This window comes from Sphingomonas sp. F9_3S_D5_B_2 (assembly GCF_054263715.1).
Genome location: NZ_JBSZFB010000001.1, coordinates 1,069,653 through 1,124,555, shown reverse-complemented (window position 1 = coordinate 1,124,555; position 54,903 = coordinate 1,069,653). Strand labels below are relative to the sequence as shown.

At 65.3% G+C, this 54,903-nt stretch carries 59 protein-coding genes and 1 tRNA gene (1 of these 60 cut by a window edge); 29 read left to right on the top strand and 31 right to left on the bottom strand.

Annotated elements, in window-relative coordinates; all coding sequences use genetic code 11:
* Window positions 1-18, top strand: partial view of a DHA2 family efflux MFS transporter permease subunit gene (locus ACUXST_RS05525; protein WP_458388929.1) — the end only. Its footprint begins 1,536 nt before the window's first position; the window shows 18 of its 1,554 coding nt (coding positions 1,537-1,554); its start codon lies off the left edge, out of view; its stop codon occupies window positions 16-18.
* A gap of 18 nt (window positions 19-36) precedes the next feature.
* On the top strand, window positions 37-1,032 hold the full coding sequence (locus ACUXST_RS05520; protein ID WP_458388928.1) for an aldo/keto reductase: 996 nt from the start codon (window positions 37-39) through the stop codon (window positions 1,030-1,032).
* Between the two features lie 16 nt (window positions 1,033-1,048).
* On the opposite strand, the gene ACUXST_RS05515 is transcribed toward ACUXST_RS05520, so the two are convergent.
* The 3 genes from ACUXST_RS05515 to ACUXST_RS05505 form a co-directional block, all read right to left on the bottom strand.
* A complete protein-coding gene (locus ACUXST_RS05515; RefSeq protein WP_458388927.1) occupies window positions 1,049-2,044 on the bottom strand; it encodes an alpha/beta hydrolase in 996 nt (331 codons plus the stop codon).
* 2 nt (window positions 2,045-2,046) lie between these two features.
* Complete coding sequence (locus ACUXST_RS05510) at window positions 2,047-3,309, bottom strand: amidohydrolase family protein (RefSeq protein ID WP_458389021.1); 1,263 nt, start codon at window positions 3,307-3,309, stop codon at window positions 2,047-2,049.
* 133 nt (window positions 3,310-3,442) lie between these two features.
* Window positions 3,443-4,186: a ThuA domain-containing protein gene (locus tag ACUXST_RS05505; RefSeq protein WP_458388926.1), complete on the bottom strand. Its 744-nt coding sequence runs from the start codon at window positions 4,184-4,186 to the stop codon at window positions 3,443-3,445.
* Window positions 4,187-4,295: 109 nt separating this feature from the next.
* Here ACUXST_RS05505 and ACUXST_RS05500 point away from each other — a divergent pair, with 109 nt between their 5' ends.
* The 4 genes from ACUXST_RS05500 to ACUXST_RS05485 all read left to right on the top strand — a co-directional run bounded on the left by ACUXST_RS05500 (window position 4,296) and on the right by ACUXST_RS05485 (window position 6,097).
* On the top strand, window positions 4,296-4,640 hold the full coding sequence (locus tag ACUXST_RS05500) for an ArsR/SmtB family transcription factor (RefSeq protein WP_458388925.1): 345 nt from the start codon (window positions 4,296-4,298) through the stop codon (window positions 4,638-4,640).
* A complete protein-coding gene (locus ACUXST_RS05495) occupies window positions 4,633-5,172 on the top strand; it encodes an SRPBCC family protein (protein WP_458388924.1) in 540 nt (179 codons plus the stop codon). Before ACUXST_RS05500 ends, ACUXST_RS05495 begins: the two co-directional genes overlap by 8 nt.
* A 99-nt stretch (window positions 5,173-5,271) precedes the next feature.
* Window positions 5,272-5,625 (top strand): ArsR/SmtB family transcription factor, encoded by a 354-nt coding sequence (locus tag ACUXST_RS05490; RefSeq protein WP_458388923.1) that lies wholly within the window; start codon window positions 5,272-5,274, stop codon window positions 5,623-5,625.
* Window positions 5,606-6,097, top strand: coding sequence for an SRPBCC domain-containing protein (locus ACUXST_RS05485; RefSeq protein ID WP_458388922.1), 492 nt, complete (start codon window positions 5,606-5,608; stop codon window positions 6,095-6,097). Before ACUXST_RS05490 ends, ACUXST_RS05485 begins: the two co-directional genes overlap by 20 nt.
* 121 nt (window positions 6,098-6,218) lie before the next feature.
* On the opposite strand, the gene rpsI is transcribed toward ACUXST_RS05485, so the two are convergent.
* Both rpsI and rplM read right to left on the bottom strand, forming a co-directional pair.
* A complete protein-coding gene (rpsI, locus tag ACUXST_RS05480; protein WP_458388921.1) occupies window positions 6,219-6,824 on the bottom strand; it encodes a 30S ribosomal protein S9 in 606 nt (201 codons plus the stop codon).
* Window positions 6,824-7,303 carry a 50S ribosomal protein L13 gene (gene rplM / locus ACUXST_RS05475; RefSeq protein ID WP_458388920.1) on the bottom strand — a complete coding sequence of 160 codons (480 nt, stop codon included), beginning with the start codon at window positions 7,301-7,303 and terminating at the stop codon, window positions 6,824-6,826. Before rplM ends, rpsI begins: the two co-directional genes overlap by 1 nt.
* 447 nt (window positions 7,304-7,750) lie before the next feature.
* Between rplM and ACUXST_RS05470 the strand changes: the two genes are divergently transcribed.
* Both ACUXST_RS05470 and ACUXST_RS05465 read left to right on the top strand, forming a co-directional pair.
* Window positions 7,751-8,053, top strand: a complete 303-nt coding sequence (locus ACUXST_RS05470; RefSeq protein ID WP_458388919.1) for a hypothetical protein — start codon at window positions 7,751-7,753, stop codon at window positions 8,051-8,053.
* An 81-nt stretch (window positions 8,054-8,134) separates the two neighbouring features.
* Window positions 8,135-8,665, top strand: a complete 531-nt coding sequence (locus ACUXST_RS05465) for a hypothetical protein (protein ID WP_458388918.1) — start codon at window positions 8,135-8,137, stop codon at window positions 8,663-8,665.
* An 18-nt stretch (window positions 8,666-8,683) separates the two neighbouring features.
* On the opposite strand, the gene ACUXST_RS05460 is transcribed toward ACUXST_RS05465, so the two are convergent.
* Complete coding sequence (locus ACUXST_RS05460; RefSeq protein ID WP_458388917.1) at window positions 8,684-8,929, bottom strand: hypothetical protein; 246 nt, start codon at window positions 8,927-8,929, stop codon at window positions 8,684-8,686.
* 131 nt (window positions 8,930-9,060) lie between these two features.
* On the opposite strand from ACUXST_RS05460, the gene ACUXST_RS05455 reads away from it, so the two are divergent.
* Window positions 9,061-10,089, top strand: coding sequence for a hypothetical protein (locus ACUXST_RS05455; RefSeq protein WP_458388916.1), 1,029 nt, complete (start codon window positions 9,061-9,063; stop codon window positions 10,087-10,089).
* Here the strand turns inward: ACUXST_RS05455 and cutA are convergent.
* Window positions 10,086-10,400, bottom strand: a complete 315-nt coding sequence (gene cutA, locus ACUXST_RS05450) for a divalent-cation tolerance protein CutA (protein ID WP_458388915.1) — start codon at window positions 10,398-10,400, stop codon at window positions 10,086-10,088. The genes ACUXST_RS05455 and cutA overlap by 4 nt on opposite strands.
* Entirely contained in the window at window positions 10,397-11,464 is a 1,068-nt protein-coding gene (locus ACUXST_RS05445; protein ID WP_458388914.1) for a COX15/CtaA family protein, read from the bottom strand. The genes cutA and ACUXST_RS05445 overlap by 4 nt, the downstream gene beginning before the upstream one ends.
* A gap of 156 nt (window positions 11,465-11,620) precedes the next feature.
* Between ACUXST_RS05445 and ACUXST_RS05440 the strand changes: the two genes are divergently transcribed.
* The 9 genes from ACUXST_RS05440 to ACUXST_RS05400 all read left to right on the top strand — a co-directional run bounded on the left by ACUXST_RS05440 (window position 11,621) and on the right by ACUXST_RS05400 (window position 18,386).
* Complete coding sequence (locus tag ACUXST_RS05440; protein ID WP_458388913.1) at window positions 11,621-11,953, top strand: MerC domain-containing protein; 333 nt, start codon at window positions 11,621-11,623, stop codon at window positions 11,951-11,953.
* Between the two features lie 43 nt (window positions 11,954-11,996).
* On the top strand, window positions 11,997-12,467 hold the full coding sequence (locus tag ACUXST_RS05435; protein ID WP_458388912.1) for a Fur family transcriptional regulator: 471 nt from the start codon (window positions 11,997-11,999) through the stop codon (window positions 12,465-12,467).
* Between the two features lie 94 nt (window positions 12,468-12,561).
* Complete coding sequence (gene dxs / locus ACUXST_RS05430) at window positions 12,562-14,484, top strand: 1-deoxy-D-xylulose-5-phosphate synthase (protein ID WP_458388911.1); 1,923 nt, start codon at window positions 12,562-12,564, stop codon at window positions 14,482-14,484.
* A 20-nt stretch (window positions 14,485-14,504) separates the two neighbouring features.
* On the top strand, window positions 14,505-15,218 hold the full coding sequence (locus tag ACUXST_RS05425; RefSeq protein ID WP_458388910.1) for a TlyA family RNA methyltransferase: 714 nt from the start codon (window positions 14,505-14,507) through the stop codon (window positions 15,216-15,218).
* Window positions 15,211-15,735 carry a TspO/MBR family protein gene (locus ACUXST_RS05420; RefSeq protein WP_458388909.1) on the top strand — a complete coding sequence of 175 codons (525 nt, stop codon included), beginning with the start codon at window positions 15,211-15,213 and terminating at the stop codon, window positions 15,733-15,735. Before ACUXST_RS05425 ends, ACUXST_RS05420 begins: the two co-directional genes overlap by 8 nt.
* A gap of 96 nt (window positions 15,736-15,831) precedes the next feature.
* A complete protein-coding gene (locus ACUXST_RS05415; protein WP_458388908.1) occupies window positions 15,832-16,140 on the top strand; it encodes an accessory factor UbiK family protein in 309 nt (102 codons plus the stop codon).
* A 2-nt stretch (window positions 16,141-16,142) separates the two neighbouring features.
* Window positions 16,143-16,652 carry a YbjN domain-containing protein gene (locus tag ACUXST_RS05410; RefSeq protein ID WP_458389020.1) on the top strand — a complete coding sequence of 170 codons (510 nt, stop codon included), beginning with the start codon at window positions 16,143-16,145 and terminating at the stop codon, window positions 16,650-16,652.
* Window positions 16,653-16,664: 12 nt separating this feature from the next.
* Window positions 16,665-17,480, top strand: coding sequence for a pyrroline-5-carboxylate reductase family protein (locus ACUXST_RS05405; protein WP_458388907.1), 816 nt, complete (start codon window positions 16,665-16,667; stop codon window positions 17,478-17,480).
* A 9-nt stretch (window positions 17,481-17,489) separates the two neighbouring features.
* Window positions 17,490-18,386 (top strand): branched-chain amino acid aminotransferase, encoded by an 897-nt coding sequence (locus tag ACUXST_RS05400; RefSeq protein ID WP_458388906.1) that lies wholly within the window; start codon window positions 17,490-17,492, stop codon window positions 18,384-18,386.
* Here the strand turns inward: ACUXST_RS05400 and ACUXST_RS05395 are convergent.
* A complete protein-coding gene (locus ACUXST_RS05395) occupies window positions 18,383-18,718 on the bottom strand; it encodes a DOPA 4,5-dioxygenase family protein (protein WP_458388905.1) in 336 nt (111 codons plus the stop codon). The two genes, ACUXST_RS05400 and ACUXST_RS05395, sit on opposite strands and share 4 nt — an antisense overlap.
* A gap of 103 nt (window positions 18,719-18,821) precedes the next feature.
* Between ACUXST_RS05395 and ACUXST_RS05390 the strand changes: the two genes are divergently transcribed.
* Window positions 18,822-18,896, top strand: a tRNA-Gln gene (locus tag ACUXST_RS05390).
* Between the two features lie 4 nt (window positions 18,897-18,900).
* On the opposite strand, the gene ACUXST_RS05385 is transcribed toward ACUXST_RS05390, so the two are convergent.
* Complete coding sequence (locus tag ACUXST_RS05385) at window positions 18,901-19,500, bottom strand: TetR/AcrR family transcriptional regulator (protein ID WP_458388904.1); 600 nt, start codon at window positions 19,498-19,500, stop codon at window positions 18,901-18,903.
* Window positions 19,501-19,642: 142 nt separating this feature from the next.
* Between ACUXST_RS05385 and ACUXST_RS05380 the strand changes: the two genes are divergently transcribed.
* The 5 genes from ACUXST_RS05380 (at window position 19,643) to ACUXST_RS05360 (ending at window position 29,135) form a co-directional block, all read left to right on the top strand.
* The gene (locus ACUXST_RS05380; protein WP_458388903.1) at window positions 19,643-20,845 is read left to right on the top strand and encodes an efflux RND transporter periplasmic adaptor subunit; all 1,203 of its coding nucleotides are present in this window, start codon (window positions 19,643-19,645) and stop codon (window positions 20,843-20,845) included.
* Window positions 20,842-24,039 (top strand): efflux RND transporter permease subunit, encoded by a 3,198-nt coding sequence (locus tag ACUXST_RS05375; RefSeq protein WP_458388902.1) that lies wholly within the window; start codon window positions 20,842-20,844, stop codon window positions 24,037-24,039. Before ACUXST_RS05380 ends, ACUXST_RS05375 begins: the two co-directional genes overlap by 4 nt.
* A 13-nt stretch (window positions 24,040-24,052) precedes the next feature.
* Complete coding sequence (locus ACUXST_RS05370) at window positions 24,053-25,507, top strand: efflux transporter outer membrane subunit (RefSeq protein WP_458388901.1); 1,455 nt, start codon at window positions 24,053-24,055, stop codon at window positions 25,505-25,507.
* A 90-nt stretch (window positions 25,508-25,597) separates the two neighbouring features.
* Window positions 25,598-27,517, top strand: coding sequence for an asparagine synthase (glutamine-hydrolyzing) (gene asnB, locus ACUXST_RS05365; protein WP_458388900.1), 1,920 nt, complete (start codon window positions 25,598-25,600; stop codon window positions 27,515-27,517).
* Between the two features lie 10 nt (window positions 27,518-27,527).
* Window positions 27,528-29,135 carry an FAD-dependent oxidoreductase gene (locus ACUXST_RS05360; RefSeq protein ID WP_458388899.1) on the top strand — a complete coding sequence of 536 codons (1,608 nt, stop codon included), beginning with the start codon at window positions 27,528-27,530 and terminating at the stop codon, window positions 29,133-29,135.
* A gap of 27 nt (window positions 29,136-29,162) precedes the next feature.
* Here ACUXST_RS05360 and ACUXST_RS05355 read toward each other — a convergent pair whose 3' ends face one another.
* Window positions 29,163-29,999, bottom strand: coding sequence for a DoxX family membrane protein (locus tag ACUXST_RS05355; RefSeq protein WP_458388898.1), 837 nt, complete (start codon window positions 29,997-29,999; stop codon window positions 29,163-29,165).
* Between the two features lie 92 nt (window positions 30,000-30,091).
* On the opposite strand from ACUXST_RS05355, the gene ACUXST_RS05350 reads away from it, so the two are divergent.
* Window positions 30,092-30,709, top strand: coding sequence for an LmrA/YxaF family transcription factor (locus ACUXST_RS05350; RefSeq protein WP_458388897.1), 618 nt, complete (start codon window positions 30,092-30,094; stop codon window positions 30,707-30,709).
* Window positions 30,710-30,712: 3 nt separating this feature from the next.
* On the opposite strand, the gene ACUXST_RS05345 is transcribed toward ACUXST_RS05350, so the two are convergent.
* From ACUXST_RS05345 to ACUXST_RS05280, 14 genes are all read right to left on the bottom strand, one after another.
* On the bottom strand, window positions 30,713-31,570 hold the full coding sequence (locus ACUXST_RS05345) for a heparin lyase I family protein (protein ID WP_458388896.1): 858 nt from the start codon (window positions 31,568-31,570) through the stop codon (window positions 30,713-30,715).
* Window positions 31,567-32,289 carry an AAA family ATPase gene (locus ACUXST_RS05340; protein WP_458388895.1) on the bottom strand — a complete coding sequence of 241 codons (723 nt, stop codon included), beginning with the start codon at window positions 32,287-32,289 and terminating at the stop codon, window positions 31,567-31,569. Before ACUXST_RS05340 ends, ACUXST_RS05345 begins: the two co-directional genes overlap by 4 nt.
* Window positions 32,286-33,605 (bottom strand): glycosyltransferase family 4 protein, encoded by a 1,320-nt coding sequence (locus ACUXST_RS05335; protein WP_458388894.1) that lies wholly within the window; start codon window positions 33,603-33,605, stop codon window positions 32,286-32,288. Before ACUXST_RS05335 ends, ACUXST_RS05340 begins: the two co-directional genes overlap by 4 nt.
* On the bottom strand, window positions 33,581-34,711 hold the full coding sequence (locus tag ACUXST_RS05330) for a glycosyltransferase (protein WP_458388893.1): 1,131 nt from the start codon (window positions 34,709-34,711) through the stop codon (window positions 33,581-33,583). The genes ACUXST_RS05335 and ACUXST_RS05330 overlap by 25 nt, the downstream gene beginning before the upstream one ends.
* A 270-nt stretch (window positions 34,712-34,981) precedes the next feature.
* Window positions 34,982-36,553 carry a lipopolysaccharide biosynthesis protein gene (locus ACUXST_RS05325; protein WP_458388892.1) on the bottom strand — a complete coding sequence of 524 codons (1,572 nt, stop codon included), beginning with the start codon at window positions 36,551-36,553 and terminating at the stop codon, window positions 34,982-34,984.
* A 63-nt stretch (window positions 36,554-36,616) separates the two neighbouring features.
* Window positions 36,617-37,297 (bottom strand): class I SAM-dependent methyltransferase, encoded by a 681-nt coding sequence (locus ACUXST_RS05320; RefSeq protein ID WP_458388891.1) that lies wholly within the window; start codon window positions 37,295-37,297, stop codon window positions 36,617-36,619.
* A gap of 20 nt (window positions 37,298-37,317) precedes the next feature.
* Window positions 37,318-37,968: a phosphoribosyltransferase gene (locus tag ACUXST_RS05315; RefSeq protein ID WP_458388890.1), complete on the bottom strand. Its 651-nt coding sequence runs from the start codon at window positions 37,966-37,968 to the stop codon at window positions 37,318-37,320.
* A complete protein-coding gene (locus tag ACUXST_RS05310) occupies window positions 37,968-39,641 on the bottom strand; it encodes a cell wall hydrolase (RefSeq protein ID WP_458388889.1) in 1,674 nt (557 codons plus the stop codon). Before ACUXST_RS05310 ends, ACUXST_RS05315 begins: the two co-directional genes overlap by 1 nt.
* A complete protein-coding gene (locus ACUXST_RS05305; RefSeq protein WP_458388888.1) occupies window positions 39,634-41,028 on the bottom strand; it encodes an O-antigen ligase family protein in 1,395 nt (464 codons plus the stop codon). Before ACUXST_RS05305 ends, ACUXST_RS05310 begins: the two co-directional genes overlap by 8 nt.
* Before the next feature lie 41 nt (window positions 41,029-41,069).
* A complete protein-coding gene (locus tag ACUXST_RS05300; RefSeq protein ID WP_458388887.1) occupies window positions 41,070-43,196 on the bottom strand; it encodes a GumC family protein in 2,127 nt (708 codons plus the stop codon).
* Window positions 43,197-43,226: 30 nt separating this feature from the next.
* On the bottom strand, window positions 43,227-43,907 hold the full coding sequence (locus tag ACUXST_RS05295; protein ID WP_458388886.1) for a polysaccharide biosynthesis/export family protein: 681 nt from the start codon (window positions 43,905-43,907) through the stop codon (window positions 43,227-43,229).
* A gap of 37 nt (window positions 43,908-43,944) precedes the next feature.
* Window positions 43,945-44,574, bottom strand: a complete 630-nt coding sequence (locus ACUXST_RS05290; RefSeq protein WP_458388885.1) for a sugar transferase — start codon at window positions 44,572-44,574, stop codon at window positions 43,945-43,947.
* Window positions 44,575-45,215: 641 nt separating this feature from the next.
* Window positions 45,216-46,001, bottom strand: coding sequence for a hypothetical protein (locus ACUXST_RS05285; protein ID WP_458388884.1), 786 nt, complete (start codon window positions 45,999-46,001; stop codon window positions 45,216-45,218).
* Between the two features lie 364 nt (window positions 46,002-46,365).
* Window positions 46,366-47,802, bottom strand: coding sequence for a GH1 family beta-glucosidase (locus ACUXST_RS05280; RefSeq protein WP_458388883.1), 1,437 nt, complete (start codon window positions 47,800-47,802; stop codon window positions 46,366-46,368).
* Between the two features lie 100 nt (window positions 47,803-47,902).
* On the opposite strand from ACUXST_RS05280, the gene ACUXST_RS05275 reads away from it, so the two are divergent.
* A complete protein-coding gene (locus tag ACUXST_RS05275) occupies window positions 47,903-48,427 on the top strand; it encodes a PilZ domain-containing protein (RefSeq protein ID WP_458388882.1) in 525 nt (174 codons plus the stop codon).
* On the opposite strand, the gene ACUXST_RS05270 is transcribed toward ACUXST_RS05275, so the two are convergent.
* Complete coding sequence (locus ACUXST_RS05270; protein ID WP_458388881.1) at window positions 48,397-48,654, bottom strand: glutaredoxin domain-containing protein; 258 nt, start codon at window positions 48,652-48,654, stop codon at window positions 48,397-48,399. The genes ACUXST_RS05275 and ACUXST_RS05270 overlap by 31 nt on opposite strands.
* A gap of 113 nt (window positions 48,655-48,767) precedes the next feature.
* On the opposite strand from ACUXST_RS05270, the gene ACUXST_RS05265 reads away from it, so the two are divergent.
* Window positions 48,768-49,928: an aminotransferase gene (locus tag ACUXST_RS05265; RefSeq protein ID WP_458388880.1), complete on the top strand. Its 1,161-nt coding sequence runs from the start codon at window positions 48,768-48,770 to the stop codon at window positions 49,926-49,928.
* A gap of 4 nt (window positions 49,929-49,932) precedes the next feature.
* On the opposite strand, the gene ACUXST_RS05260 is transcribed toward ACUXST_RS05265, so the two are convergent.
* Window positions 49,933-50,763, bottom strand: coding sequence for an EAL domain-containing protein (locus ACUXST_RS05260; protein ID WP_458388879.1), 831 nt, complete (start codon window positions 50,761-50,763; stop codon window positions 49,933-49,935).
* On the bottom strand, window positions 50,750-51,151 hold the full coding sequence (locus tag ACUXST_RS05255; protein ID WP_458388878.1) for a response regulator: 402 nt from the start codon (window positions 51,149-51,151) through the stop codon (window positions 50,750-50,752). The genes ACUXST_RS05260 and ACUXST_RS05255 overlap by 14 nt, the downstream gene beginning before the upstream one ends.
* A 136-nt stretch (window positions 51,152-51,287) precedes the next feature.
* Between ACUXST_RS05255 and ACUXST_RS05250 the strand changes: the two genes are divergently transcribed.
* Both ACUXST_RS05250 and msrA read left to right on the top strand, forming a co-directional pair.
* Complete coding sequence (locus ACUXST_RS05250) at window positions 51,288-51,995, top strand: PilZ domain-containing protein (RefSeq protein ID WP_458388877.1); 708 nt, start codon at window positions 51,288-51,290, stop codon at window positions 51,993-51,995.
* 40 nt (window positions 51,996-52,035) lie between these two features.
* Window positions 52,036-52,584, top strand: coding sequence for a peptide-methionine (S)-S-oxide reductase MsrA (gene msrA, locus ACUXST_RS05245; RefSeq protein ID WP_458388876.1), 549 nt, complete (start codon window positions 52,036-52,038; stop codon window positions 52,582-52,584).
* Here msrA and ACUXST_RS05240 read toward each other — a convergent pair.
* The 3 genes from ACUXST_RS05240 to ACUXST_RS05230 form a co-directional block, all read right to left on the bottom strand.
* Window positions 52,581-53,471, bottom strand: coding sequence for an MBL fold metallo-hydrolase (locus ACUXST_RS05240; RefSeq protein ID WP_458388875.1), 891 nt, complete (start codon window positions 53,469-53,471; stop codon window positions 52,581-52,583). The two genes, msrA and ACUXST_RS05240, sit on opposite strands and share 4 nt — an antisense overlap.
* Window positions 53,472-53,520: 49 nt before the next feature.
* Window positions 53,521-54,435 carry an L-threonylcarbamoyladenylate synthase gene (locus ACUXST_RS05235; protein WP_458388874.1) on the bottom strand — a complete coding sequence of 305 codons (915 nt, stop codon included), beginning with the start codon at window positions 54,433-54,435 and terminating at the stop codon, window positions 53,521-53,523.
* Between the two features lie 91 nt (window positions 54,436-54,526).
* A complete protein-coding gene (locus ACUXST_RS05230; protein ID WP_458388873.1) occupies window positions 54,527-54,883 on the bottom strand; it encodes a GntR family transcriptional regulator in 357 nt (118 codons plus the stop codon).
* Window positions 54,884-54,903: the final 20 nt, after the last annotated feature.

The window sequence follows — 54,903 nt, the reverse complement described above, 5'->3', positions numbered from 1 at the left end:
CCGGTTCACATGGATTGAGACCTAAGGAGAATGACTATGCACATGATCGGTAAGCGGCGCCTCGGCAAAGACGGACCGGAAGTCTCGGCGATCGGCCTTGGCTGCATGGGCATGAGCGACTTCTACACCGGCGGGACGGAGGAGGAGTCGATCGCGACCATCCACCATGCGCTCGACCGCGGCGTGAACTTCCTCGACACTGCCGACATGTACGGCGTCGGCCGCAACGAGGAGCTGGTCGGCCGCGCCATCCGCGACCGCCGCGACCAGGTGTTCCTCGCCACCAAGTTCGGCAACGTTCGCGGTCCGAACGGTGAGTTCCTCGGCGTGCGCGGCGATCCGGGCTACGTCCGCTCAGCATGCGAAGCGAGCCTGAAGCGGCTCGGCGTCGACACGATCGACCTTTACTACCAGCACCGCGTCGATCCGAACGTACCCATCGAGGATACGGTCGGCGAGATGTCGCGGTTGCAACAGGAGGGGAAAGTCCGGTTCCTCGGCCTCTCCGAAGCCGCGCCGCGGACCATCCGTGCTGCCTATGCCACATCGCCGATCACGGCCGTCCAGACCGAGCTGTCGCTCTGGAGCCGTGACGCGGAAACCGAAGTGCTGCCGACGGTCCGCGAACTCGGCATCGCCTACGTCGCTTACTCGCCGCTCGGGCGCGGCTTCCTGACCGGGCAGTTCAAGTCGCCGGACGACTTCCCCGAGGACGACACTCGCCGCAACCACCCGCGCTTCCAGGGCGAGAACTTCTACAAGAACCTCGAGCTGGTGGAGGAGGTCGGGCGGATGGCCGAGGAGAAGGGCTGCACGACCGCTCAGCTCGCGCTGGCATGGGTGCTGGCGCAGGGCGACGACGTCGTCCCGATCCCCGGGACCAAGCAGCGACGGTACCTGGACGACAACATCGGCGCGCTCGACGTGAAGCTGACCGGTGAGGACCTGCGCCGCCTCGACGAGATCCTGCCGCCCGGTGCCGCCGCCGGGACGCGGTATCCCGAGCACAGCATGGCTGCGGTGAACCGCTAAGCTGAGCGCCGGGAGCTCAGCCCCCGTGCTTGCGTGCCCACAAGGCGAACAGGTCAGGCCAGCGCGAGCCGGGCTGGTCTTTTGGGATGTGCAGCCCGAAGCCATGCCCGGCTTCTGAAAAGACGTGCAGCTCGGCGGGCACGCCGTTGTTCCAGCAGGCGTCCGCCCAGCGAAAGCTATGCCATACGGGTACCGTGTGGTCTTCGGCGCCGTGGACGAGGAACGTCGGCGGCGTGTCCTTGGTGACGTGCAGCACCGGTGAGCGCAGCTCCAGCGTCCCCGCCGGCGCCGACGCGCCGAGCAGGCCGTTCATCGACGTGCTCGACTGCCCGGGATTGATCAGCGTCGTGACCGGATAGATGAGGCCGAGGAACGCCGGCCGAGCGGACAGCCGATCGGCGGCGTCGACGGGCCTGTAGACGGGCGCGTCGTGGGAGACGCCGAGATCAGCCGCGAGGTGGCCGCCTGCGGAAAAGCCGATCACGCCAAGCCGCGCCGCATCGATCCTCAGTTCCGAAGCCCGGCTCCGTATGAGGCGCATCGCGCGCTGGACGTCCGCCAGCGGCGCTAGCCACTGATCGCTCCAGCCTTCCCCCGGCAGCCGGTAGGTAAGGACGAACACGGTCGTCCGCTCCGCATTGAAGCGCTCGGCGACGTCGATGCCTTCGTTCTGCACCGAGAGGAATTCGTAACCTCCGCCGGGCAGCGACAGCAGCGCCGACCCGTCCGGTTTGGCAGCGCGGAACACGTGGACTTCCGGAAAGGGCACCCCGCGGATCCACAGCTCCCGGTTCGGGGCCGGGACGTTCATCGTCCAGTTGGGCAGAATCTTCCGCTTCGGCGCGCCAGGCGGCGTCCCGGGCCAAAGTGGGAAGCGCTCGCGCGGCGGCCAGAAGGGCGCTGCCGGATCGCTCGCGAACGGCGTCGGTGCGTCTTGCCCCGCGGCCTTTGCGGCGCCGGCGGCAAGCAAGGCGATCCCGCTGCCGAGGAATGTCCTTCGTTCGATGCTCACGCTTACTGCCCCCTGACGATGTGACCGCCCTTCATGACGAAACGCACGTTGCGGACGGCCGAGACATCACGCGTCGGATCGCCGTCGACCGCTACGAGATCCGCGAGCAGGCCGGGCCTGACCTCGCCGCGATCGGACAAGTGAAAGATGCGCGCATTGCCGGAGGTTGCCGCGACCATCACTTCCGCGGGCGCCATGCCGGCATGCTGCATTGCCTCCATCTCGAGCCAGTTCTGGCCGTGCGTGAACACGCCGACATCGCCGCCCATGCAGATCTTCACGCCGGCCTTCATCGCCATGCGGAAGGAGCGCCGGTTCTCCTCGACGCTCTCCGGCGCGGGTTCCTGGCCATTCCAGTTTTCGAAATAGCGCGCGTACGCTTCCGACGCTCCGAGCGTCGGGCACAAGGCGGTGCCATGGTCGTGCATCAGGCGGAACACCTCGGGCGTGCCGCCATAGCCGTGCTCGATGGTGTCAGTGCCGGCCAGGACCGCGCGGCGCATGCCCTCGGCGGTGGTGGCGTGAACGGCGGCCTGGCGTCCGGCGTCGTGAGCAACGGCAACGCCCGCTGCCATTTCGGCCTGCGTCATGGTCGGCCGGCTCGGCTCCCCGGACATGTAGTGATAGTCGGCGTACATCTTGATGATGTCGGCGCCGGCGCCGATCTGATCGCGGGCGGCGCGGGTCATCTCGTCGGCGCCGCTGACCTCCTCCGCGCCTTGCGGGATCGCAACACCGGGCTCGAAGCCTTTGGGGCCGTAGGCACCACGCGCGACGTTCGCCTTGGTTGCGACCAGCAGACGCGGTCCGGGCACGATGCCTTCGTTGATCGCCTGCTTGAGGCCGACGTCGGCGTAACCGGCGCCTTCGGTGCCCAGGTCGCGCTCGGTGGTGAAGCCGGCCATCAGCGTTTTCCCGGCGTGCACGACCGCGCGCGCCGTGCGCAGCGCCAACGGCTCGTGCAGCACCTGGTCGTTCCACTTCGCCTCGTTGTAGGGGTGGAGGAACAGGTGGGAGTGGCCCTCGATCATGCCGGGGATGAGGGTCTCGCCGGGAAGGTCGATGACCTTCGCTCCCGCCGGTGCGACGACATCTGGTCCGACCGCGGTGATACGGTCGCCGTCGACGAGGACCGACCAGCCCGCGTGCGGTGCCGGATTGACGCCATCGAACACCCGCGCCGGACGCAACAGGAATGACTGCGCGCTGGCAGGCGCCGCGAAGAGGGCCGCAGCAAGTGCGACGACACGCCCAATGTTCCCAATGTTCACACTGACTCGCGGACGTGCGCGCTGGTTTGCACGCGAGCGTGTGGGGAGCTTGGATCGAAGGACGGGCAGGGGACGCTTCATCATGCGCGATTTGGAACACAGAAGTGGGCCGGTAGGAAAGACCCAATCATCTGCGATTCAGAACCCAGTCGAGCCCGTTGGCCAGGTGGCGAAGGAACCACGGGTCTGAATAGCTTTCCCTAGTGTGGCCCATCGCGGTGTAGAAGACGCGGCCGCCCTCGACTTCGCGCGTCCAGCTTGCCGGGTTGGGGTTGACGTCCTTCTCGCTGATCGAAGCCGGATCGAGCGTCATCAGCAGACGTGAGGTCGGGTCGTAATCATCGAAATAATACCATTCGTCGGTGCGGCTCTTTGTGGCTCCGAGACCAGCAACGATGGAGCCGAGGCCGGGAGTCACATGGACGATGCCCTGCGGCGTCCCGGTCGGGTGACGGGCGAAGTGACCGCCGATCATCTTACCGTACCACGGCCAGTTGTAGTGCGAATCGGCGGCCGCATGGATCGCAAGAATGCCGCCGCCGTGGCGGACAAAGCCCTGGAGAGCATCGCGCCGTGCGCCCACCAGCCATTCCGACGCAGGGTTCTTCGGGTCGGTGGTGCAGCTCAAGAGGACGATCGCCCGGAAGCGCTGGAGGTTGCCGGCCGAGAAGACGTTCGGGTCTTCGCTCGCTTCGACTTTGAGACCGCGCCGGCTAGCAATCGCTGTCACCGCCTTGATTCCGGCCGGGATCGACTCGTGGCGGTAGCCGGTCGTCCCCGAGTAGATGAGGATAGCTTGGGGCGGCCGCGCAATCGCGGCGGGCTCGAACCCGAAGGTGAGGGCGAGAAGAAGCAGGATCAGTTTGCGCATGCCGCGAACGTAGAAGCGAACGCGGCGAATGGGAAAGCCCCAACGGGCCTGTTTGGAATTGTTCAACCTGATGGTTGACTATCCAAGCGACTTTCCGTAATTCAACTAAATGGTTGATAATCGACTCGATGCTGCTTTCCACGCGCTTTCCGATCCGACCCGGCGGGGAATGCTCGCCAACCTCGCGCTCGGCGAGAAGTCCGTGGGTGAACTGGCGGCGCCGTTCGACATGACCTTCGCAGGCGCTTCCAAGCACGTGAAAGTGCTGGAGTCGGCCGGGCTGGTCGCGCGCCGCAAGGTCGGTCGGATGCAGCTGTGCACGCTCAACGCCGAGCCGCTTGCCGAAGCGGAGCGCTGGCTGCGGCAGTGGGAGAAATTCTGGACGGTCCGCCTCGACCGCCTGGAGGAGCTGGTTGAATCGCACAAATCCAAGAAGGAGACGGAAAATGGCTGAAGCTGCAACACAGGTGCGGGCACCAATCGAGCGCATCGGTTCCGATGCGATCCGGCTCGAACGGGTGCTCGACGCGCCGGCCGAGACCGTGTGGCGCTACCTGACGGAGGCGGATCTTCGCCGGCAGTGGTTCATGGGCGGAACCGACGCGCGTGCCGGCGGCGAGTTCGAGATGGTGGTCGATCACGATCAGCTGTCTGAAGACGACGTGCCCTATCCGGAGAGCTACGCGCAGTCGAAGGGCCGGACGTGGAGCGAAAAGGTGATCCGCTTCGAACCGCCGCGGCTGCTCGAAACCACCTTCGGCGTCGACAAGGGTATCGTGACCTACGAACTGTTCCCGCAAGGCGAGCGGACTCGCCTGGTGCTGACGCACAGCGCCATCACCAGTCCGACCGGCTTCCAGGACTTCGGCGGCGGCTGGACGTCGCACCTCGCCATGCTCGAGGAGAGGCTGGCCGGGCGCGCGGTGCGGGATTTCTGGGCGCTGCACGCGAAGTCGCGCGAGGCGGTGGCCAAGGCGCTCGCCTGATCGATCGACCGACCGACGTGAGAGGGGCGGCTGGAGCGATCCGGCCGCCCCTTTTTTTGTGCTTGCACGGCGGCAACCGCAGCCCTAACACTGAACTACATGGTTCAGTATACAGATCTCGACGCATCCTTTGCTGCCTTGTCCGACGCGACGCGGCGCGGGGTGCTGGCACAGCTCGGCCGCGGCGACGCGTCGATCACGAGCCTCGCCGATCGCTTTCACATGACGCTGACGGGCATGAAGAAGCACGTCCACGTGCTGGAACGGGCCGGGCTGGTCGAAACCGAAAAGGTCGGGCGCGTTCGCACCTGCCGGCTTGGGCAGCGCGGACTCACGGCGGAGGCGGAGTGGATCGACTCGCAGCGCAAGCTTTTCGAGGCGCGGTTCGAAGCGCTCGACGCAATTCTCGAGGACATGAAACAGGAGGAAGAAAATGGATCAGCAAATAACTAGCACCGCGACGAACCCCACCAGTGTCGAGCGGCTGTCGGACCGCGAACTGGCCGTGACGCGGCTGTTCGACGCGCCCGTGCAGATGGTGTTCAAGGCCTGGAGCGACCCGTCGATCTTCCGCCGCTGGTGGGTGCCTGCGGGCGCCGGGATCAATCTGGTCGGCTGTGACATGGATGTCCGCGCCGGCGGCAAGTACCGGCTGGAGTTCGCGGCAGGCGACCAGACCACGGCCTTCCATGGCAAGTATCTCGAGGTCGTTCCGAACCAGAAGATCGTCTGGACCAACGACGAGGGAGAGGACGATGGGGCAGTGACGACGGTCACGTTCGAGGATCGTGGCGACAAGACGCTGGTCACCTATCGCGACAGCTTCGCGTCGGAGGAAGCGCTCGAGGAGGCGATGTCCGGCGCGGCCAAGGGCCTCCCGCAGCAGTTCGACCAGCTGGCCGAGTTGCTGGCGAGCGACGCTTAGTCTCGCAGAAAGGAAAAGGGCGGCTCGGGTGTCCCCGGCCGCCCATTTTTGTCTGCCTGCCGGCAGTCGGTATGTCTTCGCACCGCGGCGCGGTGCTGCGCACCGGTCGCGCTGTGTTCGCTTAGCGCTTCGAGAACTGGAAGCTGCGGCGTGCCTTGGCGCGGCCGTACTTCTTGCGCTCGACGACGCGCGGGTCGCGAGTGAGGAAGCCCTCGCGCTTGACCGTCGTGCGGAGGGCCGGCTCATAGCGGGTCAGCGCCGTCGAGATGCCGTGACGGACTGCGCCCGCCTGTCCCGACAGGCCGCCGCCCTCGACCGTCGCCTCGACGTCGTACTGGCCCTTGCGGTCCGTGACGTCGAACACCTGGTTGATGATCAGGCGAAGGGTCGGGCGAGCGAAATACACTTCCTGCTCGCGGCCGTTGATGACGATCTTTCCCGAGCCCGGCTTCAGCCAGACGCGCGCGACGGCGTCCTTGCGGCGGCCGGTGGCGTAGGCGCGGCCGTGCTTGTCGAGCTGCTGCTCACGGAGCACTGCCTCGATCTGCGGGCCCTGGGTGGAAACGCCGTGGTCGTCGACCGGCTTTTCGCGGCCTTCCCGACCTTCGCGGCCCTCGCGTGCGGGAGCCTGTGGAGCCGCGGCTTCGGCCGGAGCATCGGCAACGGGCGCTTCCGGCTTCGGGTTGGTCAGTTCGCCCAGATCGGAGAGGGACTTCTTGTCGGCCATTATGCGCCCACCTTGTTCTTGCGGTTCATCGACGCGACGTCGAGCGTTTCAGGGTTCTGGCCCGCGTGGGGGTGATCGGTGCCGTTGTAGAGGTGCAGCGCACGCATCTGGTCACGGCCGAGCGGACCGCGCGGGATCATGCGCTCGACAGCCTTTTCGAGCACGCGCTCCGGGAAGCGACCCTCGAGCACCTTGGCCGCCGTCGTCTCCTTGAGCCCGCCGGCATAACCGGTGTGCTTGTAATAGATCTTCTGCTCCAGCTTGCGGCCGGTGAAGCGGACCTTGTCGGCGTTGATGACGACGACGTGATCGCCGCAGTCGACATGCGGAGTGAAGCTCGGCTTGTGCTTGCCGCGCAGGATATTGGCGATAATCGTCGCAACGCGTCCGACCACCAGGCCTTCGGCATCGATCAGATGCCATTTCTTCTCGACCTCGGCCGGCTTCGCCGACTTGGTCGTCTTCATCAGCGCCTTCATGGCGGTGAACCTCTCGAAACAAATGAGAAAGGCGGCACAAAGCGCGCCGCCGTCGGGAGCGCTATTTGCGTCTGGGCTCCGGAAAGTCAAGCAAAAGCGGGCGTTTCGCTGAAGGTAAAATCATACCTTTACAGGAAGGAAACGGTTGCGGAACGATTGGAACGACAGTCTCTGCCACAGGTTTGTTGGGAGAGCGAAACGGAGGAGTGTGCGATGTACATCGGTCTTGGCGGACTGCTCATCCTTATCCTGATTCTCTGGCTTCTCGGAGTTATCTAAGGGTTCGATGATCCGGCCGCGCCGGAATGGCGCGGCCGGCCCGCTTCACCGCAGCCGCCGCATTGCGCCATCCGGCTGGCGGTTGCACCACCGCTGCTGCCGCCCTAGTCCCCGCGTGAATCACGCCAACGCATGTGTTGCGGTCGCAGCGCGGGAGAAGCCTTTTCGGTGCCGAGACGGGTCAAGGACTTCATCGAGATAAGCGAATACACCTCGCTTGAGGATCTGATCCGCTACCTCAAGACCATTCGCGACAGCCTGCCCCCCGAGCACGAGGCGGAGATCAAGATCCGGGGCGACGAAGTGTTCGGCCGTCGCTTGACGATCAGCTACTTGCGCGACCAGACGGCCGAGGAAGCCGAACTCGAGGCCCGTTACAGCAAGGCGGGGCAGGACACCGAGGAGATCGAGCGTCTCCGCAGCCAGCTCGATGACATTCCTTACGACTCGGACGAACAGTCGAAATCCTAGTCTGCCGCGGCAATCTGCCGTTCAGGATCCCGCGATAGATTCGCGCCATCGCAAGCAGATTCAGATGTTGGGAGACGTTTGATGCGCAAGCTTTCCAGACTTGGTGTTGCCGCGATCATCGCGGCGGGCGCAGCAGGGACTGCGGTCGGTGCTGCCCATTCAACGCATGTCATGACGGTCCCGCTGCCTGACGGCTCCGTCGCTCGGGTGGAATATGTCGGCGACGTTCCTCCGAAGGTGACGGTTGCGCCCTCGGCAGGGATTGGCGTGCCGGCCGGAATGCCGCTGCCGGCGTTCGGCGGACTGTTCGAGCAGATGGACCGCGAGATGGCCGCTGCAATGCGCCAGATCGACCAGGTCGCCCGTCAGCCCTTGGCCGCTCCGGGCGCAGGGATGAACGTTGCTGCATTCGGCAACTTGCCGGCCGGGACCACGAGCTATTCGAGCGTGACGGTCGATGAGAACGGGCATCGATGCTTGCGATCGACGCAGGTGATTGCCGATGGCGCGGGCAAGCCGCCGAAGGTCATCTCCAATGTGAGTGGCGAGTGCGCGGCGGCAAAGAGTCCGCCAGCGGCTGCAAAGCCCAGCGGACCTGTCCATCAAAGCTGAGCCTGGAGCCGCGCCGCCTTACCCGCGGTGCGGCTCGATGGTCGCGACGAGGCGGTTGCGTTCCCACATCTCGCAAGTGACCGGCAGTCCGCGATCGCGCGCGTGCTGCTCGGCTTCGGCGTCGCTGGACGCCTCGACCCATTCCGCGCTGACGATCTTGCCTGCTCCATCGAGCCGGTACAGCCTGTAGCTTGGCAACGGATACCCCCAAACCTCATCACCTACCACGAGCGTTCCGCCACGTGATTCACCTGGATTACGCACTCGTGCACAAACATCTCGAAGTTGCTGATTTTGCAAACTTTCGCCCGCTCCACCGCGGGGAGTGGGGGACGGGGGTTTTCGACACGGGCCCCAGCGCAGCAACCTTTTGCCTGCTTGGCGCTTGAGCCGCCATGCTGGTCCGCATCGTCGAGATGGTCATCGGCCTCGGCCTGGTCTGCATGATCTTGCGGGACGTCTTCGAAACGGTCGTCGTCCCCGGCGGCAGCAGGGCGTCGCTGCACATCTCCCGCCGACTCCTCCACCTGCTTCTGCCGGCCTGGCGGCGGCTGCGGCCGCGGCGCGGAATCTCATCGACGTTCGCGCCAGTGCTGCTGGTTGCGTCGTTCGCGATCTGGACCGTGCTGATGATGGTCGGTTTCGGGCTGATGCTTCAGGCGGTGGGGGATCGTTTCAATCCTCCCCTCAAGAGCTTGGGCGACGGGATGTACACTGCCGGCAGCAGCATGGTGACGCTCGGGCTGAGCGGCAGCTCGGCGGTCGGTGTCGGCAGGTGGGTCGTGATCGGATGCGGTTTCTGTGGCCTTGCCGCAATCACCATGGCGGTCACTTACCTGCTCGAGGTCCAGAGCAGTATCGCGCGCCGCGACGTCGGCATACTGAAGCTGAACACGTCGGCTGGCGATCCGCCATCGGCGCTTGGACTGCTCGAGAACTACGCAGCCCTGGCGAGCACGGGAGAGATCCCGCACATTTTGCGTGAAGCCAGAGACTGGTGCACCACGGTCCGCCAGAGCCACGCCGCCCATCCCTCCTTAATCTATTTCCGGTCGACCGGGACGGGTGCAGGGTGGCCGTCAGCGCTCGGCGCAATGCTGGACCTTGCGCTGGCGGTGAGCAGGCTGATCGACGAGGATGAATGGCGCGGGGCGGCGTTGTTGCTGCGCGCCGACGCGCTACGCATGGCCGAGCAGCTTGGAAGTCTCACACGTATCGCGCCAGCACTCGACGAAGTGTCGGAAGACGATCTTGCCGCGATGCGAGAGCGCTTGTCGAACGCGGGATACCCGCTTCGGCAACACGTCGACGTTGCAGCCGCGCTGCACGAGCGGAGCTTCAACATGGCGTGGGTGAAAGCGATGGCCGACCACCTCGGCAAGCCGTGCGCGCCATTCCTGCCGCAGCCCGGCGGAAGCGCCTAGCCGACGCTGTCCTCGACCCACTCTGCGTAGGAACCGAGCACCTTTTCGATCGGCAGGGCGACGACGCACGGCACGTCGTAACTGTGAAGCCCCGCGATCCTCGTCATCAATGCGTCGGCGCTTTCGTCGGAGGTCTTGAAGATCGCCGCAATTTCATTCGCGCTCTGCACTTCACCCTTCCACCGATAGATCGACCGCACCGGGCCGAGGATGTTCACGCAAGCGGCGAGACGCGCTTCGATCACGTCGCGCCCGACACGCTCCGCTTCGGCGGCATCGGCGAAGATCGCGTAGACCGAGATGACGCTCATGCGAGCTGGCGTCGCCCAAGCTCGTGGGCGCCCCAGACCGTCGCGGCGACGAGCAGCGCCCCGGTCGCCTGGTGAAGGACGGCAAGCCAGATGGCGATGCCTGAAAGCACCGTCAGTATGCCCAGCAGGATCTGCGTGCCAAACGCGGAGTGGATCGCGATCGAGGCTGCGCGCGCTCCTTCGACCTGCTTCACCCGCCGCGCGAATAGGACGAGCACGGCGACTACGACCCACGCCCACCAGCGGTGCATGAAATGGAGAAGGAATTGGTCGTGTGTCATGGCGAAGAGGGGGCCGTGTGACCAGTCGATCCCTTCAGGCACGGCCCTGCCGTTCATGTCGGGCCAAGTGTTCGACACGTAGCCGGCGCGGAACCCGGCGACCCACGCGCCGAGCATCAGCTGGATGAACAAGGTCCCGAGCGCCAGAGCGCCCCAGCCGGTGAAGCGCGACGGCTGCCGGTCCCTCGCAATCGCGCGAAGGTCGAGCGCACTCCAGATCAGTGCCGCGAACAGGAACAGGGCAAACAGCAGGTGCGCGGAAAGCCGATAGGGGCTGACCTCCGTGCGCCCCTCAAGGCCCGACATGACCATGAACCAGCCGACTGCGCCTTGCGCACCGCCGAGGATGAACAGGGCTGCGAGTCTCCACGTGAATCCCTTGGGGATCGCCCGCTTGATTGCGAACCAGGCAACTCCGGCGAAGAAGACGAGGCCGAGGACCCGGCCGAGCAGCCGGTGCACCCACTCCCAGAAGAAGATGAACTTGAAGCCGGAGAGGGACATGCCCGCCGGCCCGGCGACCTCGCGATATTGGGGCGTATCCTGATAGAGTTCGAACGCACGCACCCAGTCGGCGTGGGTGAGGGGTGGGATGGCGCCGCTGACCGGCTTCCATTCGGTAATGGACAATCCGCTCTCGGTGAGCCGCGTGATGCCGCCGACGACGACCATCGCGAACACCAGCCCGGCGACGACCAGGAGCAGGTGCGACAGGGCGCACGGCCGGGTCCGATCGGCTGCTGGCACGCCGGTCGAAGCGGTTGAAGCGTAAGCGGTATTCATGTCCGGCGCGCCTATGCCTGCCCCGTGGTCAGTGCAAGCTGGCCGAATTCATGTGCAATCTGGCCGATGTTATATTGTCACTCCTGCAGGTGAGGCCTATATCGCGCGGCAATGATGCTGCATGCAGTTCCTAGCAACCGGCTCGACCGAATCGCGATGGGTCTTTCCGGGCTGTGCCTGGTGCACTGCGTCGGTACTGCGGTCCTGGTTGGAGTGCTTGCGTCGGCGAGCGGCTTCCTGGGCCGTCCGATCATCCACGAAGTCGGCCTCGCGCTCGCCATGATCCTCGGTACGATCGCGCTTGGTCGCGGGCTGCTCGACCATGGATTTCTACTGCCGAGTTCCGTCGGGTCGCTCGGCCTCGGCGTGATGGCTGGAGCGCTCAGCTTGCCCGAGGGCGGCCACGAGGCAATTTACACCGTGGTTGGCGTCATGATCCTCGCACTCGGCCACCGCCTCAACGTGCTGGCGACCGAGGATCGCCTGTAGATTGCTTGCCGGTCACGCCGGCGGGGTCTAATCTTCCATGCTCATGAGCAGCCACGATCACCAGGTCCACCAAGGCGATTCGCTTCGCGATGCGGCGCGTGCGCGGCTGACTCGCGAAGGCGAACAGTGGACCGGCATGCGTGAAGCCGTATTCGAGGCGCTGGCGGGCTTCGACAAGCCGGCAAGCGCCTATGACATCGCCGAAGCCGTCTCCAATGCGCAGGGCCGTCGCGTCGCCGCCAACAGCGTCTATCGCATTCTCGACCTGTTCGTCGGCTCCAACCTGGCGCGCCGGGTCGAAAGCGCCAACGCATACGTCGCGAATGCGCATCCCGATTGCCTCCACGACTGCATCTTCCTGATCTGCGACCAGTGCGGGCAGACCGTCCATATCGACGACGACAGCCTTACCTGCGGCGTCCGGGATGCGGCGAAAGTCGCAGGCTTTTCCGCTGCGCGGCCGGTCATCGAGGTGCGCGGCACTTGCGGCGATTGCGAAGAGCCAAACAGCTGAGCAATTCCTGAGCAATTGCTGAAAAGCATCCGCTTAGGGCGATTAAGGCAGGCGATTTAATGACATCGCCATCTGTTCCGGATATGCGCCACCCATGTCCGAACGGCCCCACACGCCTCTGCTGGATACGGTCCAGTACCCCGAAGACATTCGCAAGCTGGACAAGAACCAGCTTCCGCAGCTCGCAGAGGAGCTGAGGCAGGAGACGATTTCGGCGGTGTCGGTGACGGGCGGTCACCTCGGTGCCGGCCTCGGCGTGGTCGAGCTGACGATCGCTCTTCACTACGTGTTCGACACGCCCAACGACAAACTGATCTGGGACGTCGGCCATCAGGCCTATCCGCACAAGATCGTGACCGGCCGGCGCGAGCGGATCCGCACGCTGCGCCAGGGCGGCGGACTGTCAGGTTTCACGCGGCGGGCGGAGAGCGAATACGATCCGTTCGGAGCCGCGCACAGTTCCACTTCCATCTCGGCTGCTCTCGGATTTGCGATCGCCAACAAGCTGTCGGGTGATGACGGCAAGGCCATCGCCGTGATCGGTGACGGCGCCCTGTCGGCCGGCATGGCCTATGAGGCGATGAACAATGCCGCGAGCGCCAAGAACCGGCTCGTCGTCATCCTCAACGACAATGACATGTCGATCGCGCCGCCGGTCGGAAGCCTGCGCAACTCGCTGGCGCGGCTGGTGTCGTCGGGAAAGTACCTGACGCCGCGGCGGCTGGCACAGAAGCTCGCCCGGGCGATGCCGGAGCCAATGCACCGCACCGCCCGCCGCGTGGAAGAGTTCGCGCGCGGGTTCGTGACCGGCGGCACGCTCTTCGACGAACTCGGTTTCTACTACGTCGGTCCGGTGGACGGCCACGACGTCCGTGCGCTCGTCGAGGTGCTGGAGAACGTGCGTGACGCGAGGACCGGGCCGATGCTGGTCCATGTCGTCACCAAGAAGGGCAAGGGCTATGCGCCCGCCGAAAATGCCGCCGACAAGTATCACGGCGTGGTGAAATTCGACGTGGTGTCGGGCGTGCAGGCCAAGCCCGCGGCTGGTCCGCCGAGCTACACCAGCGTTTTTGCCCGCGCGATCGGCGCCGAGATGGAGCGCGACGAGAAGGTGGTCGCGATCACGGCGGCGATGCCGTCCGGCACCGGTCTCGACAAGGTCGCGGAGCAGTTTCCCAAGCGCACGTTCGATGTCGGTATTGCCGAGCAGCATGCGGTTACCTTCGCGGCCGGGCTTGCCGCGCAGGGGTATCGGCCGTTCTGCGCGATCTATTCGACCTTCCTGCAGCGCGCCTATGACCAGGTCGTTCACGACGTTGCGATCCAGAACCTGCCGGTGCGCTTCGCGATGGACCGTGCCGGCCTCGTGGGTGCGGACGGAGCGACACACGCGGGCGCGTTCGATCTAGCCTATCTGTGTACCTTGCCCAATTTCGTGGTGATGGCGGCGGCCGACGAGGTCGAGCTTTGCCACATGGTGCACACGATGGCTGTGCACGACAGCGGCCCGATCGCAGTGCGCTACCCGCGGGGCGAAGGCAGAGGGCACGAGTTACCCGAAGTCCCCGAGGTGTTGGAGATCGGCAAGGGGCGCGTCGTCCGGGAAGGCAAGAAAGTCGCCATTCTCTCTCTAGGCACGCGGCTGGTCGAGGCGGAGAAGGCCGCTGACCAGCTCGAGGCAATGGGACTCTCGGCCACAGTCGCCGATCTGCGGTTCGCCAAGCCGCTTGATAATGAACTCATCCGCCGTCTCCTGACCACGCACGAGGTGGCGGTGACGGTCGAAGAGGCAGCGGTGGGCGGCCTTGGCGCGCACGTTCTCACGCTCGCCAGCGACGAGGGCCTGCTAGACGGCGGCCTGAAGCTGCGCACAATGCGCTTGCCGGACTATTTCCAGGAGCATGACAAGCCCGACAGGCAGTACGACGAAGCGAGCCTCAACGCGCCGGGCATCATCGAAACTGTGCTCAAGGCGCTGCGGGTGAACAGTGCCGGCGTCGAAGAGGTGCGGGCGTAGCCAAGCTTCGCGCCGACCAGTTGCTCGTAACCCGCGGTCTCGCCGAGAGCCGGACGCGGGCTCAGGCGCTGATCATGGCCGGGGCGGTGTTTTCGGGGGAGCGGAAGATTGCCAAGGCGGGCGAGATGCTTCCCGAGGATTCAGCGCTGGACGTGCGGGGCAAGGACCATCCGTGGGTGTCGCGGGGCGGGATCAAGCTCGATCACGGGCTGACGCATTTCGACTTCGATGTCAGCGGCGCGGTTGCATTGGACGTTGGGAGCTCGACGGGCGGGTTCACCGACGTTTTGCTCTCGCGAGGCGCGGCGAAGGTCTATGCCGTCGATGTCGGCACGAACCAGCTCGCCTGGAAGCTTCGTCAGGACCCGCGGGTCATCGTCCACGAACAGACCAACGCGCGCGCTCTGGACGCCAGCATCATCCCGGAAGCGGTGGACGTTGTTGTCTGCGACGCGAGCTTCATCGGCCTTGCCAAGGTGCTCGAAGCACCGCTCAGGCTGGCCAAAATGGGCGCAAAACTGGTGGCCCTCATCAAGCCGCAGTTCGAAGCCGGGCGTGAAGAGGTGGGGAAGGGCGGCGTAGTCCGCGACCCGGCCGTCCACGAGCGCGTCGGTGCGGAGGCCAAGGCCTGGGTTGAAAGTCAGGGTTGGTCGGTGCTTGGCATCACCCCCAGTCCGATCACCGGACCCGAGGGCAATGTCGAATTCCTGCTTGGAGCCGAGAAGAATGGCTGACGCTGTCGAACCACGAGACTGGCGCCGGATCGCGCTCATCTCCTGCCCGGTCATCCTGCTACTCGGCTGGGCGAGCGGGTGGGTGTCGAACTCCGGTTACGGCAACGGCTGGTTCGACGGTCTGCAGAAGCCGTTCTTCATGCCGCCGGGCTGGGCGTTCCCCGTCGCCTGGACGATCCTCTACCTCCTGATGGGGATCTCGCTGGCGATGATCCTCGCGCTGCCGCCTTCGCAGCGGCGAAAGGTCGCGCTGGTCCTGTTCTTCGCCCAGCTCGTGCTGAACTTGGCATGGTCGCCGATCTTCTTCGGCGCCCGCGACATCGGCCTCGCCAAGATCGTCATCTTCGTCATGGCCGCACTTGCCGCCGCAGCGGCCGGGCAATTCATGCGGCTGCGCAAGATTGCGGGCGTGCTGCTCATTCCGTACCTGACCTGGCTGGTGTTTGCAGCGACGCTGAACGCGACCATCGAACAGCTCAATCCCGGCGCCGGAGTCTCGCTGCTCGGCACTCGATAACTGGGGATATCCTCCCGCAGTTGGGGATAGTCTGGGCGGCCGGGGTGGCGGAATGCGGTGCAAATCCCTATTTCCGCGCCGAAAGGGAGACATGCGATGCAGTCCGAAAACCGGCTGTTCGACGACTTCGTGAAGATGGTGAACGGCTTCGCCGGCACCTTCGCGGGAATGAGCCGCGAGGCGGAAAGTTCGGCGCGCGAGAAGTTTCGCGAGTGGATGGCCGGATCCGATTTCGTCGGACGGGACGAGTTCGAGGCCGTGAAGGCCATGGCCGCTGCCGCCCGCGACGAGAACGACATCCTGAAGGCCCGCATCGCCGCTTTGGAAGCGAAAGTCGCTGGACCAGTCGCCGGAACCACGGGAGCCAAGCGGCCCCCCAAGCCGAAGGCGGGACCGGACGCGTGAACCTGAGCGAGGAAGACGTCCAGGAGGAGCGCGACGACGGTGCTCCGATCGAGGTTCTCGAGCAGTATTTCGAGGCGCGCGGTTGGGGTTGCGACCGCACCGGCGAAGGCGAGATCGTCGCTTCCGCCACCGGCAGCTGGGCCCAGTATGAGCTTCGCGGCGTGTGGCGGCCCGAGGACCAGGTGCTGCAATTCCTGGCGTTCCCGGACATCAAGGTTCCGGCCGAAAAGCGTTCCGCAGTCCACGAGGCGCTGAGCCTCATCAACGAACAGCTCTGGCTCGGCCATTTCGAGCTGTGGTCGGGGTCGGGGCTTGTGGTCTTCCGCCATTCCACAATTCTGGACGCGCGCGAGGATGACGGTCTCAGCCTGGAGCAGGCGGAAGCGATCGCTGAAGCTGCGGTCGAGGAATGCGAGCGCTTCTACCCGGTGTTCCAGTTCGTCCTGTGGGGCGGGAAGTCGCCCAGCGAAGCGATTGCAGCGGCGCTCATCGACACGCACGGCGAGGCCTGAGGGGCGCCACTGATGACGGATATTCCGAGACTCCCCGAGCCGACCTGGTTCGTTGGCTGCGGCAACATGGGCCAGGCAATGGTCGGCGGCTGGCGCTCGGCGGGCATCGACCTGTCCTCGGCCGTCGTGATCCGGCCAAGCGGTCTGCCGGTCACGGGCGTGCGTACGGTTACGACATTCGAGGATGCAGGCGTGCCGGCGCGGCTGGTCGTGCTCGGGTTCAAGCCGCAGAAGCTGGATGAAGTGGCGCCGGAACTCGCCAACTGGCTGATTGGCGGGCCGACAATCGTGTCCCTGCTTGCCGGCGTCGAGGCCGCAGCGTTGCGGGAGCGCTTCCCCGCCGCCGGTGCGATTGTTCGCGCTATGCCGAACATCCCTGTCGCGATCCGCCGCGGGGTCATTGCCCTCTACAGCGAGGATGCGGATGACAGGACGCGGCTGGACCTTGCGCAGATCTTCGCGCCGCTTGGCTTCGCACCCTGGATGGCCGACGAGGCCAAGTTCTCGGCCGTCGGTGCAGTCGCCGGGTCGGGCCCGGCCTATGTCGCGCGCTTCATCGCTGCCTTGACCAAAGCCGGCGAGACGCGTGGCCTGTCGAATGAGATCGCATCGACTATCGCTCTCGAGACTGTGCTGGGCACCGGATGGCTTGCAGCATCGGCCGGTGAAAGCATGGACGAGATCGCCCGCAGGGTCGCGAGCCCCAACGGCACGACAGAGGCGGGCCTGGCGATTCTCGACGAAGGGCTCGATGCGCTCGTCGGACAGACGATCGAGGCGGCCACCGACCGGGGCCGCCAACTTGCCGAGGCCGCCCGCCTGCCCTAGGCGCGCCTGATGGCTCCTCGACAGCAAGGCAATTTCGACGACCGCGACGGCTGGATCTGGATGGACGGCGAGCTCGTTCCGTGGCGCGATGCCAAAGTCCACGTCCTCACCCACGCCCTTCACTATGCGAGCAGCGTTTTCGAAGGGCAGCGCGCCTATAACGGCGTCATCTTCAAACTGAACGAGCACAGCGAGCGGCTGCGCAAGAGCGCCAGCCTGCTCGGCTTCGAGCTGCCCTGGTCGGTCGAGCAGATCAACGAAGCCTGCAAGCAGGTGCTGGAGGCGAACAGCTGGACCGACGCCTACATGCGCCCCCTGGCCTGGCGCGGATCGGAATCGATGGGCGTCGCCGCCGGAAACACCAGGCCGCACCTCTCGATCTCCGCCTGGCAGTGGGGGAAGTATTTCGACCCGGAAGTTGCCGCCAAGGGCATCCGCCTCGAAGTCGCCCCGTGGCGCCGGCCGGCACCCTACACGGCGCCATCGGAGTCGAAGGCGGCCGGCCTTTATATGATTTGCACCTTGTCCAAGCAGCATGCGGACTCACGCGGCTATGACGACGCGCTCATGCTGGACTGGCGTGGCCGCGTTGCCGAAGCGACGGGCGCAAACGTGTTCTTCGTGCGCGATGGAGCGCTGCACACGCCGACACCGGACTGCTTCCTCGACGGCATCACGCGGCGGACGGTCATGGACCTGGCCCGGCAACGCGGCGTCGAGGTCGTCGAGCGGCCGATCTGGCCCGAGGAGCTGGAGAGCTTCGAGCAGATGTTCCTCACCGGCAGCGCCGCCGAAGTCACGCCGGTGCAGTGCGTCGGCCCGTGGAATTTCGTGGTCGGCGACCTGACGCGGCAGCTCGCGAAAGACTACGACGACCTCGTCAACGGCCGCATTCCGAACGCCTAGTCGAAGATCGACAGCTCGAGTGGCTCGCTCTGGCCGAACCAGATGACATGCTTGCTATGGTCGGCCAGGTCGTTGCCGGTCTCCGCGTGCGCGAAGATCGTCAGCGGCCCGCGATTGAGTGCCAGCCACTGCGCAACGTCCCCGAACAACTCGGTTGGGACGGTCAGCTGACAGCTGCCACGCGGATGGGGGCCAACCGGGCGCAGATGGAAATGGCCGACCGCAACGGGGAAGCGCGCCTGCGCCGCCGCCGCAAGTTGCCTGGCGAGATCGACCTCATCCGGATCGTAGTAGATGTGCGCATGGAAATCGCGGATCGCTGCCTCGGTCATTGCGCGACCATAGTCCGGATCGGGCGAACACCCCATCGCCTCTTTCAAGTCGAGCCGCCGCCACTATAAGCCGCGCTTCCCGCGCTTTCGCGGGCGCCGCTGCTGGGGCGTCGCCAAGTGGTAAGGCACCGGTTTTTGGTACCGGCATTCGCAGGTTCGAATCCTGCCGCCCCAGCCAGCACTCAGTCCTTGAGCACTCCGTAAGCGATCACCGGTCCGTCAGTCTCCCTGAGCGCGGAGGAGAGCAGGCGGGTGAGGTTGGTGCGGATCATCTGGTGGTCGCACTGGCAGAGCGGTTCCACCGACATGATCTCGCGCAGGATGGTCATGCCCATCAGCACGCTGAGACAGAGGCTGGCCTTCATGCCCGCGTCCGTACCGCCGATGAGACCGGCAATCGGCTCCAGCACGTCCTCGGCGATGGCATCGCGCACGACCGCGGCAGCCTTGTGCGAGGATGCGGAGCGCAGGATGATCAGCAGCCGCTCGATTTCCTGGCGGCTGCGTCCAGGTTCGTGTTCCAGCGCAAGCTGCGCCAGAAAACAGGGCAGGGACCGGGACGTGACACCCGGCTGAAGGATTGTCGTGCCGTCGCGGACCACTTCCCTGAACAGGTCCTCTTTCGAGCCGAAGTACCGGCCAACGAGGGAGACATCGACGCCGACGTCACCGGCAATGTCCCGAAGGCCGACGTCGTCATAGCTCTGGCTGAGGAAGCGGGCGCGGGCCGACGCCAGGAGGTCCTGCCGGGTAGCGGCGGCATTCTTGGTTCGGGGCGACACGTCAGTGCTTGTCTAGGTCAATCGGCGGCCGGTCAACTCATCCACGGAAAAATGTCTACAGTCGTTGACATCATTCTGACCGGAGCGTAGCGGGCGCTGCCTCACCGCCTTTTGCGTTCGCGGTTCTCTTCGGAAAGTTACGATGACTGGAACGAGACTCGCGCTCGCGGGCATTCTCACGCTTCTGCTGGCCATTGCTGTTTCTGCCTGTTCGTCGGGCGGGCAGCAGCCGGCCGCGCCGCCGCCGATGCCGGTCACGGTCTCGACGCCGGTCCAGCAGGACGTGGTGGACTGGGACGACTTCGTCGGCCGCTTCGAGGCGGTGAACAGCGTCGACGTGAAGCCGCGCTCGACCGGGTATCTCCAGGCGGTCTATTTCCGCGACGGCCAGTTCGTGCGGAAGGGGCAGCTTCTTTTCACGATCGACGCGCGGCCGGCGCAGGCGGCGCTCGCGCAGGCTCAGGCCCAGCTTGCCCGTGCTCAGGCCGCCGTCGTCAACGCGAGGACGGAGCTTGCACGTTCGCGGACGCTCGCCGCTGCCAGGGCTGCGAGCACCGAGGAGGTGGAGACTCGTCAGGCGACTCTCCGCGGCGCGCAGGCCGATGTGGCCGCAAGCCAGGCAGCCGTTCGGGCGCAGCAGCTCAACGTCGGGTTCACGCGCGTGATGGCGCCGATCTCCGGCCAGATCTCGAGCCGGCGAGTCGACCCCGGCAATGCCGTGACTGCGGACCAGACAGTGCTGACGACGATCGTGTCGACCAATCCGCTGCATTTCTCGTTCGACAGTTCGGAGGCGCAGATTCTCAAGTACCAGCGCCAGCACGCGGGCGACCGGGCCGGAACGCCGGTCCGGATCCGCTTGCAGGACGAGACCAGCTACGTCCATTCCGGCACTCTGGACTTCGTCGGCAACGTCATCGATCCAGGCGCGGGCACCATCCAGGCGCGCGCCGTCGTTCCCAACCCCGACGGTTTCCTTAAGCCCGGCATGTTCGGGCACATGCGCCTGATGGCCTCGCGGCCCTATCCGGCGCTGCTGATCCCCGACACCGCGGTCGTCACGGACGCGGCGCGGCGCGTTGTCTATATCGTGGCGCGTGACGGCACGGTGGTGTCGCGCCCGGTCGAACTTGGTCCGCTCAACGGCAATTTGCGGGTCGTCCGCTCGGGACTTTCCGCCCGGGACCGCGTGATCATCGACGGCGTTCAGCGCGCCCGGCCAGGGCAGAAGGTCAAGCCGCACCCGGGCCGCATCACGATGACCGGTGGGCCTGACGCAAACGCCAGTCCGGCGCTGGCGCCGCCGTCCTCGATCGCGACACCTGCTGGCGGCAACGGCGCGTGAGACTCTCGCACTTCTTCATCGAACGGCCGATTTTCGCGGCCGTGGTGTCGGTCTTCATCGTCCTGATCGGGGCGTTTGCCTACCCGCAGCTTTCGCTTTCCCAGTATCCGGAGATCGCCCCGCCGACGATCGCAATCAACGCGGTGTTCCCGGGCGCATCGGCAGAGACGATGGCGGAGACGGTCGCCGCGCCGCTGGAGCAGGAAATCAACGGCGTCGAGAACATGCTCTACATGACGTCATCCTCGACGTCGTCGGGGCAGGCGACGATCACGGTCACGTTCAAGCCAGGCACCAATCTCGATGCCGCCCAGGTGCTCGTTCAGAATCGCGTTGCGCTTGCCGAGCCGCGGCTTCCGGCAGAGGTCCGGCAGACCGGCGTGACCGTAGCGAAGCAATCGTCGGGCTTCCTGATGATCGTTGCCCTGACGTCGACCGATCCGAACCTCGATATCGACTACATCGGCAACTTCGCCAATTCGAACCTTCGCGACCGGTTGCTGCGCATTCCTGGCGTCGGCGGAGTGACGGTGTTCGGTGGCGGCAATTACGCGATGCGGGTCTGGATCGATCCGGACCGCGCGGCCGCACTGAACCTCACCGCCGGTGAGATCGTCACGGCCCTGCGCAGCCAGAACGTGCAGGTCGCCGGAGGTTCGGTCGGCCAGCCGCCGTTCGGCAAGGGCAATCCGGCGTTCGAGCTGCCGGTCGACGTGCAGGGCCGCCTGACCGACCCGGCGCAGTTCGCGGACATTGTCATCAAGACCGGCGCCGACGGCCAGATCACCCGTGTCCGGGATGTCGGCCGCGTCGAGCTCGGCAGCCAGGATTACGGCATCCGGGGTTCGTTTAGCGGACGGCGTGGAGTCGCTCTCGCGATCGTGCAGCAACCGGGTTCGAACGCCCTCGATGCCGCCAAGCGCGTGATCACGGAGGTGAAGACGGCCTCGAAGGACTTCCCGCCCGGGCTGGTCTACACAATCCCTTACAATCCGACAGAATATGTCTCGGCATCGGTGACAGCGGTCCAGGAGACGCTGTTCGAGGCGATCCTGCTGGTTGTAATCGTCGTACTGATCTTCCTGCAGACCTGGCGCGCCGCGGTCATCCCGATCCTGGCCATACCGGTCGCGCTCGTCGGCACCTTCGCGGTGCAGCTGGCGCTCGGCTTCTCCATCAACTCGCTTTCGCTGTTTGCACTGGTGCTCGCTGTCGGCATCGTCGTCGATGACGCAATCGTCGTCGTGGAATCCGTCGAAGGCCATATCCGCAACGGCATGCAGCCGAGGGAGGCCGCGCACCAGACGATGCGCGAGGTATCGGGCGCGCTGATCGCGATCGGCCTGGTGCTGACGGCCGTGTTCATCCCGACGGCGTTCGTCTCGGGCATTCCGGGGATCTTCTACCGCCAGTTCGCCGTCACCATCGCCTCGGCGGCAATCATTTCGCTGCTCGTGTCCCAGACTCTTTCGCCAGCGATGGCGGCGTTGCTGCTCCGCCCGCACCAGGACCATCACGACGAAACCATCCCGCGGTGGCAGCGGCCGCTGCGCATGGGCGCTGCCAAGTTCAACGCCGGGTTTGACTGGCTGTCCGACCGCTATGGGCAGCTGACCGGACGTCTGGTTCGCAAGACCGCGATCATGCTGGTCATCTATGCGGGCCTGCTTGTGCTAACCGGCTGGCGGCTGATGGCGACGCCAACTGGCTTCATCCCCGAACAGGACCAGGGCTTCTTGATCGGCGTCGTGCAGCTGCCCCCGGGCGCCTCGCTCGAGCGAACCAGCCAGGTACTCGGCGATACGGCGCAGATCGCCCGCAACTCCAAAGGCGTGGTCGACATCGCCACCTTCGCCGGGCTCGACGGGGCCAGTTTCTCGCAGGCGTCCAACTCCGGCACGATGTTCCTCAAGCTGTCCGACTGGGATGATCGCAGCAAGTCGGGTCTGTCCGCCGTTGAGCTCTCCAAGGAGCTGACGATGAAGGTCGGCGCGATCGAAGGCGCCAGCGTATTCTTCATCTCGCCGCCCGCGGTGCCGGGGCTCGGCACCGGGAGCGGGTTCGTGATGATGCTCGAGGACCGCTCGGGCGCCGGTTACAAGGCGCTGGAGGGCCTGACCGGGCAGATGATGGGAGCCGCGGCGCAGCTTCCGCAGGTCACCCAGGTGTTCTCGTTGTTCAACACCGGCTCGCCGCGCGTGAAGGCCGATGTCGACCGTGATCGCGCGCAGCTGCTCGGCGTCCAGCCGGCGCAGGTCTACGAAGCGCTCGGCACCTATCTCGGCTCGACCTACGTCAACGATTTCAACCTGCTCGGCCGCACGTTCCGCGTGACTGCGCAGGCAGAGCCGACTTCACGGCAGGACCTGTCCGACATTGGCAGGCTGCAGGTGCGATCGGCGAGCGGTGCGATGGTGCCTCTGTCGGCCGTGGCGACGCTCCGCAACGAGAGCGGGCCGACGCGCGTCGTGCGCTACAACCTGTTCCCCGCGGTCGAGCTTCAGGGCCAGGCCGCGCCGGGCGTTTCGTCCGGCGTTGCGCTCCAGGCCATGGATCAGCTCGCTTCCAAGACGTTGCCGGAAGGGTTCAGCCATGAATGGACGGGCCTCGCGCTGCAGCAGCAGGCGGCCGGGAGCAGCTCGGCGTTGATCTTCATCCTTGCCGTGGTGTTCGTGTTCCTGGTTCTTGCCGCGCAATACGAAGCGCTCACGCTTCCGCTCGCAGTGATCCTGATCGTGCCGATGTGCATCCTCGCGGCCATGGTTGGCGTGAACCTGCGTGGCATGGACAACAACATCCTGACCCAGGTCGGGCTGGTGGTGCTGATCGCGCTTGCCGCGAAGAATGCGATCCTCATCGTCGAATTCGCCAAGCAGGCAGAAGAGCATAACGGCATGAGCCGCTTCGACGCTGCCGTGACGGCCGCCCGCCAGCGCCTGCGGCCGATCCTGATGACCAGCTTCGCCTTCATCTTCGGCGTCATCCCGCTTGCGATCGCCGTGGGGCCAGGGGCCGAGATGCGTCAGGCCCTAGGCACAGCCGTAAGCTTCGGGATGCTCGGCGTGACGCTGTTCGGGCTGATCTTTACGCCGGTCTTCTATGTGGTCGCGCGCAGCCTGCGCCGTCAGCGGCGCAAGCGCACGAATGCCGAAGTCCAAGCCGGGCCAGCAGCACCGCTGCCGGCGGCCGAGTAGGATACCACCGCCGATGATCCGCAAGACTCTCGGGTTGTTCAGCCTCGCGGCGCTGTCAGCGTGCACGACGGTCGGGCCGAACTATCATGCACCGGCCCCAATCGCGCCGGGGCAGCCGGCGTTCGTCGGATCGGCCTCACCGGCGTTCACGACCCAAGAGCCGCCCGGGCGCTGGTGGAGCCTGTTCCGGGATCCGGTGCTCGACCGTCTGGTCCAGCAAGCGCTCTCGGCGAACACGGACCTGCGCGTTGCAGCCGCCAACCTTGCCGAAGCCCAGGCCGCACTTCGCGAGACGAGGGCAGCCCGGCTGCCGACGACCTCCATTTCGGGAAGCGCAACCTACGGGCGCGCATCGGGTCAGTCGCTCGGCCAGTCGGGAGCAGGTCCCACGGGTACGACCTTCGATGCGGGTATCGACGTCGGGTACCAGCTCGACCTGTTCGGCCGCATTCGCCGGGCGACGGAGGCAAGCCGCGCAGATGTCGGCGCTGTCCAGGCGGCGCTGGACGTCGCGCGGATCACCGTCGCTGCGGAGACTACGCGCAGCTATTCCGACGCCTGCAATGCGGGCCGGCAGATCCAGGTCGCCGAGCAGAGCCTTCGCGTGCAGCAGCAGACGTTCGACCTGACGCGCCGTCTGTTCGAAGGGGGGCGCGCGACGGCGCTGGAAACGGGGCAAGCCGGCGCGCAGCTGGAGCTGACGCGGTCGACCATCCCGACCCTGCGCACGCAGCAGCGCAGCGCTGTCTATCGCCTTGCCGTCCTCACCGGTCGTCCACCAGCCGAGTTTCCGCCGGAAGCCCTGACCTGCGTCGTGACTCCGACGCTGCAGCAGCAGATCCCCGTCGGCAGCGTCGCGGCGTTGCTCGCTCGCCGTCCCGACATCCGTCAGTCGGAGCGGCAACTCGCCGCCGCCACCGCGCGCATCGGGGTGGCAACGGCCGACCTCTACCCGGATATCAGCCTTGGAGCGTCGGTGGGCTCGACCGCGACCTCCCTCGGCGGCCTGGCCCGTGGGTCGGGCCTGCGCTTCGGCCTGGGTCCGCTGATCAGCTGGACCTTCCCCAACACGGCAGCGGCCCGGGCGCGGATCGCGCAGGCGCAGGCTTCCACCCAGGCGGCGCTCGCGCGCTTCGACGGCACGTGGCTCGGCGCCTTGCGGGAGACGGAAACCGCGCTGGCGGCTTACTCCAACGATCTCGAGCGGGTCGCGACGCTCGAACGCGCGCGCGCCAACAGCGGCGAGGCGGCGCGAATTGCGCGGCTTCGCTACGAGGCCGGCCGCGAGAACTTCCAGATCGTGCTCGACGCCGAGCGGTCGCTCTCCGAGACCGAAACTTCGCTCGCACAAGCGCGGGGGCAGCTCTCCGACGACCTCGTCAGCCTGTTCCTGGCATTGGGCGGCGGCTGGCAGGATGGTCCGCCTGTCGCTCAAGTGGACCTCTCCAGGGCAGCCGCCCCTCGCTAGCTCTGCACCGCCGGAGATTGCGCTGGAGCCGCTCCGCTAAACTGATTAGGCGGTGACCGCGCAGCAGGTGCGTGCGAGTGGACGAAGACGATGTGCGGCATAGCGGGCTGGTACAGACGAGGCGGGCGGGACGTTCCGCGAGAGGTCGTCGCGAACCAGAACGACCGCATCGTCCATCGCGGCCCTGACGATCACGGCTACATGACCGAAGGCGACTTCGGGTTTGGCATGCGGCGGCTGAGCATCATCGACATCGCCGGCGGCCACCAGCCGATGGAAACTCCGGACGGTCGTTATGCGATCGTATTCAACGGCGAGATCTACAACCACCTCGATCTGCGGCCCGCGCTGGCGGCGAAGGGGGTGCATTTCCATTCGCACAGCGACACCGAAACGCTGCTCGCCGCCTTTGCAGCCTGGGGGGACGATGCCTGGACCAAGCTGGAAGGGATGTACGCCGTCGCGATCTGGGACCGGGCGATGCGGACGTTGACGCTGGCGCGAGACCCGCTCGGCATCAAGCCGCTCTACATCACCGAGCAGCACGGCGGCATCGCCTTCGGTTCGGAGATCCGCGCCCTGCTCCCCGTTCCCGGGCACGCCTTCGACATCGACGAGCGCGCGGTCCACGACTTCTTCACCTTCGGCCACATCCTCCGCCCGCGCTCGATCTTCCGGCAGGTGCGCACGCTCGACCCGGGTCACCTGTTGCGCATCGGTCCAACGGGAGAGGCGACGGTCAGCGAGTTCTGGCGCCCCCAGTTTCGCGAGCGGACCGACCTCAGCGAGGCGGACTGGGTCGAGGCCACGCGCGAGCATCTGGACCGCACCGTCGCACAGCACATGCTTGCCGACGTGCCGCTCGGCTCCTTCCTGTCCGGGGGCGTGGACTCGGCGGCAGTCACAGCGGTCATGGCCCGCCACTCATCGAAGCCGGTGAAAGCGTTCACCGTCGGCTTTCCGAATACCTCGGTCGACGAGACCGATGCCGCGGCGCGGCTGGCGCAGCACTTCGGCTGCGAGCATATCGTGCTGCCGCTGACTCCCCAGGCAGCCGGGGACTTGCTCCCGTCGGTGCAGGCGGCGTTCGACGAGCCCTGCGCCGCGACTTCGGCCGTGCCGCACTGGCACCTCTCACGCCTGGCGTCGCAGCACGTGAAGGTCGTGCTCTGTGGAGACGGCTCGGACGAGATTTTCGCCGGCTATAAGCGCCAGCGCAACGCGCTGAACGCGGCGCGCATGCGGCCGCTGTTCAGGGCCCTCGGGCCGGCAGCGGCGCTGATCGACCGCCTTCCGAAAACCGGATCGCACCGCTGGAACTACTGGTCGCAGAACGCCCGCCGCTGGCGCGATACGGCAATGCTGGAGAGCAGCTACCAGCGCTTCTTCGCCCGAACACAGATTTCGTCCGCTGTGTTGCGCGAGCGCCTGTATGATCCCGGCTTCCACGCGCGCCAGGAGGCCACCGCGCCGTTTGCCCGCCTCGAGCAGGAGTACTTCGCGGATCCCCAGGCGCAGGCCCTTACGCCCCTCCAGCAGTTCATGCTTGCCGACCTTACGGCGCACATGCCGCCCTCTCACCTGAGCCGCCTCGACCGCACCAGCATGGCGTTCTCGCTGGAAGCCCGCGTGCCCTTCCTAAGCCATGCGCTGGTGGACTGGTGCCTCACGATGCCCGCCGACATGAAGCGCCGAGGCAAGACCGGCAAATACGTGCTGAGGAAGGCCGTCGAGCCCTGGCTGCCCGAAGGCGCCCTGCCAAAACGCAAACAGGGCTTCCGCTTGCCCTTCGCGGAATGGTTTCGCGGCGACTTCAGCGAGTTCGCGCGCGAGGCGTGGCACGACAGCGGCGCCGCGGGAAGCGGCTTCCTTCGGCCCGATGCAGTCGACCAGTTGATTGCCGAGCACCGCAGCGGCGCCGCCAACCACGGTCGGATCCTGTACGCGATCGCGATGTTCGGCTGCTGGTGGAAGCAGACCTATGCCGAGGCCCAGAGGAAAGTAGCGTGAGCGCGGTGGCATGTTGATCGACCTGCGCCAGGAGCCGGACGCTGCCGGCGCCGAAGTGAGCGACGTCTGCATTATCGGCGCTGGAGCTGCCGGGCTGACGCTGGCGCGCCGGCTGTCCGAGCGCGGCCAGAGCGTCACTTTGCTCGAAAGCGGCGGGCTCGATTTCGAGCAGGCGACGCAGGACCTCTACCGCGGCGCCAACGTCGGCATGCCATATTACGATCTCGACCAGTCGCGCCTTCGGTTCTTCGGCGGGACGGTCGCCATCTGGGGCGGCCGGTGCGCGCTGCTCGACGCGATCGATTTCCGGAACCGCGAATGGGTCCCCCACTCGGGCTGGCCGATCACCCGTGCCGACCTGCTGCCCTACTACCGCCAAGCGCACGACATGCTCGAACTTGGGCAGTTCAACTACGACGAGGACGTGTGGGCTGCGCTTGGGGTGGCCGATCCGGGGTTCGATCCGGCCCGCATCGACGCGGCGCTGTGGCGCTTCGATGAAGTCAGGGAGCGGTTTGCAGCGTCGCGGGCCAAGGACCTGTTCGCTTCGCCCAAGCTGCGCATCCTCCTGCACGCCAACGCCGTGAAACTGCGGGCCGGCCCCCAAGCCGGCGCGATCGAGCGGGTGGAGGTGCGCTCGCTTGGCGGGCCGACGCTCCAGGTGCGCGCCCGCCGCTTCGTCGTTGCCTGTGGCACGATCGAGAACTCGCGCCTGTTGCTTGCTTCGAACGATGTCGAGCCCAACGGCATCGGCAATTCGCACGATCAGGTCGGCCGCTTCTTCATGGAGCATCCGGCGGGGCGCATCGCCAGGATAAACACCACGCAGTCGTTTGAGCTGTGGTCGGTTTTCAGGAAACGCTACATGCGGGGCGGGCCACCGATCGCGCCCGCATTGCGCCTGGGAGACGAAACGCAGGAGCGGGAGAGGGCGCTCAACGGCATCGTCACCATGAAGCTGCAGCGCGACCCGAAACACGGCGTTACGCTTGGCAACAAGCTCTACAGCCAGATCAAGCACTCGGTCGATCCGACGCGGACGGGCCGCACGCTCGATCACCTTTACCGCGGTATCCGCGCGTGGCTCCAGGCTCACGTGCGCGAGAGAGTTGCGCGCGCGAAGGCGAAAGCCGGGAAGACGAGCCTGTATCTGATTACTCGCGGAGAGCAGGCGCCGAACCCGGACAGCAGGGTGATCCTGTCAGACGAGCGTGACGCACTCGGTAGCCCGAGAGCGAACCTGGACTGGCGGCTCAGCGAAATCGACAAGCACAGCCAGCGGGTGCTGGTGCGGACCTTCGATGCCGAGCTGCGGCGGCTCGGGAAAGGATCGGCCACGCCAAGCGACTGGCTCTCCGATCCCGACCTGCAATGGCCAGTCGACCGGACGGTCGGTAACCACCCGCTCGCCAATTACCACCAACTCGGCGGGACGCGGATGAGCGACGATCCAAAGCGGGGGGTCGTCGACGCCGACTGCCGCGTCCATGGTTATGACAATCTCTACGTCGCTGGCAGTTCGGTCTTCGCGACCGCCGGCTGGGCCAATCCGACGCTGACGATCATAACGCTCGCACTCAGGCTCGCCGACCATCTGGACTCCAAGCGCACTGGCTAGAATCCGTTGACAGCCGGCAGCGCACTGTCAGTGCGCGTGGGCCAAGTCCCTCGATGGTCGCCGCGTTGCCGCAATCGCATCCGCCAGAACTAACGCAGATGCGGCCATGGCAAGCGTCACCGCAGTGCCGCCCCAGGCAATCGGGTCGCGCGGATTTGCCGCTACGCCGGGAATCCAGATGAGCAGGTCGAAGACCATGTACATGGCGGCAAGCAGCTGAGCCGCAAGGCGCGGACGGAAGTTCAGGATCAGGGCGATGCCGCCAGCGGCGTGCGCCGCGCCCGTCGCCATTGCCCAGAAGGTACCGGAACCCGGAATCCAGCCTGGGACCATCTTCGCGGTTGGCTCCAGCGCGTCGAAATGGATGATCCCGAACGACACCGCGCAGATGCCGAACAGGACGCGCGAGCCCATGACGACGTTTCGTAGCGGCGACAGCGTTTGCCGGTCGGTCGTGATCAGGAGCACGCCGGCGACCACAAGCACGATTTCCTCGCCACAGCCCGACCATGTGCCGAACACGGTCGGGAGCAGCATGATGCGCGTGATCCAGCCCCAAACAAAGAGCAGGTAGAGCAATGTCGGGATGACCGCCGCGACCTGAGCAGTGCGGCGGAGCAGCAGCCCGGCGGCGCTGCCTACCATTGCAACGCCGGCCGCATAGACGACCATCTGCCGCGCCGGGAACTCGTCCGCGACAGGCTGCCACACGTTGATGAAGTTGCGGCTTGCAAGCCATATCACGCCGAGCATTGCCGCCGCGAGCGCATAGGGAACTCGGCCCTCTAGCGGCCACAGCGCTGCATCGTGCGCGGTCGCCGCGGATTGGCTCGGGTTCAGCGCGGCCCGGGTATCCTCGACCATTTGCCCTCCATCACGCTCAAACAGCGCGGGTGTAAAACAGACTGTTCAATCTGTTCTGTCAACCGGCGAACGGAATCTCTATCTGCCTCGGGATGAGCACGAAGCGCGTCCGCTTAAACAGCAGGAAGAACGACCCTGCCGCCGTCCGCAACAGGATCCTCGATGCGGCGGCCGAACTGTTCCAGAACCGCGGCTATTCCGAAACCTCGATCGACGCGATCATGCGGGCTGCCGGCGTTAGCAGCGGTGCGCTGCACCACCATTACCCCAACAAGAAGGCGCTCGGCCTCGCTGTGGTGCGGGAGCGTGTTGCCGCCGAGGTCGAGCAAAGCTGGATCAAGCCGGTGCTGGAGGCGCAGCAGCCGGTGGAGGGTATCGGTACTGCCATGACCGCGATCGCCGACGCGTTGGATGAGGCCTGCAGGGTCCGCGGCTGTCCTCTCAACAACCTGACGCTGGAGCTTGCGTTCGCAGACAGCGACTTCCGGAAGGCGCTTCAGCCAATCTTCCAGGACTGGAGAAACGCGATCGTCGATGGTCTCCGTCATCAGGACGAGAGTCGGTCGGGTCGCCCGCCGGAGGAGCTCGCCACTTTGGTGGTCGCTGCATACTCAGGGGCGATGTCCATGGCGAAGACGGAGCAGTCGACCGAGCCGCTGCGGACCGTGATCAGGGCACTCGAACGGATTCTGCCGAGCTCCGGAGGCTAAAATCTACCAGGGCGGGCGGCGCTGGGTCCGGTCGGTCAGGTCGCGGGGACCAGGGTAGACGTGATTGGAATATTCGGCGACGACTGGGCAGGTCACGCCGGACGAGCAATAGCAGCCCACATTCCAATATGACTCGGCGAAGTGACTGCCGATGGATGCACTGCCGACTTCGAGCACCTTCTTGCCGTCGATCCAGACGTCGAGAGCACCGGCAGCCTCGTCCAGGATGACGCGGTAGACGAGGTCGTGGACCTCATCGAAGCTCAATGAAGCGCGCCAGCGGGAAGTGGTGTCCGGCTCGAACTCACCGCGCGTCGTGATGACGAATTGTCCTCGCCCGTTGCGACGGAAAGCGAGCGCTGGCGAACCGCCGAACTTCGACCCCATGTGGATCTGCCCGTGAACGGCGCCATCGAGATCGGCCATGCCTGTGGGGTCTGCCCACCGGTGATGGATGAACGAGAATGCTCCCCACAACGGCACGCCATTCGGCAGGCGGGTCTTGTCGCCATACACGCTGCCGCTGAGCTCTGAGCGGCGCTTCTGCTGGCTCTCGCTCTGGCCGCGATCGAACGGTGTCGGCCGAACTTCAAAGCGGGCCCTGCCGCCGTCGCGGCGCAGGCAGTAGTCCATGCCGGGGTGCCAGGTCGAACCCATGTTGCAGCGCCACTTGCGGCCGCTCCACATGATCGAGGGCGGGGTCAGGCCGTCGACCAGCGTTGACTCATAACCGTGATCGTTCGCCGCTGCGTGAGCACCGGCGAGCCGCTGCGCGATGACTCCGGCGGCTGCCGCCGTGCCAAGGGCGGCGACGCAGAAATTCCGCCGGGACATGCCCATCGACAGGCCGATCCGCTTCATGCCGCGGCCTGCGCGGGGGAGGAAAGGGGACTCATTGTCCGCGGCTTCGCGGATCGCTGCGCAATCGTGCCGACCTGCTCAACGACCGCATCGAATGGCTGCGTGCCGTCGACCCGATGGACCGTCAGGCCTGCCCGACCCGCTGCCTCGATGATGGCGTCCGGGATCCGCGCGCTTCTATCGAGACGAGCAAGGATTTCGGTTTGGCCGAGGCCGTCCAGCCGGCTGTCGCCGTGCGTCCGCTGCGCCACCCGTTCGGCCGAGCAGCGACGCGGTACGTCGATGAATACCACGTGCGTGTCCGTGCCCAAGTAGAGCCTGGATATCACGCGCGCGATCCTGCCCGCATCGGGTGCCATGCGGTCCGCCGAATACAGAATTGACCAAAGGTCCTGCAGGAATCCCTGATCGAGCAGCAGGCGCCCGCGCTGCGCTCGCAGCCAGGCGCTTTTGGCGAGCAGGCGTGCCGTGCGCTTAAGCGGGCGCTTGGTGGCGATCCGCTCTCCACCCACCAGCTGGGCGATCGCCGCGTCGCTCGAGATGTCAGCGAAGCTAGCCGCGAGGTGACGAGCTTTCTCGATTCGACGAAGCTCCTGCCACGACGTGGACAGGTCCGAGCGGGACCGGATGTCGTGAAGCGAACAAATCCGCTCGGCGACCAGCGATTTGCCGCAACCGGGAAGGCCGAACAACTCGATGAGTTGGAGGCCGTCGCTCATGCAGCCTCCGGTGCGGCAGCAATCTTCGCGGAGGGGCGATCCCAGGCCGACTTCGGGGAGGGTTTCGCCCGGAGGCTCTGCCGCCAGGCCCCCACGTACCGGCTCATGCTCTGGTCGCTCGAGAAATTCTCCGCGATATGCTGGCGCGCCTTCTTCCGGCGTTCGTTCGCGCGCTCTCCGGTCTCATCGAGCAAGGGCCGGATGAGCAGGAAGGCCGAAGCGAGGTCGTCCGGATCGACGACCACCGCGCCGATACTATCGTCGGGGATCAGTTCCTCAATCCCTTCGGAGGGCGACGCAATCACGGCGCAGCCGCCCCAGAGCGCTTCCTTGAGGACATTGGGCAGGCGCTCCGAAGCCTTTTTCGACAGCAGCAGGAACGTGCCGCTGCGCTGCATCTCTGCGAACAACTGGCTGCGCGACACGTGGCCGGCGAAGTCCACTGCGTCCGCGCAGTTCAAATTGACGGCCAGGCTCTCCAGCCGCTGGCGATCGGGACCATCCCCGAATACCGACAAAGTGAGTTCCGGTTGACGCGCACGGGCGGTTGCGAACAGGCGCAGCACTGCCTCGACATTCTTCTCGGGCACGAGCGCGGACGCCGTTATCCAGCGATTGGGATCCCGGTCCTCGTCGTCACCCGCCGGCGGCAACGGGATGCCGCGGTGAACGATGTGGACCGGCACGCCGCTAACCTTGGACTCGGCGTAGGCGCGGTTCGCTTCCGCATGAGAGAACACGACGTCCGCCGACCCGAGCGTCATATCGACTAGGAAATCGTCAGCGACGAGATCGTAGGCGCCAACGAAGGCGCTTCGCAGTACCGGTCGTTCGTCCAGGCCGCTGGCGGCGAGCGTCATGCCGATGTGGCGCGCCCAGAACACGTGCAGGACTTCGCTGCCGAAGCGCCTGGTTTCGTCGAGCACCTCGAGCACGCGCGGGATGCAAAGAAATGCGGACGCGGCCACGGCTGGCGAGCTTGGCGCGGACTTGATTACCTCTGCCGCAAGCTTTGCCGCCTCCTGCCTGTATTTCCAGACCAGCGCGGGCCACCGCAGCGCACCGCGCAGGGTCGGCCGCATGATTGGCAGGTCGCCCGGCACTTCGCACAGGGCCAGCAGCGCCGCCTCGTTCCTAGGGGGCGGCTTCATCGTGTGAACGGCGACGGCGTGGCCCTGCGCCCTCAGCGCAGCGATGTCGGAAATCGCGAACACCTGCGTGCGGACAGGGAACTGCGGGAAGAGATAGCTGATGCGCAGCTTCCGCCCGTCAACCGGATTGCCGGGCTCCTTCATCGCGACTTCGCGGGCGACCATGTCGCCATCGTGCGGCCGCGTGAGCCCTGGAACACTCCCAGCAGCGTTGCGCCAGTGGCGAGCAGGATTTCGCCGATCTTGCTCAGCGCGCCTGTGCGCGATTTCAGGCACAGCGCGAACAGTCCTGCTCCGGCGGCGATCAGGACGAGACCGGCAAGCGGGCTGATCATCAGGGCTGCGGCAGCGGCGCTCACGGTGCCGATCGCGAGGAAGGCGGCGCCGTACCAGCGGACCACCTTGCGCGAATTGTATTTGAACCGGTCAACCAAGCGCATCCCGCGAAGCTGCGAGCGCAGGTAGCCGTGGGTGTGAGAGGCGCGGGCACCAATACGGATCTTCCGGCGCAGTTCCTCGGATCGTTCGGCGACCGATCCCTCGTAGGCGACGACATCGCTCGCCTTGATCAGGCGTTTGCCGGCGAAAATCACGCTCATCGATACGGTGAGGTCGTCGAGCACGGTGTCGGGGAAATCGGGGTAGAGCGACCGGCGTACGCTGAAGATCGATCCGTCCGCGCCCATCACGTTGCCGGTAGCGGACTCGAGCGTGCGCAGCTTCTCGTCGAGCCGCCAGTAGGCCGAGCCGATCTCCGACGTGACGCTGCGCTCATCCGTCAGATACTTGAGCGTGCCGCACACGCCGCCGACCTGTGGGTCCCCGTAATAGGGCAGGAGCTTGTCGATGGCGTCAGTCGCCAGGATAACGTTGGCATCGGTGAAGACGAGGATGTCGCCGCGAGCCTTGGCGGCGAGGATCTTCATACCGTGGGCTTTGCCGGTCCGCCCGGCTCCGGGCACACAGGTGAGGATGTCGGAAGCCGCCGCCAGGAGCTCGGACGTGCCGTCGTTCGAATTGTCATCGTAGGCGAGGATTTCGAGGCTCGGCCTCGCCGCTTTCAATTCACGCAGGTTCTTCAATTTCTCGGGCAGGGAACGCGCTTCGTTGTACGCGCAAAACAGGAGCGAGACCGAACAATCCACGGGCCGTGCCTGCACGGCCCGCTTGGGGAGCATAGCGAGCATCATCGGGTACAAAAGGTACGGATAAACGAATGCTGCGAAGCTCGCTGCCGCGACGATGATCAGAATCAATATCGCGGTGGTCATCGTAGCGACCTCAAGGCCGCTAAACGGCCTCTGGGAGCCAACAAATTGCTTCCACTGCTATTCCGGAGTGTTAAGGCTGCCGACAGTGGCAGTGTCGGCGTTCGGATGCCGACCTTGGAAGGCAATGTCCGAGAGGCCTCGGCCCGGGAAGGATTCCGGTGGAGCACCATGGTGATCCAGAGACCCAAGTCCGTGAGGGCCCCTTCGAGGCTGACGAGCCGTCCAGCTTCCCGGTGGAGCATCGCGCTTCCTACTCGGCCAGCATGAGAGTCATATTTCTGCTCTCGATTGCGTCGTGGCTCGTGGTCGCTGCGGTTGCGATCGCGGTGATCCGGCTGGTGCATTAGACTTCGACGATCTGAGCTTGGTTGCAAACGGCGCGAGACGGTCGGCAGCGAGCTGATAAGCCCAGGCGCCTTCTTCCCCGAACACGGAGCGGAACCGCCACCACATCGCGAACCAGGCCACCGCGCCTGCAGCGCCGCCGACGATCAGAACGAGCCAGTCTGCGAGGTGGAAATGTCGGGCAGCGGCCACGGAAAGCCCCGTGCAGATTGCCACCGGCACCGCCGCGAGCGCCTGGCGGACGTGGATCCGGATCACGGTGGACCATGAGATTTTCGTAAGATCGACGGCAAGCTGCAGCATCATCAGGAAGTTCAGCACCACTGCGACCGCGACGCCTGCAGACACGCCGTTCAGGCCCCACGGCGTACCGGCGACTGCGCCCACGCCCACGGCTGCCGCGTAGATCCACTGACGTACCGCACGGCTGCGCATCGCACCGGTTGCGAGGGCGAGGGAGTCGCTGATCTTGTAGCTGGTCCGGAATAGGAGGCTGGCAATCAGGATCTGGAACGGCACCGTCATTGCGATCCAACGCGCGCCGAGAGTGACTTGGACGAGCTCCGGAGCGACGAGGATGCAAACCCCCGTCAGCGGCAGCGTGAGCATCGCGATAACCGCAATCGCACGCAGGTAGGCGCGGGCAACGCGCTCCGGTTGGTCCTGGATCGAAGCGAGCGCGGGGAACAGCACCGTCGCGGCGGCCGTCCCGAACAGCTGCGCCGGCAGCATCAGGAACTGGTAAGCGCGATTGTACAGGCCGAGCGGGGCAGCCCCGAGGTAGCGCCCGACGACGAAATAATCGATCTGGGTGGCGACGAGGTTGCCGATCTGCCCCGCCGAGAACCCCGATCCAACTTCATACAGCTCGCGAACTGCAGTCCGGTCCGGCACCAGTGAAATCCGCGGCCGGGAGGCCCGGAAGTAGAGCACGGTGCGGATGATGACCTGCGCTAGCTGCGCGATGACGAGCGACCACACGCCGAAGCCCGCATAGGCCAGGATCAGGCCCAGTGCTCCGTAGCCGGAGCTGAACGCAATGAGCTCGATCAGCGAGAGCTTCTTGAATCGCTTCTCCCGCTGCAGCATCGCGATCGGCACAGCGGCGATGCCGTTCAGGATTAGAAGCAGGGCGAAAACGCGGATGATCACCGCGACTTCGGGCATGTGGAACAGCAGCGCGAACAACGGCGCGCCGAGCGCAATCACGATGGCCGCGAGAACGCCCGTGAACAGCGCGACCGCGAAGCCGCTCCGCACATGCGCGTCCGTGATCGTCAGCCGCTGGACGAGCGCTTGCGTGGTGCCGATCTGGCTGAACACCTGCGTTACGGTGGTGACGACGAGCGCCGCCGCCACCAGGCCGAACGCAGTGGGCTCCAGGGTTCGCGCCAGCAGGATGAGCACGCCGGTGCGGATGACGATATTCGCCCCGGCGACCGTGCTCTGCCAGAACAGGCCCGACATGGTCTCGTGAGTAAGGGAACGCTCGGTCACACGGCTCGCCTGCCATCCTGGCCCTTCGCACGCGGCGAGAACGCCCGTGCCAAGAGTTCGGAGTTACGCACTGGGTTTGGTCCGCTCTTTCTCGAGCAGGAAGAAGACGTAGTCCGTGCCATCCCAGCGGCGCTCGACGTGGCGCGACTCTACGACCCGCAGGCCCTTGGCCTTGATTTGGTCATGCACGAAGCTCTTCTCGTGATAGACCAGCCCCCATTTGCGGGCCCGGTAACGCGGGATGCCGACCGTGCGCATCGCAAAGCGCTTCGATCCGACACTCATGTCGCCCCAGGCGGTAAGGTAGCGAATACCGATCAGCACGTTGCGTGAGCTCACGCGCGCCAACTCGCCAAGGGCGGCGGCGACGCCATCCTTGTCGATCCAGTTGAGAAAACGCAGGCAAACGACCAGGTCGAAAGTGTCGTTGCCGAACGGAATAGAGCGGATGTCGCCCTGCTGGAACTTGACATCGACCGAGTTGGCTTCGGCGGCGGCGCGCGCCTGACCGATCATGTCGGGCGAGATGTCGAGGCCCGTGACGTCGAACTTGTGGCTCTTGTAGAATTCCATGAGCCGGCCGGTGCCGACGGGCACGTCGAGAACGGTCGCACCGTCGGGGACGCGGCCAAGCAGCTCATCGGCAGCAGCCTGCTCCGACTGCCATTTCTGGCCGACGCGCTCGGCATTGTACGTCGTGGCGACGTCGCCGAGGTATTTGGTTGATAGGTTACTGAACTCCACAGGAACTCTCCCAGATTCGGTTATGAGGTCGCTCTCAAAGGCGGTTGCGGCGGTGCGTGGTCAGTCATCCAACGGAGAAAGTCCGGGTATTCCGGACTGTCCGCCGACCATGGATAACAGGGCAGTGAGCGGCCCAGGCAATGATCCGGGGCGACGCCGTGCATCGCCATGGAATCGTACTTGGTTGTCCAGCTCAGCACGGCGACTTCGACCTTTTTCACCCCTCTTTGCAAAAGCATCGCGCGAACGTGAGCGACCGAAGCCCCGCTGTCGATACAGTCGTCGACCAGCAGAATCCCTTTTTGGGTCACATCTGCCGCGAAGGACGAGTCCGAGCTGCCCACTCCGCCGAGCACGCGATCAAGCCGTGAATTCAGGGCGTAGACGACCGGCTTCAACAGCGGCGAGGAGAGCGCGCGGCGGGCAAACTTCAGCCGCTGCTTGAGCTGGCTCGTCCGCCGCTGAACTGTGCAGTAGGTCACCGGCACGCCAAGTTCTGCAGCGGCGAAGTGGGCGGGGTGAACGCCGCCATTGGCGATGCCCAGGACCAGGTCCGGCTTCCAGCCCGAGTGCTGAACTCGCCGTGCGAGCTCTCGCGCCTGCTCTTCGGCTTCGGCCATGCCGACGACGAGCTTGCCACCCACGGTGGCGTAAGCTGGAGCGCTCGCCATTACTGGACCTGCGCCGGGGCGCCGCATGCTGCCGCCGGCTCCGTAGTCTCCCCGGAGAGGAGCAGGGGAAGGAAGTCCGCGAGCGTTGCGAACTGATCGCGATGATGCTCGTAGAAGTTCAACCTGGCCGCGAAGCGTTGCGCGCGCGGGGTCACGCCGCCGCACTTGCCTGATGACACGAGCGCGCCAGCATCGCGATGGGACAGTGCCGCCACCCGCAGGAACACTGCAGTCACGATGTCGTCTGCTGCATTGTTCAGCAGCGCAGCGTCGGGACGGGGCCCATTGGCGGAGCTGGCCCGTGCGCGCTTCAGAAGATCGTTCTGGCTCAGACCGAACCTGGTGATGAGGTCAGCTTCGGCAACGCGTCCGCGGTCGCTCCAGAACAGCGCATGTGCGGCGCGATCGGCGGGCAGGGATGCTCCGAGATCGCCTTGAGCGGTGAGGGTCAGCGTAACTTTGGCGTTCTGCAGCGGAATGCCGCTGTAAGCCTGCCAGTCGGACGCCGCTTGTGCCGCGGTCGATGCGACATTGCGGGCCGCGGCGGCATAGGTCCCGCGATGGCTGCGAAGGAACGAGGCGAAGTCGCTCTTCTCCGCGAAGTCGCGAATCGCCTCGGGCAGGCTGGGTGTTGCGGCTGGCTCGGCCTGCGCGGCTGCAGTTGCTGGATCGTCGCTAACGGGCATGCTCGCGGCGTGGAGTAGCGAAGCGGTCTGGCTCGCGACGGTCGGCACTTCCGCTGCGCCACGCGAGTGCCGCATCAACTCAACCGCAGGGTGTCCCGCAACGCTCGCGAAGTAGCCGCGGATCTCGCCTTCATATGCCGTGTCTTTTGGCGAAGCCGGGCGCGTCAGCACGTCGATTACCCCGGCTAGCTCGATCGCCGGATCGCTGTGGAACGTCAGGCGGCTCCGCGCTGCCGGAACCGGTACGCGCCACAGGTCGTGCGCCATCAGGGCTGCGCCAGTGAGGACCACTGGATCCGACTCCACGGTTGCCGGGCGGCGGCTGAACGCGGCGGGGGCACCCCAGGCGTCAGGCCAGCTGTAGAAGATGTGCGCCCCGACCTGGACGTTCTTGGCGAGGCTCGTCGCCCAGTAAGGCACGACATAGTTCGCATGATAATGGGTGGAGAGGCCGACTGCGCCGTCGACGGTTCCGGACAGCGCCTCCTCGGCAACTTCGCGAGCGCGCGACCAGGCGGCGCTCTGAGGATTGCGCATCAGCGACCCGTCGCAGGTGAAGCTGAACTGGCAGCCGGTGGACCGCGTCGAGCCCTGGAACACCACGCCGCACACGCTTTGCGGGAAGGCAGGGTGCCGGACGCGGTTGAGAACCACCTGCGCGACGGCCTGTTGGCCCGCTCTGTCCTGGCTTGCCGCCTCGTAATAGACGGCAGCCGTCAGGCACTCGAGCGCGCGTTCGCGGCTGTCGCTCTTGCCCTTGAAGCGGAACGGCGCTGCAGCAACGATCGGCCGGTTCGAGAACGGGATATGGGCATTCACCTGCAGCGCCGTCCCGGGGGCCAGCGGCCGCAGGTCGAGCGGAAGCGGCAGGTGGTCGACGATCTTCGAATAGGCGACGTTCGTGGAGCGGTCCGCCGCGGGCATTCCGCCTGACAAGGCATAGCTCGCAAGCACCGGAGCGGCGACGAGAATGCTGAGCTTAAGCATGCGGGAACACCGTCCCCGGACGCGCTGACTGCAGGGGCTGCAAGCGGATCGGTCGCGCGGCGTTGCGGGGCGGCTGCCGGACCGCCGGCCGCGTCGCCGCCTGCGTCTCTTGCGCTGCCACGGCTGCGATCACAAACCAGATGATTGCGTCACCCCAGAACGGCCCGGAGTTATGGAACAGGATCTGGATGATGTACGGCACGAAGAACAGCAGCGATGCGCGCGCCTGCGCGAGCAGTTTCACCGTCCAGGGGACGAACAGCAGCAGACCGATGCCATAGGTGGTCAGCATGTTCAGCACATAGTCGTGGAGCTGCTTGGATTGCGTGCCGCCGGGGCTCGGCATGGTGTAGAGCACGCTCCAATATTGCGCCCAATGCTCAAACGGCTTGAACGTTAGGCCGTAGCCGAGCGGGTTGTCGCGGATCAGCAGAAGGCCGTAGTAGGCGAGGGTTACGTGGCCGTCGGCCGAATTGTCCGTGACCGTGAGCATCCGCGGCTGCGTCTTTTCGAACAGCGCGATGACCATCGGCCAGGCGAAGTAAAGAAAGCCACCGCCGAGAACGACGAGCACCGGAAGCCACGAGCCCCGGCGCGTCAGCGAATAAAGCGCGAAAAATACGCCACCGCCGAGGATCGGCGAACGCGTGCCGCTTGCCACGCACACTGCCAGGAAAACCAGGAGGGCGATCACGACGGCGGGATCCGCGTATGGTGCGGTGCCTGGCTTCCGCTTCGATTTGTCTAACCACGCCGTGTATGCGGCGAAGGCCAGACAAAGCTGCGTCGAGAGCTGGATCGGCGAATAGGAGAGCCCCATCGGGCGACGCGCGGCAGCCTTGTCAAAGGCGTCCTGGTCGTCGGTGACGATCGACCCAAGCGCCTCACGCCACGTCCAGCCTTGATGGACTCCCAGGACTTGCAGCACTGCGACAATGCCGCTCGCGCCGATCACCGCCACAATCACGTAGATACAGGGCTTCGGGCCGGCGATGCTCGCCAGGGTAGCGGCGACCATGATGGTGACTGCGGTCTGCAGATGCACCTGCATCAGCTGGGACGCGATCTCGGCGGGGTCGCCACCGTTTGCGAGGCTCACGAAAATGCCTACCACGGCGAGCCCCGCGACGATCCCGAGGAGCAGCTTATTCCTGTAATAGGCTGCAGCCGTCCGGTCGAAGCACAGCAGGCACAGCGTCCCGAGAATGACAATCGCGAGAATGCCGCGATCCGGGAAACCCGCGACCTTCCACGTCGGGAGCGCGACGTTCGTGATCAGCAACAGCGCGAACCCGATCGTCGCTATCGTGCGAGCGAACGGACTGTAGCTCACCGGTGCCTTGGCGAGTGCCGGCGCTGCCGGGCTGCGAAGGGGCCGCGAGCCCACGCGTTGAAAACCTGCTGTTGCCACGGTTCGTGTTCGCTGCGTCAGTAGCCGTAGTAATCCGTGCCGCCGTAGCGGACGCCCGCCGCCTTCGGATCGAACTTGGTCAGCACGGCGCCGAGCACGTTGACGCCGGGCAAGCGGGAAACAGCAAGATCAACCTGGCTGGAGTGCACGCGATTGGCCTCCACGACGACCAGCACCGCCTCGACGCTGCGCGCGAGGAGGACTGCATCGGCGAGGCCCATCACTGGCGGGCCGTCGATGATGACGATGTCATGGCCCTTGGTGAGCTTGCGCCAAACCGACCGCAGCTGCTTCGATGACAGGAGAGTCACCGGGCTGTCCGTGCGCGTACCAACGCCCAGGACGTTGAAGCCGTAGTCTTCGTTGCGCTGGATCGCTTCGGCCGGCTCAACGCCGCCTGCGAGCACGTCGGCAAGACCCGGTCCCTCTTCGGTCAGCAGGTGCTGCAGGCTTGGACGCCGAAGGTCGGCGTCGACGACGAGGACTCGCTTGCCCATGGCCGTAAAGCTGGCCGCGATGCCGACAACGGAGGTCGATTTACCCTCCGAGGCCGCGCTGCTGGTGATCAGCAGCGTCTTCGGCAGTGTTCCGTGAGACGCGCCCTCGAGAGAGACGGCGATCGAGTGATAGGCTTCCGATTGCGCCGATCGCCCGTCGACAAGCGCGAGCTGACGACGCTGGACACCGAGCGCCGGGACGACGCCGAGAGCCGGCAGCCGCAGCCTGCCTTCGAGTTCACCTGCCGAGCGCACCACGTCATGCATGCGGTCACGGGCGGTACCGAAGAGCAGGGCGAGGAGGACGCCGGCCATCGCCGCAAGCGAGATGTTGCGGACGACATTGGGCGAACTGGGGTTAAGCGGCGGAAGAGCACGGTCGAGAACCGTCACGTTCGCCGACGGCGCGCCCGAGGCTGCGGCGACTTCCTTGTAGCGCTGCAGCAGCCCCTCATAGAACGTGCGGTTGGTTTCCACCTGCCGGCTCAGCGAGTTGTAGCCGACGCTGCGTTCGCGCTCGGACATTGCTGCACCGCGCAGATTGCCGACGGTGCCCGCAAGCTGCTGCTCTTCGTGAGCAGCGGAGGCATAGCGGCCGTAGAATGACGACTTGATGTTGTTCGACAGCGCATTGATCTGCCCGTCGAGCTCCTTGATCTTGGCAACGCTCTCACGGATCGAGGGATATTCCTCGGTGTGACGCTGACGATCTTCCTGGAGCGCGGCCTGCAGCTGCGCCTTCTGGGCAACCAGGTCCTGAACCGCTTTGTTGTCCTGCACTTCCGGCAAGTCGGTGGCGGAGGAACGGCTCACCTGCTGCCAGCGCTGCTGAGCTTCGATACGCCGTGCCGTGGCGGCCGACAATGAGTCCGTCAAAGTGCCAAGCTGCTGGGCGCTCAGCGAGCCGCCCTTGTCGCCGCTCTCGGGCATCACCGTCGTGGTGAGGTTCTGCGATCGGGCGTAGGCGAGCATCTGCCGCTCGGAGGACTCGAGGCGCGTCTTGGCCTGGGCAAGCTGTCCGGTGAGATACTTCTTGGCGCTCTCGGAAGTCTCGATCTTGCTGTTCAGATTGGCGGCTGCAAGCGCTTCTGCGAAGGCGTTGGCGGCGCGAGCCGATACAACCGGATCGAGACTGGTGAACTCGACCTTGGCGATCCTCGTGTTGAGACCGAGCTCGGCAGTGACGCCGGCCTGAAGCTTCGAAATGGCAGCTTCACGGAAGCGACCGTCCGCCGAACCGTCGACGCCAAGGGCCTCCAGGACGACCGGCGACTTGTCAGCCTTCAGGGTATCGGAAACGAGCGCCGCAACATTGCGGCTCTGGAGCCGGTCCACCTGCGTCTGCATGAAGCGCGCGGCATCCTGCGCATTGGACTGCGGGTCGAGGTCCTGGTCGGCGAGAACGCGGGGGGCCATGTTGTCCAGCTGGACAGAGGCGATGGCCGTGTAGCGGCGCGGCATGGCCATCGTGATGGCGATACCGATGATGATTGCGCCCGCCAGGATCGCCAGCGCTGCGTAGCGCTGGCGGTAGATGGCAGCCAGGAACTGGGACAGCGACGAAGACTGCGGCACCGGATCTGCGGCCGGATAGCTATATTCGAGCGGCGCCAGTTCGCCGGGAATCGTGGGGACGAGCGTATTCATCTTATTCTCCTGTCCGCAAAGACGCGCGGCTCACGGAATGACGTTGAAAATGTTGAACGAGTGCAGGCTGGTGACGATGTCGCGCCAAGCCGTTTTCGTCTTCGAGCTGCCAACCGCGACGGTGTCGCCCGAGATCACTTCCGGATCGGGTGACTTGCCCTTGGCGATCGTGTCGAGGTTGAACCGGGCAGCGACCCGCTGTCCGTCGCGGATGCGGAAGATCAGCGCCTGGTCGAGCGCCGCCACCTGGGAGGGGCCACGCGCCAGCGCCACTGCCTGCAGGAGCGTCAGGCGCCCTTCGAGCGGGTAGACGCCCGGCTGCATGACCGAACCAGTCACGGTGACCTTCCGGCTGGCGGCCTGCTTGACCAGCACTGCAACTTCCGGCTGACGGACATACGCCTTCAGCTTGGCGGCGATGTCGAGGGCAAGCACGTCGGTCGACTTGCCCGCAGCCATGACGGAACCGATCAGCGGCAACGCAATGCGTCCGCTCTCGTCAACCGGGACGTCCTCGGCGGAAAGATCGGGCTCACGGAATACCGAAATGGCCAGCCGGTCGAGTGGCGTGATCGCCGCATCGGCCCGCGGACCCGTGAGGTCCGTCGGAATCGAAATCGGCTGTACCGGACCGACCGACTGAGCGCCCACGGAAGCGGGTGCCGTCGCGGCTAGCGACAGGATGAGTAGCAAACCTGAGATACGCAACATTACAGTCCTCCTGCGCGACCCTGTGGCGAGGGCTGGCTCACATGTTTCCCCCGGAAACGACGATGGGCAGCGTGCAGGTGAGGATCCACAGGTCGAGAGCCGGGGACTTGGAACGCGCATATTGCGAGTCCAGCTGAACGCGCTGTTCGTAGGAGAGCGCGTGCCTGCCGCTGACCTGCCACAAACCGGTGATGCCAGGCTTCACGGAGCAATAATCCGCGAATGCCGACCCATAGCGGACAATCTCTTCCGTGACGATGGGGCGCGGGCCCACGATGCTCATGTTGCCGGCAAGCACATTGAAGAGCTGCGGCAGTTCATCGAGGCAATATTTGCGGAGGATGCGGCCAGCCGAGGTGACGCGCGGATCGCGCTTCAGCTTGCGGACCGTGATCCACTCCTGATTGCAGCTTCCCGATTGCTGAATAACGCTGGTGATGGCCGCGTCCGCGTCGACGACCATAGTGCGGAACTTCAGGCAGGTGAACTCCTCGCCATTAAGGCCGATGCGCGTATGACGGAAGAGGATCGGCCCCTCACTGGTGAGGCGCACGGCCACGGCGCAAATCGCCATGAGCGGCAGCACGAACAGGAGGATGAGCAGGGCAAGCGTCAAGTCCAGTGCGCGCTCGAAGCGCGCCGGCCGCGCGGGGGCAGCAACGAACATTTCAGTTCGAGCGACGGAAGTCTGGACCGCCAGGGCCGATGGCTCCTCGGCAACTGCCGTGAAAAGTAGACGATCGTTGGCCGCAACATGGTTAGCCGACAGTGCCAGACTATCGTCCTCTGTTAGGCTGAGCTGAGAACAGGCGCTGGTAGGCTCCATAGCATTTACTCCGGCAGGACGAGTACAATCGTCCGCATCAACAACACTGGATTGTGAACAACACCGCCGTTCACGATCTGACGACTCCCACCTCGCTCCACGAACTCCCCGCTCGTGCCACTCTTTTTCAGACTGGAGCTTACGCCCCCTGCGTATCGCTTTCCGGGGCCAATCTGCCGTATTAACAGCTGTTTCCCGATTCGCTAGTGAATAGTAATATAACGATAACTTTTCCGCAACGCGGCGAATGGCGTCGGCCACGGCGCGTCCGCAGAGAGGAAACACGGCTGTTTGTCCCAGAACGGGACGGGATTTGAGGCGCGATGCCGGTGCAGTGCGCCGAGTCGCAAAAAGGCACGGCCACCGAAAAGGCGACCGTGCTCCTGCACCCTAAACCCATGTAGCTGAGCGCTCGCGGCTCTCGTCTACCCCCTAGGGGGGCCTAGGGCGCGGTCCAGCGCCCTCAGCTCAAGAGGGGCGGCTCAGCGCGTCGGCCAAGCCGGACTGCGCGTCGTGCGTCCGCTCAGGCTGGCAGTGCTCGGAGTCACCCAGTTGCCGAACTCACAGACCACCGGGCAGGTAACGCCTCCCGAGAAGTAGAGCCCGAAACAGGCGTAGTGGCCTGACTGGGCATAGCCGATCGATTGATTCCGAAGCGAGATGACTCGCCTCCGATCGATCCAGACGTCGAGTTGCCCGGCGGTGGGGTGAAGGACGCACCGATAGACGACGTCGTGGACGGTGTTGAACGCCAGCGGCGAGTCGTAGCGCTTGTGGTTGTTGGGATCGAGTTCCCCAACCGTCGTGATGACGAGATTGCCGTTGCCACCCCGACGGATCGCGAAAGCGGGTGAACCGCTGCCGGGCGCGTGCATCTGCATCAGCGTGCCGCCGGTGGTCCGCGCCATGCCCGCCCGATCGGACCAGGGCTGGTCCTTGAACGAGAAGGCACCCCACAGCTGCGTGTTGTTCGGCAGCTTCACGCGCGACAGGTGGAGCTCGGAACGGCGCTTCTTGCTGCCGTCGCCGCTCGGCCGGTCATTGACCGTGTTGTGAAGCTCGAACCGGCAGCGCTCCTGTGTCGCGCGCCAGGCATAATCCATGTTGCGAACCCAGGTCGATCCCATGTCCGCCGACCAGGTCATGCCCTGCCACTTCGAATATTTGGGGGTGTAACCGCTGATCAAGGTCGAAAGATACCCGCCGGCTCCTGCCGATGCGGTCGACGAGTAGAGGTTCATCAGCTGCGCCGATGCACGCGATGACACCAAAGTGGCGGCGCCAGCGCCGATCCCCGCAGAAATGCAGTGCCTACGTGACAACGTCATCAATAGAATTCCCCCTTCAAGGCTAATCTCAACCGGCCTGACGCGAAGGTCATGGCGTGCGGCATGATTGTCGCTACGCCGCGATGCAGGGTCATTGTTTGATACTTGGAAGTTACGCCCCGACTTGCCCCAGTCCCGTGTTGGACGTGAGGCTGCTGGTGCGGCGTCATGACGTCAACGAAGCGTTACCGGTATTAACGGTGAGCTGTTCGTCGCAAGGGGCTACACGAATCCGGAGGGCCGCCAAGATTCGCGTTAACTTTCAAAGCTCCGCGGATTTACTGAATTGCGCGGTACAGCTCGGTTACACCACCCGGTTGCGAGCGATGACTTCCTTGTACCACGCGGCGCTTAGCTTGGGCGTACGCTGCTGGGTCTTGAAGTCGACGTAGTGAATGCCGAAGCGCTTCGAATAGCCGTCGGCCCATTCGAAATTGTCCATCAGGCTCCAAAGGAAATATCCCTTCAGCGGATAGCCTTCCGCGACTGCGCGGTGGAACTGGCTGATGTAATTGCGCAGGTACATCACTCGGTCAGCGTCGTCGACACGGCCGTTCTGCACCGGATCGTCGGCTGAGGCCCCGTTCTCGGAAATGTAGAGCACCTTCGGCTTCCACAATTCGCTGACCTGGCGGACGCCCCAATAGGCGACCTCCGGTCCGACGATCAGCCACGGCGATGCCATGTGCGGCGAGGACGCGATGTGGGGGATGGTTGCATATCCACGCGGAGAGTCGTCGGCGCGGACCCACTCGGGCGTGTAGATATTGAGCGCGACGAAATCGAGCGGACTGCCGATCGCAGCCATGTCGCCGGCTTGCACCTTGGGTGCGTTGGCACCTTCCTGGGTGAGGTACTCGTCGATGTAGCGGCCTTCCATGATCGCCGTCAGGAACATCGCGTTCATTTCGCGGGTCGCCTTCTTGGCTGCCGCAATGTGCTCCGGCGTCTCGATCACGGGCACATAGAAGGTCGTATTGTCGGCGATGCCCACCTTCGTGCCTGCTTTCGCGTGGGCGCGGATCGCCTGCACGCCAAGGCCATGAGCAAGCGTCCCGTGGTGCCGAACCTGGTTCACCTCTGCGGGCGCAAGCTTCAGTCCAGGTGCGTGGATGCCCTGCAGGTGGCCAAGGTCTGTGAAGCAGCGCAGTTCATTGACCGTCATGATGTTCTTCACGCGGTCGGACAGCTGGCCGGCGGCATAGCCCGCGTAGTCTGCGAAGGCCAAAGCGGTGTCACGGTTCTGCCACCCGCCCGGAAGTGCGGCCGGCAAGTCCCAGTGGAATAAGGTGACGTACGGCTCGATGCCGTTGGCCAGCAGGTCGTCGACGACCCGCTTGTAGTGATCGATGCCCTTCTGGTTTGGCTTGCCGCGTCCTTCTGGGAAGATTCGCGACCAGGCCAGCGACATGCGGTAAGTGCTGACGCCTAGGTTCTTCAGCAGCTGCGTGTCTTCGCGGTACCGGTGATAGCTGTCGTCGGCGACATCGCCGGTGTCGCCGTTGAAGGTGCGGCCGGGCGTATGGGAGAAAACGTCCCAGTTTGTCGGTCCACGGCCGTCTTCCTTAACGGCGCCTTCGATCTGGTAAGCCGCCGTCGCGCAGCCCCAGCGGAAATCCTTCGGGAAGCTGAGGTCAGCCCGCTTGAGGGCGGCCGCGACCGCCGGACCGCCCGGGAACATGCTTGCTGCGGAGGCCGCGCCAAGAACCTTGCCCAATTCGCGGCGGCTAAACTCACCCATTGTTTTGCTACTCCCCTCAAGAGGCTGCAATTCTTAGCAGGACGCGCGCGGTTGGCGAGATGGGTTTCATTGAAACGCAGCGAGGCCCGCGAGCCAATCCATGGCTTGCCCCGAGCATTTTCCACTCAGGGCGCGCGAGCCGCGCATCAAGGTCGCCGCGCCGGCCCGGCTTCGCGTCGGAATCCGGTGGAGCGATGCGTGTATCCTCAATGTCTCGGCACGCGGACTGCTCGTCCATGCGCCAGAGCCGCCAGAACGCGGCAGTTATGTCGAGCTTCGGCGCGGTGACCAGGTCGTTATCGGCCGCGTGGTGTGGCGCAGTGGCTCAAGGGTGGGACTGCAGGCTCAAGACCCGGTTCCGGTGGGGTCGATGGTGACGTCGAAGGCTGCCCAACCAATGCAAGGCGGCGGGCCGGGCGCGGCCCGCGAACGCCGGCGCTGTCCTCGAGCACACGAACGGAGCCGCTTGCGTGGCCGTGCATTTGAATTCGCGTCAATCTCGGCAATCGCCGCGACGTTATCGGTCGCGATGTTCTCGATCGTTGCTCAGGCCGTCGCCTCGCCCTTGGCGAAAGTCCGAACTGGCCTTGATGGTCAGGCGTCGCTGCCGGCCGATTCCAGGTAGCGCTCCAGGTCGTCCGATCCGCCGATCCGCTCGCCATTCACGAACACCTGGGGTGTTGTGTCGACCCCGTGCTCTTCCTGGAACGCGTCGACTTCCATCCGCGTGTGCAGGATGCGATCCTCGAAGGGCGTCCCGCTCTCCTCAAGGAGCTGCTTGGCGCGAACGCCGTAGGGACAAACGTGGTCCGGCAGGACCATGCGATAGAGAACCACTTCAGCGTCTGCCATCCGAACCCTCGTTAATTACTGATTTGGAACGGCAATGCGGCGCTGCGACGAAAGTTGCTTCATTGCTGGCCGCGCGCGGCTATTTGCGACGAGCCGTAGCCAGGGAGAGCCGCTTGAACCCGCTTTACGAAAGCATGCCGACCAGCGTGTTCGAACGCATGTCCGGACTGGCCGCGACGCACGGAGCTTTGAACCTGGGCCAGGGCTTTCCGGATTTCGGCTGGCCGGAGCAGATCCTGGACGCTGCCGCGCGTGCGGTGGTCGACGGGTCGAACCAGTATGCGCCTTCTCGCGGCTTGTCGCTCCTGCGGGAAGCCATCGCTGCGCACTACGGTCGTCATTTCGGCCTCGACCTCACCGCCGAGCACGTCTGCGTGACGAGCGGTGCCACCGAAGCGCTCGGCGCCGCGATCCTGGCAACCATCGAGCCCGGCGACGACGTAATCCTTCTTACGCCAGCCTACGACAGCTACGCGCCGACGGTCCGGCGCGCTGGCGGCGTGGTTCGCGAAGTGGCTCTTCAGCCTCCCGAATGGCGTATCGACGGAAGCGCGTTGGAGGCCGCGGTGACGCCGCGCACCCGCGCCATCATCTTCAACAATCCGCACAACCCCACGGGGCGCCTGTTCAGCGACGAGGAACTGCGCGCCGTCGCCGATACGGCCCGCGCACACGATCTCACCGTCATCGCGGACGAGGTCTGGGAGCACGTCGTTCTCGACGGCGCCAAGCTGGTCCCGCTCTGCACGCTCGACGGGATGGCGGAGCGAACCATCAAGATCGGTTCTGCCGGCAAGATTTTTTCCCTCACCGGCTGGAAGGTCGGCTGGATCATTGCCCCTCCGCAGCTCGCCTCGTTGGTCGCCCGAGCGCATCAATTCCTGACTTTCTCGACTGCGCCAAACCTGCAGGCGGCAGTCGCGTTCGGGCTCAGCGACGGCGACGGCTGGATTAATCCCATGCAGGAGAGGTTCGCGCGCGCCCGCGATCGGATGACTCACGGGCTGCGCGGCGCCGGCTTTCGCGTTCTCGATGCCGCTGCGACTTACTTCCTCTGCGTCGACCTTGCTCGATCCGGCATCGGCGTGGATGACGAAGAGTTCGCGACCGCGGCGGTGGAGCGGGCAGGAGTCGCCGTGGTGCCGCTCTCCGCCTTCGCGGAGCGGGACCCTCCGCGCCACCTTGTACGGCTCTGCTTCGGCAAGAAGGACGAGACCATCGACGGCGGGATCGAGGCAATGGCCCGCGCGAGGGCTCTGTTCGCTTCGGGCTGACGGTTCAGTCAGCCTCGGCCCACAGGGCCAGCTTCTCGTCGGTGATCATGCTCGGCCAGCGACCCCGGAATTCCCGCTTCCACGTTACGAGTTCTTCGGCGCGCATAGGCGGTGAGATCAGGTATCCCTGGACCAGGTCGCAGCCGAGCTCCTGAACGAGACGAAGCTGCTCGATCGTTTCCACGCCTTCCGCGGTCGCGGTGAGGCCCAGGCCGTGGGCGAGGTCGGCAATCGACTGGACGATCAGCCGGCAGTCACGTGACCGCGGCAGGTCGCTGACGAAGGCCTGGTCGATCTTCACTTCGGTGAAGGGTAGCTGGCGAAGCTGCATCAACGACGAATAACCAGTGCCGAAGTCGTCGATCGCAAGCCCGATGCCCTTGATCCGGAATCGCGTCAGGGTGTCGATGAGCTTGATGAGCGGCTGCGTCGCGCCCTCCGTCAGTTCAAGGACGAGCCGGTCGGTCGGCACTTCGAGGCCGCGGCACATGCGCTCCACCAGATCGGGGAAGTCGAGGTTCTGCAGGCTGAGAGCCGAGATGTTGAAGGCGATGCACGTGTCGAGCCCGGCTTCGCACCAATCGAGCCATTGCCGCAGGATCGTCCGCAAGCCCCACAGCGTCAATTCGTCGATGAGCCCGTGGCGCTCGGCAAGCGGCACAAACCGGGATGGCTGCACCGATCCAAATTCCGGATCTTCCCAGCGGACAAGCGCCTCGACGCGAATGAGTCCACCGTCCCGAAGCGCTACCTTCGGCTGATACACCATGTGCAGCCGCTGCCCCCGAAGCGCCTGCGAGAAGCTTTCTAGGAGGCCGTCGTCACCCTGGCGCATGCGTTCCGAGAGTGGCCCGGAGGCCGTTGAGCACCCCTTCGAGTTCGTGCAGCCGGACGGGCTTCTCGAGCGGCCCAACCATGTTGAGCCCAAGCGCCTCGCCCAGCCGAAACGCGGATTCCAGCACTCGCCGGTCGAAGCCGCTGACGATCAGGACGGGCGCGCGATATTCCTGATTGGCGAGGAAGCGCAGAAGCTCGACGCCGTCCATCCCGGGCATACCGAGGTCCAGGGCAACCATCTCCGGCGTGCTTGCCAGGAACTGCGCGCGAAAGTCGGCGTCATTCGAGGTAACGACCGCATCGAGCCCAGCTTCGCGCGCACCGGATGCAAGGAAGTCCGCGAGGGCTGGCTCGTCATCGATTAGCAGCAAGCGGGGCTGCGCCATCCAAGCTCCTCTCTTCCCACCCATTCGTGCGCACCTTCGCGCAGGAAGGTCAAGCGATTGAAACGGAGTTTTAACCGCGGCTTCGATAAAGCACCAATTTGGGGCGAATTCCGCGCCGCCAGGAGGCGTGTAGCCGATGTTTGCATCGCTGATCCGCAGGAAGGGCGCACAGTCACGCGCCGCCATCACTGACGCCGCGTTCGATTCGACAACGGTGTCGCTGTCGACGGCGGTACCGCGTCCGGCGGAGCGCCGCGACGAGGATCGCGTTACGCCGCTTCTGCGCACTGCCAAGCTTACCCACGCGTGCGGTGAGCAGCAGCTGATCCGCCTCAAGAATCTCTCCGCCGGCGGAGTCATGGCGATCGTGGCCCGTGCTCCTGCACCGGGCGAGCAGGTATCGCTGGAGATGTCGTCGCAGAAGATCCCCGCTTCGGTCGTCTGGGTCCGCGACGAGCTCGCCGGTTTCAAGTTCGACCAGAATGTCGACCTCGGCGAGTTGCTGGCCGGCCGCAAGCCGCGGCACGGGTTCCGTGCCCGTCCACCGCGCCTGGAAATTCCATGCAAGGCATCGGTCAAGGTGGGCAAGCTCTATTACACCGTGGACGTTCACGACGTCTCGCTCGGCGGCATCAAGGTCGAGCCGATCGACGAATATTGCGTAGGCAAGCCGGTGCTCGTGGTCGTCGAGAGCCTGAAGCCGATCAAGGGTGAGGTCCGCTGGTATTCCGAGCGGAAGGCGGGAATCGTCTTCGAGAAGCCACTCGACTTCGACGAACTCTCCGAATGGGTCGCCAAACGGCTGGAGCTCGCAAGCCTCAAAGCGTCTTACAAGAACGCCTGACGCGCCTTATCTTTGCTCCACACAAGGAATGGAGCGGATAATGGCCGAACAAGTCGCGGTGCTGGCAGGCGGGTGCTTCTGGTGCACCGAAGCGGTGTTCCTGGACGTCGTCGGGGTGAAGTCCGTCGAGAACGGGTACACCGGCGGCAAGGTCGCCAACCCAACTTACAAGCAGGTTTGCGGCGGCGACACGGGCCACGCCGAAGCCATTCGGATTACTTTCGACCCGGACCAGCTCAGCTATAGCGACCTGCTCGACATCTTCTTCGCCACCCACGATCCGACGCAGCTCAATCGTCAAGGCAATGACGTCGGAACGCAGTACCGCTCGGCCATCTTTCCGCAGGACGCGGATCAGGAGCGGGAAGCGCGCAAAGCACTCGACCGCGCCAATCAGGAGAATGGTGGACGCATCGTGACGACCGTCGAGCCGATGGCTGAATGGTACCCGGCCGAGGACTACCACCAGGATTACTGGTCGGGCGAAGGGCAGCGGAACCCGTATTGCATCGCCACGATCCCGCCGAAGCTGCAGAAGCTCAGGAAAAGCTTCCAGGCGCGGACGAAAACCGCCGGGGCCCTCGCCTAGGCCGCCGCTCCGGCAAACCTGTCGACAGGCCCGCGCCGGCCCTGTTCGTGCAGGGGACGCCCGGACTGCATCGCTTCGAGCTCCTTCTCGTCGTGCGAGCAGAAGATCGTGACCTGGCTTCCGTGATCTCGCTTCAGATCTCGCAGGCGGCCCTGGTTGGCGAAGCGCAGGTCGCGGTTCGTGTCCATCAGCCGCTGGTAAAAGCGGAGCCCCGGGGTGCAGCGTCTGCGATCGGAGTCCAGCTCGCGCCGATAGAAGTAAGCGTCGCCGGCGTTCAGCACCCAGCCGGAGCCGGTGTCGACGGCAACGCCGGCGTGGCCGAGCGTATGGCCGGGGAGGGGCACCATCAGGATTTCGGGCGGCAGTCCGTTCAGTGACCGGACCGCGTCGAAGCCGAACCAGCGCTCGCCTGTCGCGCCCGGGTAGGTGCTCCAGTCGCGTACTCCGTCCCATTGGGCTGGGCGATACCGGCGCTTCGCCACGAAGCCGCGCCGCATCCGCTCGGCGGCTTCCCGTTCGATGTCCATCACGTGCACCCGCGCGTTCGGGAAGTCCTCCAGCCCGCCGGCATGGTCGAAGTCGAGGTGCGTCAGAACGATGTGACGCACGTCCTTCGGTGAATAGCCGAGCGCCTTCACCTGGTGCAGCGCCGTTTCGTTCATTCGGAAGCGGATGTTGAGTAGCGCCCGAAACGCAATGCTGAGGCGCGGGTGCGGGTGCCGGACGTCTTCGGTGCCGTAGCCGGTATCAACGAGCACCAGGCCCTGGTTGGTTTCGATTAGCTGGGCCGCACAAGGGATCAGTCCAAGGACGCCCTTGCTGAAGCCATCGAACAGGGCGCCGCCTACCGGGCAATCGGTGCCGCAGCGAAGATAGTGAATGCGCATCTGCGGCAAACGAGGGCGCCGCCGCGCCGTTCCTAGCGCTGTTCTGCGATCAGCGCGGCGATGCAGCGCGGCGCAAACGGTCGTTGATTGCTCCGCCGAGCCCCGTTGAAGGCACCGGCGCGACCGCGATTCGCCCCCTCCGCGATGCGTCGGCCTTGTGGAGAAGGTCGAACAGGCGGGCGGCCGCCTCAACCAGGTCTCCGACTGCGCTGAGGCTCTCGTCCCCAGCAGTCTCACCGAAGCCGATCAGGAACTCGTCGTCGCCAACATCTGTCGCGTTCAGCCGGAGCGGCTTCGAAGGCGCATAGTGGCTAGCGAGCTGACCGGGCGCTTCAATCTTGCCGGCGGTGGGGCTCTCGGCCGAGATGTTGATCGGCCCAGGCCGAAGCAGCCGCAATGGCCCGCCAGTCGCACCGATGATCGTCGATTCGAGGCCGCGCGCCGTCGCCCCGGAATCAATCACGAGCGGGATGCGGCCGTCGAGGCTCCGGAGCACATGATCGGCGCGTGTCGGGCTGATGCTCCCGCTTGCATTGGCCGAAGGCGCCGCAAGTGGCCGCCCGACCGCCGCCAACAGCGCCTGTATGGCGGCGTGCGCGGGGACCCGCAGCCCGATCGTCTGCAGTCCCGCGGTCGCCAGGGAGGCAATGCCCGCTTCGGTTCGCAGCGGCACGACGAGCGTCAGTGGCCCCGGCCAATGTTCTTCCGCCAAACTCCGCGCTTCGCTGCCGAACTCGCCGATGGCGTCGGCGGTCGCAAGGTCCGGAATGTGGACGATGAGCGGGTTGAAGCTTGGCCGGCCCTTCGCCTCATAGATGCGGGCAACGGCTGCCGCGTTCGTGGCGTCCGCCGCAAGCCCGTAAACCGTTTCGGTTGCAACCGCGACGGGCTCGCCGGCCAGGATGAGCTTTGCTGCTTGAGCGATCGCGCGGTCGCTGAATGGAAGGATGTCAGTGCTCGTCATGCTGAACTTGTTTCAGCATCCATGCTGGAGAAGTTGGCAGCCTTCACGAATTTGGACCCTGAAACAAGGTCAGGTGACGGTGTGCTGCGGCTCAGGCGCGCTCGCGTTCCAGAAGTTCGGTGGGCTCGATGCCGAGACGCTCCATCCGCGCGCGAACCTCCGGCCACTCCTCTTTGAGGAAGCGCGACCGCTCGGACTCGCGCAGCCGGATTCGCGCACCCGCGGCAACGAACATGCCGACCCCGCGGCGGACGATGATCAGCCCTTCGTCCTGGAAACCTTGATAGGCCTTGGCGACGGTGAGAGGGTTGGCCTGTTCCTCGGCAGCAAGCGCGCGCACCGACGGAAGCGGATCGCCGTCGGCATATTTGCCGGCGAGGATCGCGTCGGCAATCGTCTCGCGAAGGCGGACGTAGACGGGCTTTTCGTGCTGGGTGCGCAGCGTCATGCTGTCATAATACAGCGCTT

Coding starts and splice junctions, on each gene's coding strand:
- ACUXST_RS05500 (WP_458388925.1), top strand. CDS start 4,296: ATGGTTGATAATCGACTCGATGCTGCTTTCCACGCGCTTTCCGATCCG.
- ACUXST_RS05345 (WP_458388896.1), bottom strand. CDS start 31,570: ATGAAGCGGATCGGCCTGTCGATGGGCATGTCCCGGCGGAATTTCTGC.
- dxs (WP_458388911.1), top strand. CDS start 12,562: ATGTCCGAACGGCCCCACACGCCTCTGCTGGATACGGTCCAGTACCCC.
- ACUXST_RS05230 (WP_458388873.1), bottom strand. CDS start 54,883: ATGACGCTGCGCACCCAGCACGAAAAGCCCGTCTACGTCCGCCTTCGC.
- ACUXST_RS05380 (WP_458388903.1), top strand. CDS start 19,643: ATGACTGGAACGAGACTCGCGCTCGCGGGCATTCTCACGCTTCTGCTG.
- cutA (WP_458388915.1), bottom strand. CDS start 10,400: ATGAGCGTCATCTCGGTCTACGCGATCTTCGCCGATGCCGCCGAAGCG.
- ACUXST_RS05455 (WP_458388916.1), top strand. CDS start 9,061: ATGCTGGTCCGCATCGTCGAGATGGTCATCGGCCTCGGCCTGGTCTGC.
- ACUXST_RS05355 (WP_458388898.1), bottom strand. CDS start 29,999: ATGGTCGAGGATACCCGGGCCGCGCTGAACCCGAGCCAATCCGCGGCG.
- ACUXST_RS05250 (WP_458388877.1), top strand. CDS start 51,288: ATGTTTGCATCGCTGATCCGCAGGAAGGGCGCACAGTCACGCGCCGCC.
- ACUXST_RS05350 (WP_458388897.1), top strand. CDS start 30,092: ATGAGCACGAAGCGCGTCCGCTTAAACAGCAGGAAGAACGACCCTGCC.
- ACUXST_RS05495 (WP_458388924.1), top strand. CDS start 4,633: ATGGCTGAAGCTGCAACACAGGTGCGGGCACCAATCGAGCGCATCGGT.
- ACUXST_RS05465 (WP_458388918.1), top strand. CDS start 8,135: ATGCGCAAGCTTTCCAGACTTGGTGTTGCCGCGATCATCGCGGCGGGC.
- ACUXST_RS05295 (WP_458388886.1), bottom strand. CDS start 43,907: ATGTTGCGTATCTCAGGTTTGCTACTCATCCTGTCGCTAGCCGCGACG.
- ACUXST_RS05435 (WP_458388912.1), top strand. CDS start 11,997: ATGAGCAGCCACGATCACCAGGTCCACCAAGGCGATTCGCTTCGCGAT.
- ACUXST_RS05270 (WP_458388881.1), bottom strand. CDS start 48,654: ATGGCAGACGCTGAAGTGGTTCTCTATCGCATGGTCCTGCCGGACCAC.
- ACUXST_RS05315 (WP_458388890.1), bottom strand. CDS start 37,968: ATGGCGAGCGCTCCAGCTTACGCCACCGTGGGTGGCAAGCTCGTCGTC.
- ACUXST_RS05335 (WP_458388894.1), bottom strand. CDS start 33,605: ATGGTCGCCCGCGAAGTCGCGATGAAGGAGCCCGGCAATCCGGTTGAC.
- ACUXST_RS05255 (WP_458388878.1), bottom strand. CDS start 51,151: ATGGCGCAGCCCCGCTTGCTGCTAATCGATGACGAGCCAGCCCTCGCG.
- ACUXST_RS05400 (WP_458388906.1), top strand. CDS start 17,490: ATGGCTCCTCGACAGCAAGGCAATTTCGACGACCGCGACGGCTGGATC.
- ACUXST_RS05360 (WP_458388899.1), top strand. CDS start 27,528: ATGTTGATCGACCTGCGCCAGGAGCCGGACGCTGCCGGCGCCGAAGTG.
- ACUXST_RS05235 (WP_458388874.1), bottom strand. CDS start 54,435: ATGACGAGCACTGACATCCTTCCATTCAGCGACCGCGCGATCGCTCAA.
- ACUXST_RS05405 (WP_458388907.1), top strand. CDS start 16,665: ATGACGGATATTCCGAGACTCCCCGAGCCGACCTGGTTCGTTGGCTGC.
- ACUXST_RS05440 (WP_458388913.1), top strand. CDS start 11,621: ATGGGTCTTTCCGGGCTGTGCCTGGTGCACTGCGTCGGTACTGCGGTC.
- ACUXST_RS05340 (WP_458388895.1), bottom strand. CDS start 32,289: ATGAGCGACGGCCTCCAACTCATCGAGTTGTTCGGCCTTCCCGGTTGC.
- ACUXST_RS05280 (WP_458388883.1), bottom strand. CDS start 47,802: ATGGGTGAGTTTAGCCGCCGCGAATTGGGCAAGGTTCTTGGCGCGGCC.
- ACUXST_RS05310 (WP_458388889.1), bottom strand. CDS start 39,641: ATGCTTAAGCTCAGCATTCTCGTCGCCGCTCCGGTGCTTGCGAGCTAT.
- ACUXST_RS05490 (WP_458388923.1), top strand. CDS start 5,272: ATGGTTCAGTATACAGATCTCGACGCATCCTTTGCTGCCTTGTCCGAC.
- ACUXST_RS05505 (WP_458388926.1), bottom strand. CDS start 4,186: ATGCGCAAACTGATCCTGCTTCTTCTCGCCCTCACCTTCGGGTTCGAG.
- ACUXST_RS05445 (WP_458388914.1), bottom strand. CDS start 11,464: ATGAATACCGCTTACGCTTCAACCGCTTCGACCGGCGTGCCAGCAGCC.
- ACUXST_RS05240 (WP_458388875.1), bottom strand. CDS start 53,471: ATGCGCATTCACTATCTTCGCTGCGGCACCGATTGCCCGGTAGGCGGC.
- ACUXST_RS05300 (WP_458388887.1), bottom strand. CDS start 43,196: ATGAATACGCTCGTCCCCACGATTCCCGGCGAACTGGCGCCGCTCGAA.
- msrA (WP_458388876.1), top strand. CDS start 52,036: ATGGCCGAACAAGTCGCGGTGCTGGCAGGCGGGTGCTTCTGGTGCACC.
- rpsI (WP_458388921.1), bottom strand. CDS start 6,824: ATGGCCGACAAGAAGTCCCTCTCCGATCTGGGCGAACTGACCAACCCG.
- ACUXST_RS05395 (WP_458388905.1), bottom strand. CDS start 18,718: ATGACCGAGGCAGCGATCCGCGATTTCCATGCGCACATCTACTACGAT.
- ACUXST_RS05485 (WP_458388922.1), top strand. CDS start 5,606: ATGGATCAGCAAATAACTAGCACCGCGACGAACCCCACCAGTGTCGAG.
- ACUXST_RS05290 (WP_458388885.1), bottom strand. CDS start 44,574: ATGTTCGTTGCTGCCCCCGCGCGGCCGGCGCGCTTCGAGCGCGCACTG.
- ACUXST_RS05520 (WP_458388928.1), top strand. CDS start 37: ATGCACATGATCGGTAAGCGGCGCCTCGGCAAAGACGGACCGGAAGTC.
- ACUXST_RS05330 (WP_458388893.1), bottom strand. CDS start 34,711: ATGACCACCGCGATATTGATTCTGATCATCGTCGCGGCAGCGAGCTTC.
- rplM (WP_458388920.1), bottom strand. CDS start 7,303: ATGAAGGCGCTGATGAAGACGACCAAGTCGGCGAAGCCGGCCGAGGTC.
- ACUXST_RS05370 (WP_458388901.1), top strand. CDS start 24,053: ATGATCCGCAAGACTCTCGGGTTGTTCAGCCTCGCGGCGCTGTCAGCG.
- ACUXST_RS05415 (WP_458388908.1), top strand. CDS start 15,832: ATGCAGTCCGAAAACCGGCTGTTCGACGACTTCGTGAAGATGGTGAAC.
- ACUXST_RS05260 (WP_458388879.1), bottom strand. CDS start 50,763: ATGCGCCAGGGTGACGACGGCCTCCTAGAAAGCTTCTCGCAGGCGCTT.
- ACUXST_RS05420 (WP_458388909.1), top strand. CDS start 15,211: ATGGCTGACGCTGTCGAACCACGAGACTGGCGCCGGATCGCGCTCATC.
- ACUXST_RS05275 (WP_458388882.1), top strand. CDS start 47,903: ATGGCTTGCCCCGAGCATTTTCCACTCAGGGCGCGCGAGCCGCGCATC.
- asnB (WP_458388900.1), top strand. CDS start 25,598: ATGTGCGGCATAGCGGGCTGGTACAGACGAGGCGGGCGGGACGTTCCG.